Annotated in this window: 55 protein-coding genes (2 of these 55 running past the window's edge); 24 read left to right on the top strand and 31 right to left on the bottom strand. The window is 58.8% G+C overall.

Going from position 1 to position 57,671, the window contains the following annotated elements:
* A protein-coding gene (locus tag D781_RS04920) for a YbaY family lipoprotein (protein WP_015671209.1) crosses the window boundary here: on the bottom strand, positions 1–483 show its 5' portion. It extends 6 nt beyond the left edge of the window; the window shows 483 of its 489 coding nt (coding positions 1–483); it begins with the start codon at positions 481–483; the stop codon falls past the left edge of the window.
* A 209-nt stretch (positions 484–692) separates the two neighbouring features.
* On the opposite strand from D781_RS04920, the gene D781_RS04915 reads away from it, so the two are divergent.
* On the top strand, positions 693–1,622 hold the full coding sequence (locus tag D781_RS04915; protein WP_015671208.1) for a LysR family transcriptional regulator: 930 nt from the start codon (positions 693–695) through the stop codon (positions 1,620–1,622).
* 3 nt (positions 1,623–1,625) lie between these two features.
* Here the strand turns inward: D781_RS04915 and D781_RS04910 are convergent, their stop codons facing one another.
* Positions 1,626–2,222, bottom strand: coding sequence for an FMN-dependent NADH-azoreductase (locus D781_RS04910; RefSeq protein WP_015671207.1), 597 nt, complete (start codon positions 2,220–2,222; stop codon positions 1,626–1,628).
* Positions 2,223–2,493: 271 nt separating this feature from the next.
* Between D781_RS04910 and tesB the strand changes: the two genes are divergently transcribed.
* Entirely contained in the window at positions 2,494–3,357 is an 864-nt protein-coding gene (tesB, locus tag D781_RS04905) for an acyl-CoA thioesterase II (RefSeq protein ID WP_015671206.1), read from the top strand.
* 66 nt (positions 3,358–3,423) lie between these two features.
* On the opposite strand, the gene amtB is transcribed toward tesB, so the two are convergent.
* The 5 genes from amtB to D781_RS04880 all read right to left on the bottom strand — a co-directional run bounded on the left by amtB (position 3,424) and on the right by D781_RS04880 (position 9,479).
* A complete protein-coding gene (gene amtB / locus D781_RS04900) occupies positions 3,424–4,710 on the bottom strand; it encodes an ammonium transporter AmtB (protein WP_015671205.1) in 1,287 nt (428 codons plus the stop codon).
* Between the two features lie 37 nt (positions 4,711–4,747).
* The gene (glnK, locus tag D781_RS04895) at positions 4,748–5,086 is read right to left on the bottom strand and encodes a P-II family nitrogen regulator (protein ID WP_004949337.1); all 339 of its coding nucleotides are present in this window, start codon (positions 5,084–5,086) and stop codon (positions 4,748–4,750) included.
* Between the two features lie 267 nt (positions 5,087–5,353).
* On the bottom strand, positions 5,354–7,132 hold the full coding sequence (locus tag D781_RS04890; protein ID WP_015671204.1) for a SmdB family multidrug efflux ABC transporter permease/ATP-binding protein: 1,779 nt from the start codon (positions 7,130–7,132) through the stop codon (positions 5,354–5,356).
* Positions 7,125–8,900, bottom strand: a complete 1,776-nt coding sequence (locus tag D781_RS04885) for a SmdA family multidrug ABC transporter permease/ATP-binding protein (RefSeq protein WP_015671203.1) — start codon at positions 8,898–8,900, stop codon at positions 7,125–7,127. The genes D781_RS04890 and D781_RS04885 overlap by 8 nt, the downstream gene beginning before the upstream one ends.
* A 117-nt stretch (positions 8,901–9,017) precedes the next feature.
* Entirely contained in the window at positions 9,018–9,479 is a 462-nt protein-coding gene (locus tag D781_RS04880) for an Lrp/AsnC family transcriptional regulator (protein WP_015671202.1), read from the bottom strand.
* 122 nt (positions 9,480–9,601) lie between these two features.
* Between D781_RS04880 and D781_RS04875 the strand changes: the two genes are divergently transcribed.
* On the top strand, positions 9,602–10,540 hold the full coding sequence (locus D781_RS04875; RefSeq protein ID WP_015671201.1) for a DMT family transporter: 939 nt from the start codon (positions 9,602–9,604) through the stop codon (positions 10,538–10,540).
* A 48-nt stretch (positions 10,541–10,588) separates the two neighbouring features.
* Here the strand turns inward: D781_RS04875 and cof are convergent, their stop codons facing one another.
* Positions 10,589–11,407 (bottom strand): HMP-PP phosphatase, encoded by an 819-nt coding sequence (cof, locus tag D781_RS04870; protein ID WP_015671200.1) that lies wholly within the window; start codon positions 11,405–11,407, stop codon positions 10,589–10,591.
* Positions 11,408–11,511: 104 nt separating this feature from the next.
* Between cof and D781_RS04865 the strand changes: the two genes are divergently transcribed.
* Both D781_RS04865 and queC read left to right on the top strand, forming a co-directional pair.
* Positions 11,512–13,221, top strand: a complete 1,710-nt coding sequence (locus D781_RS04865; protein WP_015671199.1) for an SgrR family transcriptional regulator — start codon at positions 11,512–11,514, stop codon at positions 13,219–13,221.
* Positions 13,222–13,325: 104 nt separating this feature from the next.
* Positions 13,326–14,021, top strand: a complete 696-nt coding sequence (queC, locus tag D781_RS04860) for a 7-cyano-7-deazaguanine synthase QueC (protein WP_015671198.1) — start codon at positions 13,326–13,328, stop codon at positions 14,019–14,021.
* A 45-nt stretch (positions 14,022–14,066) separates the two neighbouring features.
* On the opposite strand, the gene D781_RS04855 is transcribed toward queC, so the two are convergent.
* The 9 genes from D781_RS04855 to bolA all read right to left on the bottom strand — a co-directional run bounded on the left by D781_RS04855 (position 14,067) and on the right by bolA (position 24,667).
* Positions 14,067–14,459, bottom strand: coding sequence for a YbgC/FadM family acyl-CoA thioesterase (locus D781_RS04855; RefSeq protein WP_015671197.1), 393 nt, complete (start codon positions 14,457–14,459; stop codon positions 14,067–14,069).
* Between the two features lie 152 nt (positions 14,460–14,611).
* Positions 14,612–14,986 carry a ComEA family DNA-binding protein gene (locus tag D781_RS23375; protein ID WP_015671196.1) on the bottom strand — a complete coding sequence of 125 codons (375 nt, stop codon included), beginning with the start codon at positions 14,984–14,986 and terminating at the stop codon, positions 14,612–14,614.
* 139 nt (positions 14,987–15,125) lie between these two features.
* The gene (gene ppiD, locus D781_RS04845; protein WP_015671195.1) at positions 15,126–17,009 is read right to left on the bottom strand and encodes a peptidylprolyl isomerase; all 1,884 of its coding nucleotides are present in this window, start codon (positions 17,007–17,009) and stop codon (positions 15,126–15,128) included.
* 178 nt (positions 17,010–17,187) lie between these two features.
* Positions 17,188–17,460, bottom strand: coding sequence for a nucleoid-associated protein HU-beta (gene hupB / locus D781_RS04840; protein ID WP_004954599.1), 273 nt, complete (start codon positions 17,458–17,460; stop codon positions 17,188–17,190).
* A 219-nt stretch (positions 17,461–17,679) separates the two neighbouring features.
* On the bottom strand, positions 17,680–20,034 hold the full coding sequence (gene lon / locus D781_RS04835) for an endopeptidase La (RefSeq protein WP_015671194.1): 2,355 nt from the start codon (positions 20,032–20,034) through the stop codon (positions 17,680–17,682).
* A gap of 194 nt (positions 20,035–20,228) precedes the next feature.
* Positions 20,229–21,500: an ATP-dependent protease ATP-binding subunit ClpX gene (clpX, locus tag D781_RS04830; RefSeq protein WP_015671193.1), complete on the bottom strand. Its 1,272-nt coding sequence runs from the start codon at positions 21,498–21,500 to the stop codon at positions 20,229–20,231.
* A 161-nt stretch (positions 21,501–21,661) separates the two neighbouring features.
* Entirely contained in the window at positions 21,662–22,285 is a 624-nt protein-coding gene (gene clpP / locus D781_RS04825) for an ATP-dependent Clp endopeptidase proteolytic subunit ClpP (RefSeq protein ID WP_015671192.1), read from the bottom strand.
* Positions 22,286–22,676: 391 nt separating this feature from the next.
* Positions 22,677–23,981 carry a trigger factor gene (tig, locus tag D781_RS04820; RefSeq protein WP_015671191.1) on the bottom strand — a complete coding sequence of 435 codons (1,305 nt, stop codon included), beginning with the start codon at positions 23,979–23,981 and terminating at the stop codon, positions 22,677–22,679.
* A 359-nt stretch (positions 23,982–24,340) separates the two neighbouring features.
* Positions 24,341–24,667 (bottom strand): transcriptional regulator BolA, encoded by a 327-nt coding sequence (bolA, locus tag D781_RS04815; protein ID WP_015671190.1) that lies wholly within the window; start codon positions 24,665–24,667, stop codon positions 24,341–24,343.
* Between the two features lie 303 nt (positions 24,668–24,970).
* Between bolA and D781_RS04810 the strand changes: the two genes are divergently transcribed.
* The 8 genes from D781_RS04810 to D781_RS04775 all read left to right on the top strand — a co-directional run bounded on the left by D781_RS04810 (position 24,971) and on the right by D781_RS04775 (position 33,890).
* Positions 24,971–25,549 (top strand): lipoprotein, encoded by a 579-nt coding sequence (locus D781_RS04810; RefSeq protein WP_015671189.1) that lies wholly within the window; start codon positions 24,971–24,973, stop codon positions 25,547–25,549.
* 50 nt (positions 25,550–25,599) lie between these two features.
* Positions 25,600–27,078: a muropeptide MFS transporter AmpG gene (gene ampG, locus D781_RS04805; RefSeq protein WP_015671188.1), complete on the top strand. Its 1,479-nt coding sequence runs from the start codon at positions 25,600–25,602 to the stop codon at positions 27,076–27,078.
* A gap of 442 nt (positions 27,079–27,520) precedes the next feature.
* On the top strand, positions 27,521–28,474 hold the full coding sequence (cyoA, locus tag D781_RS04800) for a cytochrome o ubiquinol oxidase subunit II (RefSeq protein WP_015671187.1): 954 nt from the start codon (positions 27,521–27,523) through the stop codon (positions 28,472–28,474).
* Positions 28,475–28,478: 4 nt separating this feature from the next.
* Positions 28,479–30,470, top strand: coding sequence for a cytochrome o ubiquinol oxidase subunit I (gene cyoB, locus D781_RS04795; protein WP_015671186.1), 1,992 nt, complete (start codon positions 28,479–28,481; stop codon positions 30,468–30,470).
* Positions 30,460–31,074: a cytochrome o ubiquinol oxidase subunit III gene (locus tag D781_RS04790; protein ID WP_015671185.1), complete on the top strand. Its 615-nt coding sequence runs from the start codon at positions 30,460–30,462 to the stop codon at positions 31,072–31,074. The genes cyoB and D781_RS04790 overlap by 11 nt, the downstream gene beginning before the upstream one ends.
* Complete coding sequence (locus tag D781_RS04785; RefSeq protein WP_015671184.1) at positions 31,074–31,412, top strand: cytochrome o ubiquinol oxidase subunit IV; 339 nt, start codon at positions 31,074–31,076, stop codon at positions 31,410–31,412. Before D781_RS04790 ends, D781_RS04785 begins: the two co-directional genes overlap by 1 nt.
* A 17-nt stretch (positions 31,413–31,429) precedes the next feature.
* On the top strand, positions 31,430–32,320 hold the full coding sequence (gene cyoE, locus D781_RS04780) for a heme o synthase (RefSeq protein WP_015671183.1): 891 nt from the start codon (positions 31,430–31,432) through the stop codon (positions 32,318–32,320).
* Between the two features lie 205 nt (positions 32,321–32,525).
* Positions 32,526–33,890, top strand: coding sequence for an MFS transporter (locus D781_RS04775; RefSeq protein WP_015671181.1), 1,365 nt, complete (start codon positions 32,526–32,528; stop codon positions 33,888–33,890).
* Positions 33,891–33,936: 46 nt separating this feature from the next.
* Here the strand turns inward: D781_RS04775 and D781_RS04770 are convergent, their stop codons facing one another.
* Complete coding sequence (locus D781_RS04770) at positions 33,937–34,428, bottom strand: YajQ family cyclic di-GMP-binding protein (protein ID WP_015671180.1); 492 nt, start codon at positions 34,426–34,428, stop codon at positions 33,937–33,939.
* A 247-nt stretch (positions 34,429–34,675) separates the two neighbouring features.
* Between D781_RS04770 and panE the strand changes: the two genes are divergently transcribed.
* Entirely contained in the window at positions 34,676–35,590 is a 915-nt protein-coding gene (gene panE / locus D781_RS04765; protein WP_015671179.1) for a 2-dehydropantoate 2-reductase, read from the top strand.
* Positions 35,550–36,140, top strand: coding sequence for a protein deglycase YajL (yajL, locus tag D781_RS04760; RefSeq protein ID WP_015671178.1), 591 nt, complete (start codon positions 35,550–35,552; stop codon positions 36,138–36,140). The genes panE and yajL overlap by 41 nt, the downstream gene beginning before the upstream one ends.
* A gap of 104 nt (positions 36,141–36,244) precedes the next feature.
* Here yajL and thiI read toward each other — a convergent pair whose 3' ends face one another.
* Positions 36,245–37,693: a tRNA uracil 4-sulfurtransferase ThiI gene (gene thiI, locus D781_RS04755; RefSeq protein WP_015671177.1), complete on the bottom strand. Its 1,449-nt coding sequence runs from the start codon at positions 37,691–37,693 to the stop codon at positions 36,245–36,247.
* A 160-nt stretch (positions 37,694–37,853) separates the two neighbouring features.
* On the opposite strand from thiI, the gene xseB reads away from it, so the two are divergent.
* The 3 genes from xseB (at position 37,854) to dxs (ending at position 40,989) form a co-directional block, all read left to right on the top strand.
* Entirely contained in the window at positions 37,854–38,129 is a 276-nt protein-coding gene (xseB, locus tag D781_RS04750; RefSeq protein WP_015671176.1) for an exodeoxyribonuclease VII small subunit, read from the top strand.
* Positions 38,130–38,135: 6 nt separating this feature from the next.
* Positions 38,136–39,038, top strand: a complete 903-nt coding sequence (gene ispA / locus D781_RS04745; RefSeq protein WP_015671175.1) for a (2E,6E)-farnesyl diphosphate synthase — start codon at positions 38,136–38,138, stop codon at positions 39,036–39,038.
* A gap of 85 nt (positions 39,039–39,123) precedes the next feature.
* Positions 39,124–40,989, top strand: a complete 1,866-nt coding sequence (gene dxs, locus D781_RS04740; protein ID WP_015671174.1) for a 1-deoxy-D-xylulose-5-phosphate synthase — start codon at positions 39,124–39,126, stop codon at positions 40,987–40,989.
* Positions 40,990–41,174: 185 nt separating this feature from the next.
* Here the strand turns inward: dxs and pgpA are convergent, their stop codons facing one another.
* The 6 genes from pgpA to nrdR all read right to left on the bottom strand — a co-directional run bounded on the left by pgpA (position 41,175) and on the right by nrdR (position 45,417).
* Complete coding sequence (gene pgpA, locus D781_RS04735) at positions 41,175–41,732, bottom strand: phosphatidylglycerophosphatase A (protein WP_161805778.1); 558 nt, start codon at positions 41,730–41,732, stop codon at positions 41,175–41,177.
* Positions 41,680–42,657: a thiamine-phosphate kinase gene (thiL, locus tag D781_RS04730; RefSeq protein WP_015671172.1), complete on the bottom strand. Its 978-nt coding sequence runs from the start codon at positions 42,655–42,657 to the stop codon at positions 41,680–41,682. Before thiL ends, pgpA begins: the two co-directional genes overlap by 53 nt.
* A gap of 182 nt (positions 42,658–42,839) precedes the next feature.
* Entirely contained in the window at positions 42,840–43,256 is a 417-nt protein-coding gene (nusB, locus tag D781_RS04725) for a transcription antitermination factor NusB (RefSeq protein WP_015671171.1), read from the bottom strand.
* Between the two features lie 20 nt (positions 43,257–43,276).
* Positions 43,277–43,747 carry a 6,7-dimethyl-8-ribityllumazine synthase gene (ribE, locus tag D781_RS04720; RefSeq protein WP_015671170.1) on the bottom strand — a complete coding sequence of 157 codons (471 nt, stop codon included), beginning with the start codon at positions 43,745–43,747 and terminating at the stop codon, positions 43,277–43,279.
* Positions 43,748–43,843: 96 nt separating this feature from the next.
* Positions 43,844–44,956 carry a bifunctional diaminohydroxyphosphoribosylaminopyrimidine deaminase/5-amino-6-(5-phosphoribosylamino)uracil reductase RibD gene (gene ribD / locus D781_RS04715; protein ID WP_015671169.1) on the bottom strand — a complete coding sequence of 371 codons (1,113 nt, stop codon included), beginning with the start codon at positions 44,954–44,956 and terminating at the stop codon, positions 43,844–43,846.
* 11 nt (positions 44,957–44,967) lie between these two features.
* Positions 44,968–45,417 (bottom strand): transcriptional regulator NrdR, encoded by a 450-nt coding sequence (gene nrdR / locus D781_RS04710; RefSeq protein ID WP_015671168.1) that lies wholly within the window; start codon positions 45,415–45,417, stop codon positions 44,968–44,970.
* A 197-nt stretch (positions 45,418–45,614) separates the two neighbouring features.
* Between nrdR and D781_RS04705 the strand changes: the two genes are divergently transcribed.
* The gene (locus tag D781_RS04705) at positions 45,615–46,160 is read left to right on the top strand and encodes a DUF3251 domain-containing protein (RefSeq protein ID WP_015671167.1); all 546 of its coding nucleotides are present in this window, start codon (positions 45,615–45,617) and stop codon (positions 46,158–46,160) included.
* Positions 46,161–46,240: 80 nt separating this feature from the next.
* Here D781_RS04705 and secF read toward each other — a convergent pair whose 3' ends face one another.
* Genes secF through tgt form a run of 4 tightly spaced genes read right to left on the bottom strand, consistent with a single transcriptional unit; the run spans position 46,241 to position 50,577 of the window.
* Positions 46,241–47,209: a protein translocase subunit SecF gene (secF, locus tag D781_RS04700; protein ID WP_015671166.1), complete on the bottom strand. Its 969-nt coding sequence runs from the start codon at positions 47,207–47,209 to the stop codon at positions 46,241–46,243.
* Positions 47,210–47,219: 10 nt separating this feature from the next.
* On the bottom strand, positions 47,220–49,067 hold the full coding sequence (secD, locus tag D781_RS04695; RefSeq protein WP_071823818.1) for a protein translocase subunit SecD: 1,848 nt from the start codon (positions 49,065–49,067) through the stop codon (positions 47,220–47,222).
* A gap of 24 nt (positions 49,068–49,091) precedes the next feature.
* Entirely contained in the window at positions 49,092–49,424 is a 333-nt protein-coding gene (gene yajC, locus D781_RS04690; protein ID WP_015671164.1) for a preprotein translocase subunit YajC, read from the bottom strand.
* Positions 49,425–49,452: 28 nt separating this feature from the next.
* Entirely contained in the window at positions 49,453–50,577 is a 1,125-nt protein-coding gene (gene tgt / locus D781_RS04685; protein WP_015671163.1) for a tRNA guanosine(34) transglycosylase Tgt, read from the bottom strand.
* 228 nt (positions 50,578–50,805) lie between these two features.
* Between tgt and D781_RS04680 the strand changes: the two genes are divergently transcribed.
* Together D781_RS04680 and D781_RS04675 are read left to right on the top strand one after the other, a co-directional pair.
* On the top strand, positions 50,806–51,264 hold the full coding sequence (locus D781_RS04680) for an STM2901 family protein (RefSeq protein ID WP_015671162.1): 459 nt from the start codon (positions 50,806–50,808) through the stop codon (positions 51,262–51,264).
* Positions 51,258–51,551 carry a DUF1493 family protein gene (locus tag D781_RS04675; protein ID WP_015671161.1) on the top strand — a complete coding sequence of 98 codons (294 nt, stop codon included), beginning with the start codon at positions 51,258–51,260 and terminating at the stop codon, positions 51,549–51,551. The genes D781_RS04680 and D781_RS04675 overlap by 7 nt, the downstream gene beginning before the upstream one ends.
* Before the next feature lie 89 nt (positions 51,552–51,640).
* Here the strand turns inward: D781_RS04675 and queA are convergent, their stop codons facing one another.
* A complete protein-coding gene (gene queA / locus D781_RS04670; protein ID WP_041412005.1) occupies positions 51,641–52,711 on the bottom strand; it encodes a tRNA preQ1(34) S-adenosylmethionine ribosyltransferase-isomerase QueA in 1,071 nt (356 codons plus the stop codon).
* Positions 52,712–52,857: 146 nt separating this feature from the next.
* Between queA and D781_RS04665 the strand changes: the two genes are divergently transcribed.
* The 3 genes from D781_RS04665 (at position 52,858) to ggt (ending at position 56,266) form a co-directional block, all read left to right on the top strand.
* Positions 52,858–53,439 (top strand): ACP phosphodiesterase, encoded by a 582-nt coding sequence (locus D781_RS04665; protein ID WP_041411721.1) that lies wholly within the window; start codon positions 52,858–52,860, stop codon positions 53,437–53,439.
* A gap of 253 nt (positions 53,440–53,692) precedes the next feature.
* Positions 53,693–54,295, top strand: coding sequence for a peroxiredoxin C (locus tag D781_RS04660; protein ID WP_015671158.1), 603 nt, complete (start codon positions 53,693–53,695; stop codon positions 54,293–54,295).
* A 207-nt stretch (positions 54,296–54,502) separates the two neighbouring features.
* Positions 54,503–56,266, top strand: a complete 1,764-nt coding sequence (gene ggt / locus D781_RS04655; RefSeq protein ID WP_015671157.1) for a gamma-glutamyltransferase — start codon at positions 54,503–54,505, stop codon at positions 56,264–56,266.
* A gap of 38 nt (positions 56,267–56,304) precedes the next feature.
* Here the strand turns inward: ggt and malZ are convergent, their stop codons facing one another.
* Positions 56,305–57,671 carry the 3' portion of a maltodextrin glucosidase gene (gene malZ, locus D781_RS04650; protein ID WP_015671156.1) on the bottom strand. 454 nt of this gene lie beyond the right edge of the window, so the window shows 1,367 of its 1,821 coding nt (coding positions 455–1,821); its start codon lies off the right edge, out of view — the gene reads right to left on this strand; its stop codon occupies positions 56,305–56,307.

Genomic DNA, 57,671 nt, shown 5'->3' with positions numbered 1-57,671 from the left:
CATGGCGGCCGATGCCGCCTGTACCGGTACGTTCTGCACCGGCACCAGCTGCAGGTCGGCGCGCGTGCCGTTGCGGTTGACGACTTCCTGAATCGTGTCGGTGATAAAGCTCAGCTGCCCGTTGACGGTGACCGCCGCGCTCAATATGACGCGGGCGTTCGGCTGAATGTCCGCCGGGTTATAGGGCACGGCGAAGGTGAACGGCGCCTGCTGGCCTTCGGTACGGATAGTGCGCTGGGCGATCACCTTGGACGGCGCATCCGCCAGCGAGGCATCGGACAGCGTGACCGTCAGCACCGCATGCGGCGGCAACGCGATACGCTGGGCGATATTCACCGTCCCCGTCACCGCAGGACCGGTCACCTGCATTTGCTGTGCGGTCGCCGGGCTTCCTGCTGCCGATGTCGGGGCATCTACGCCATTCTGGGCGCAGCCGGCCAGCGTCACGGCAGCGGCCCCAGCAAGGATTTGCCAGAATTTCATCGAGCTGTCTCCTTCTTTATTATCAACAAATTGGCGGCTTACGCCGTCTTACCTCTTAAACCTAGCACAAAACTCTGAGACATTCCCACCCGCCTGCCGATTAATCAGCCGGCGCGACGGTGGGCAGTACGCGCACGCACATTGACACTGACAGCAGGAAAACGGGGTTGTACTATTGCCCGCAACGATCACCAGCCGGTACAAACACGATGAAAAGTGATATGAACAGCATTCCGGTTTTTCTGGCCGCCGCTGAAGCCGGCAGCTTCTCGCGCGCCGCGGAAAATCTCTACCTGACGCGTTCCGCCGTCACCAAAACCATCGCCCGGCTGGAGACCCGCCTGGGCGTCACCCTGTTTAACCGCACCACCCGCAGTCAGAGCCTGACCGAGCAGGGCATGCTGTATTACGAGCACTGTCGGCGCGCCGTGAACGAAATCCAGCAGGCGGAAAATCTGCTGGCCGGCGATGGCCTGCAGCTCAGCGGACGTCTGCGGGTGTCGATGCCGGTACTGTTTGGCCACCTCTGCATCGCGCCGCTGCTGACCACGCTGGCGCAGCAGCATCCCGGGCTGCGGCTGGATATGGCGTTCAGCGATCGGGTGGTCGATCTGGCGGAAGAAGGGTTCGATCTGGCGATCCGCATCGGCGAGCTGGCCGACAGCAGCAGCCTGATCGCCCGCCGGTTGGCGGCACACAGCATGGTGTTCTGCGCCGCGCCCGCCTATCTGGCGCGGGCCGGCGAACCAACATCGGCGCAGGATCTTGAGCAACACGCCGCCATTGCCTATACCCGCGCCGGCCGGCTGCAGAAATGGCGCATCGGCAGCGCGCAGGGAAAGGCGCTGGAAATCACGCCGCAGGCGAAACTGATGATGGATGATATGCAGGCGATCAAAGATGCCGCGCTCGCCGGCTGCGGCATTGCCTGGCTGCCCTACTGGCTGGTGCGCGATGCGTTAAGTACCGGCGCGCTGCAGGCCATTCTGACCGCAAACGACGGCGGCAGTTGGCCGGTTTATGCCGTCTGGCCGCGCAACGCACGGCTGCCGCTCAAGGTCAGAGTGGCGGTTGATCGCCTGATCAGCGAGCTGCCCGCCAGAATGGCGGCGGCGGAAGCCCCGTCGCCGGATGCGTAACGCTTACGCCAGCTGCGCAATGGTGGTCCGCGCCTGCGCGATCCCCTGCGCCCGGCCATGCGGTCTGGCATCCAGCCCCTCCGCATAGATAAACTCGACATCGTTCACGCCAATCAGCCCCAGCACGCCGCGCAGATACGGCGTCACCGCATCCGTCAGCTGGCCGACATGCACCCCGCCGCGCGAACTGACGACGATCGCCTTCACTCCTGCAACCAACCCCACCGGATAATGAGCGGTATAGTTGAAGGTCATACCGGCGCGGGTCACCAGATCGAACCAGTTTTTCAGCTGCGTCGGCACATTCAGGTTATACATCGGCGCGCCAATCAGCAGCAGATCGCTCGCTTTCAGCTCGGCAATCAGCCGGTCGGATAGCGCCACCACCCGCTGCGCCCGCTCGTCAAGCGGCTGGGCACCGCGCAGGGCGGCGAACAGTTCACCGTCCAACACCGGCAATTCCAGGGCCGTCAGGTCATGTTCGATAATCTCGTCATCCAGCCCCTTTGCCCGCCGCGCCGCCAGAAAGTCATCAATCAGCGCGTTGCTCTGGGAGGCGTCCCCCATAATGCTGGATTTAAGCACCAGTAATTTGCTCATCATATTTCCCGAATTTATCATCTCACGGCTGTGCGTCGTATGGCGCAAGCCTCCATACCGACAGGCTAACACCGAAACACCGGAAACATTGTTGATATAACAGCGCGATAATGGTGCCCAAAAGGCAACAATCTGCGGTTACCGGGAATCACTTTGCGACTCGCCGCGCGAAGTTCATACTAAGAACGATGGCGGTTAGATTTAGCCTGTTGACGACTTACCGTGATCTTCCGCACACTACACAAAACAATTATTAGAAGGATCATCTTTTATGAGCCAGGCATTGCACAACCTTCTTGAGCTGCTCAAGTTGGAAAAAATCGAAGAGGGCCTGTTCCGCGGGCAAAGCGAGGATCTGGGCCTGCGTCAGGTATTCGGCGGTCAGGTCGTCGGCCAGGCGCTCTACGCCGCCAAAGATACGGTGCCGGCCGAGCGCAGCGTGCACTCGTTCCACAGCTACTTTCTGCGTCCGGGCGACAGCAGCAAGCCGATCGTTTACGACGTCGAAACGCTGCGCGACGGCAACAGTTTCAGCGCCCGCCGGGTCAGCGCTATCCAGAACGGCAAGCCTATCTTCTATATGACCGCCTCGTTCCAAAGCCCGGAAGCGGGCTTTGAACACCAGAACACCATGCCCGACGTGCCGCCGCCGGAAGGCCTGATGTCCGAATCAGAAATCGCCCAGCAGCTGGCACATATGCTGCCGGAGAAAGTGCGCGATAAATTTATCTGTCAGAAACCGCTGGAAGTACGCCCGGTTAAATTCCATAACCCGCTGCAGGGCAAGGTGGACGAGCCGTATCGCTACGTCTGGCTGCGCGCTAACGGCGCCATGCCGGACGACGCGCGCATTCACCAGTATCTGCTGGGCTATGCCTCCGATCTGAACTTCCTGCCGACGGCGCTGCAGCCGCACGGCGTCGGTTTCCTGGAGCCGGGCATGCAGGTGGCGACTATCGACCACTCCATGTGGTTCCACCGCCCGTTCCGCCTGGACGACTGGCTGCTCTACGCGGTGGAAAGCACCTCGGCATCCGGTGCGCGCGGCTTCGTGCGCGGGCAGTTCTATACCCGCGACGGCGTGCTGGTCGCCAGCACGGTGCAGGAAGGGGTCATGCGCCGCCATACGGCATAACGCCGATCACAAAAAAAGGCGATGTCCCCATCGCCTTTTTTGCTTCATCACTATTTTATTATCGATTTACTGGTTGTAGGCGCTCTCGCCATGACTGTTGATATCCAGCCCTTCACGCTCCTGCTCTTCCGGTACGCGCAGCCCCACCAGCACGCCGGCAATCTTGAAGGCGATAAACGCGGCGACGCTGGACCAGATCAGCGTAATGATCACGCTGAGCAGCTGGATCCACACCTGATGTCCCATGGTGACGCCTTCCGCATAGCCGGAACCGCCCAGTGACGAGGCGGTGAACACCCCGGTCAGCAGACAGCCGACGATGCCGCACACGCCGTGTACGCCGAATACGTCGCAGGTATCATCCACATTCAGCCATTTCTTCAGCGTCACCACGCCCCACAGACCGGCGATCCCGCCGACCAGGCCGATAATCAGCGCACCGCCGACGCCGACGGTACCCGCGGCCGGCGTAACGGCAACCAGCCCGGCAATACAGCCGGAGCAGGCGCCCAGCAGCGACGGTTTACCGCGCACCAGCCATTCGGCAAACACCCAGGAGAGGATGGCACCGGCGGTGGCGACCACCGTGTTCAGGAAGGCTAATGCCGCAACGCCGTTGGCCTCGCCGGCGGAACCGGCGTTAAAGCCGAACCAGCCGATATACAGAATCGAGGTGCCGGTAAACACCATCGGCAGGTTGTGCGGTTTGAACGCCTCCTTGCCGAAGCCCGCGCGCTTGCCCAGCAGATAGGCGCCGATCAGGCCGGCGCTGGCGGCGTTGATATGCACCACCGTACCGCCGGCAAAATCCAGCGCGCCGTCGGCCGCCAGGAAGCCGCCGCCCCACACCATATGGGCAATCGGCAGATAAGACAGGGTGAACCAGATCGCCGCAAAAATAATCACCGCAGAAAAGCGGATGCGCTCGGCAAACCCGCCGACCACCAGCGCCACGGTAATACAGGCGAAGGAGCACTGGAACGCCACGTGCACCAGCTGGCTATAGGAGCCGGTAATGCTGTCAATGCCGATGCCTTTCAACATCGCGGTGCCGAAGCCGCCGTAAAACGCATTGCCCTCGCTGAACGCCAGGCTGTAGCCATACAGCACCCACAGTACACACACCAGCGCAAAGGTCACCATCACCTGAGTGAGCATCGACAGCACATTCTTACCGCGCAGCAAGCCGCCATAGAATAATGCGATACCTGGTAAAGTCATAAACAGCACCAAGGCGGTGCAAATCATCATAAAGGCGTTATCGGCCTTATCGAGGGCCGCCGGAGCCGCCTGAGCCAGAGAGGGCGACAAGGCTGCCGCGCTCAGGCCCAACATGGATAAACGTTTTTTCATTATTGTCTCATCCCCATTTCAGTCGCTGAGTCGGTATTTACAGCGCGGCTTCATCGGTTTCGCCGGTACGTATGCGAATCACGCGTTGCAGTTCAGCCACAAAAATTTTGCCGTCGCCAATTTTGCCGGTGTAGGCGGCTTTGCTAATCACATCAACCACTTCATCCAATTGATCGTCGGCAATGGCAATATCGATTTTGACTTTGGGTAAAAAATTGACGCTGTATTCGGCGCCGCGATACAGCTCGGCATGCCCTTTCTGGCGGCCAAACCCTTTGACTTCGGTGACGGTCAGCCCCTGAATGCCGACTGAGGATAGGGCTTCACGCACGTCCTCCAACTTGAATGGTTTGATTACCACGGTAACCAGCTTCATATTGCCCCTCCACAATTAAACCCAAACTCACCCCTGGTATCACTGGGTAAAGCAAAGGCTGTGCCATAAATTGTTTTAGGAAAAAACGCAGCGGAGAAAACGGCTGCCGAGGACGATGACAGGGAGAGAGGAGATAATTGATCGTTTTTTGCGCACCATGATGGTGCGCATTGGCGCATAAAGGTGCAAAGCACGGCATACAACCGCCAGCGCTGCCTGATCGTGGTGCGTTCCCCTGCGGCTACGCCGGGAAACGCACCGGGAGATTCAGGCCGGCTGACCGTCTTCGCGGGTTGCCGCCGCCAGCTCTTCGCCCGCCAGCTGCAGCTGATACATCTGATAATAGCGGCCCTGCTGCGCCAGCAGCTGCCGATGGTTGCCCTGCTCCACCGCATGGCCGCGGTGCAGCACCAGAATGGTATCGGCATCGACGATGGTCGATAAACGGTGGGCGATCACCACCAGCGTGGTGTGCTCGCGAATCGCCCGCAGCGCATGCTGAATCGCCTGTTCGGTACCGGAATCAATATTGGCGGTCGCCTCATCCAGAATCAGGATCTGCGGCGCCTGCACCAATACGCGCGCCATCGCCAGCAGCTGTTTCTGGCCGACCGACAGGTTATTGCCCTGCTCACCCAGCCGGGTATGGATCCCCTGCGGGAAGCCGCGCACCAGCTCCGCCAACTGCACCGTCTCCAGCGCCTGCCACACCGCCTCTTCGCTGATAGTGCGCCCCAGCGTCACGTTAGCCAGCACCGACTCGGCAATCACCACCGGATCCTGCTGCACCATGGCGATCCCCTGACGCAGCGTACGGTGCGACAGGTTGGGCAGCGGCCGGCCATCCAGGCGAATCTCGCCTTCGCTCACCGGGTAGTAGCCCATCAGCAGGTTAGCCAGAGTGCTCTTGCCGCTGCCGGTATGGCCGACCAGCGCCACAAAGCCGCGCGACGGCACGCTGAGCTGAATATTCTGCAGCACCTTTTTATCCGCGCGGTAGGCAAAGCTCAGGCTATCGATATCGATGCGGCCGCTCTGCAGCGGGCGCTCATCGGCGCCATAGCGCTGCTGGCTGCGATCCATCAGCTCAAAGATACGCTCGCCGGCCACCACCGCCTGCTGCAGAATCGACTGCTGCGAGGTCAGCTCAATCAGCGGCTCATTCAGCCGGCCCAGATAGTTGATAAAGGCGTACAGCACCCCGACGCCGATGCTGCCCTCGGCGCTAAAGCCGAACAGCATCAGCAGCCCGCACAGCACCAGGGCGGAGAACAGGCTCAGCAGCGGCCGCAGCAAGAAGCCGTCCAGCCGCAGCGTCTGCATACGGGCGGTATAGTGCGACCAGCTGGCGTTGCTCATCCGCTCGCCAAAACGCACCTGCTGGCGGAACTGCTGGATCACCCCCATGCCGTTAATCACTTCGTTAAAACCGTCGTTGATATCCGCCAGATAGCTGCGCACCCGCCGCACAATCGGCGTGCTGTAATACTGATAAATCGCCATCACCAGCAATACCGCCGGGAAGATGCAGATCGCCACCAGCGCCATGCGCCAGTCGAGGCTGAACATCGCCACCAGCATCGCGCCGATCAGCGCCGCGCTTTTCAGCACGGTGGACACCACCATCACGTACAGATCCTTGATCACCTCGGTGTCATTGGTGACGCGGGAGATCAGCTGGCCGACCGGCTGGGTGTCGAACGCGCTGAGCGGCTGGCGCAGCGCGGCATCCATCACGTCGGTGCGCAGACGCTGCACCACGCCGACCGCCGCCCGGTTAAACAGCAGCGCCTGAAAGTAATGCAGCGCCGCCGCCAGCATCTCCAGCAGGACGTAAGCGCCCGCTAACCCGCAGACGATCATCAGCGGCAGCTGCCCTTTGGCTACGTAGTTGTCGATAAAGTAGCTGATAAGGACCGGGCCGGCCACTTCCGCCGCCGCCGCCACCCACAGCATCAGCACCGCCAGCCCCAGCGGTTTGCGATACGGCGAGCCGTAAGCCAGCAGCCGTTTCAGCGTCGGCCACAGCTTCTGAACTTTACTCATTGGTTAACATCTCCACGCCGATTTCCGGCGCCTCATCCAGCGCGGCCTCTAACTGCTGATAGCGATACATATCGCGATACCAGCCCGGCTGGGCCGCCAGTACGGCGTGCTGGCCGCGCTGCGCCACGCTGCCGTGCTGCAGGACCAGGATTTCACTGGCCTCGGTCAGCGCCGACAGCCGGTGCGCGCTAATAATTACCGTGCGGTTCTGCCCCCAGCTGCGCAGGTTGTGCAGGATCTGGTGTTCGGTGCGGCCATCCACCGCCGACAAAGCATCGTCGAGGATCAAAATTTCAGCGTCCAGCAGCAGCGCGCGCGCAATGGAGATCCGCTGTTTCTGTCCGCCGGACAACATCACGCCGCGCTCACCCACTTCGGTTTCATAACCCTGCGGCAGACGCAGAATATCGTCGTGCACGCTGGCCAGCCGCGCCGCCTGTTCAATCTCCGCCTGCGTCGCATCAGGTTTGCCGAGCGCGATGTTATTCGCCACGCTGTCGGAAAACAGGAACGGCGTCTGGCTGACCACCGACAGGCGGGCGCGCCAGGCGTCCAGCTTCAGCGTCGTCAGCGGCAGCGCGTGGTAGCAGATCTGGCCGTCATCAATATCGAACTGGCGCTGGATCAGGGAAAGCAGCGTGGTCTTCCCGGCGCCGGTCGGACCGCACAGGCCGAGCATCTGCCCCGGCTTAAGCCGCAGGGCGACATCATGCAGCGCCGCGTGCTGATTTTCCGGGTAATGAAAACGGCGGATATCCACCGTCAGCTCACCGCGTCCGGCGGGCAAATCACGCCCGCCGTCCACCACCGCCGGCGCCTCATCCAGCAGGCTGCGCAGGCGGCTGTAGGCGGCGCTGCCGCGTTCGACAATATTAAACATCCACGCCAGCGCCAGCATCGGCCAAATCATCAGCCCCAGATACATAACAAAGCTGGTCAGTTGCCCCAGGGTCAGCGTCCCGTTCACCACCATCCAGCTGCCGCCGCCGATCGCCAGCAGGTTGGCCGCGCCGATCGCCAGATAGATGGTCGGATCAAAACGCGCGTCGACGCGCGCCACGTGCATATTCTTCGCGCCGGTGCGCGCCGCCACCTCGGCAAACTGGTTGGATTGGTGATCCTCCAGCCCAAAGGCCTTGATCATGCGGATGCTGGTCATGCTCTCCTGCGCCTGGTCGTTCAGGCTGGAAAACGCCGCCTGCGCCGACTTAAAGCGCTGGTGCAGCTGGTCGCCGTAATACTTGATGACGATCGCCATAATCGGCATCGGGATCAGCGACAGCAGCGTCAGCTGCCAGCTGATTTGGGTGCTCATCACGATCAGCACCACCAGCCCCATCACCAGCGAATCCACCAGCGTCAGCACGCCTTCGCCGGCGGCAAACACCACCCGGTCGACGTCATTGGTGGCGCGCGCCATCAGGTCGCCGGTGCGGTGGCGCAGATAAAACGCCGGGTTTTGCCGGCTCAGCTGGCGGTAGAAGTTTTCCCGCAGCTCAACCGCCAGCTGATAGGAAGCGCCAAACAGCAGGACGCGCCAGACATAGCGCAGCAGATACACCAGGATTGCGGTGGCGATCATCAGCCCCAGCCATGCCAGCAGCACGCCGGTAGACATATGCTCTTTGGTTACGCCGTCCACAATCACGCCAACCAGCTTCGGCGGCAGCAGTTGCAGAATGGCAATAATGATCAGCAGCGCCACCGCACCCAGATAGCGGCGCCATTCGCGGCGGAAATACCAGCCGATTTGAGCAAATAATCTCACGCAGTGTTATTCCAGATATTTTGGTGTTGTCGACTCTGTCGTGTTCGGATCGTCACGCGTTACATGACGGTTAGCCGAGTAGGATACCACCGTTTCCCGGCCGATTTGGTGAACTTTTCACTCCGGTAACGGCAATGCGGTAGTATATTTGATTTTCTCCATGGCAAAACTCGAAGTAACATCAATCAATCCCGGTATGCCATTCACCAGACGTTTATAAAAACGGTCAAAGCTTTTCATATCCGCCACCTGCACCTGCATCAGATAATCAAACTCCCCGGCCATGCGATAAAACGCCAGCACCTCCGGCATCTGGGCGGCCAGGTCAACAAACTGTTGATACCACTCGCGGCTGTGCTGCTGGGTTTTGAGCATCACAAACGCCGTCAGCCCCAGCCCCAGTTTTTCATTATCCAGCAGCGCCACCCGCCCGCGGATATAGCCCTCATCCTCCAGCCGCTTGATCCGCTTCCAGCACGGCGTCGAGGTCAGGTTTACCGCGTCCGCCAGCGCCTGCAGCGACAGGGTGCTGTCCTGCTGCAGCATCGACAACAGTTTAAGATCGGTTCTATCTAACATTTAGCCACCATGGAGAAATATTTTCTCCTATTTGGCCGATATAAAGGCTAAATGGCAATCTTTTTCTCTTGGTATCCACGTAATGTATCTGATGCCACGATACTTGCCGACAGGACGCCGAGATGGACAACACGCTGAGAAATACCGGAATCATTATTATCCTGTTTGCCCTGGTCGCACTGACCTGGGGCACCACCTGGATGGCGATGAAAATCGCCGTCGCCAGCGTGCCGCCCATTTATGCCACCGGGCTGCGCTTTCTTGCCGCGTCGCCGCTGTTGCTGCTGCTGGCTTATTTTACCCGCACGCCGCTGTTATTTCCCAAGGGCAGCCGCGGGTTCCAGCTACTGGTCTGCCTGGCTTACTTCGCCATTCCCTTTACGCTGATGATTTACGGCGAGCGCTACGTCAGCTCGGCGCTGGCGTCCATCATCTTTGCCAATATGCCCGTCGTCGTGCTGATGGCCTCGGTGCTGCTGCTGGGGGAGCGCGTCAGCATCGCGCAGCTGATCGGCCTGGTCGTCGGCGTCGCCAGCCTGTCAGGTATTCTGTGGCAGGAAGCCAGCGTCGGTGGCGAGACCCGCTGGCCCGGCGTGGTCGCCCTGCTGGCGGCCGTGTTTATACACGCGCTGATGTATGTACAGTGTAAAAAACGCGGTGAAAAAATTTCAGTACTCACCTTCAACGCGCTGCCCTGCCTGGGTGCCGGCATCCTGCTGTCTGTCGTCGGTTACTTCACCGAAAAACCGGATATCGCCGCGTTTACCAGCGCCTCACTGCTGTCCGTACTTTACCTCGGCGTGGTGGCCGGCGTATTCGGCATCATGGCCTACTTTGCCCTGCAGCAGAAAGCCACGGCGTTTCAGGCTTCGTTGGTGTTCCTGGTGTTTCCGCTGATTGCCATCGCCGTCGAGAAAGCGGTGGATCACACCACCATCAGCACCGTTTCGCTGTGGCTGCTGGCGCCGCTGCTGGCCGGCATCCTGCTGACGCTCTACAGCGCCAAGGGCGCAAAACCGGCCCGCAGCCTGCAGCGGCTGGAAACCTCATCTCAACAATAAAAAAAGCCGGGTAGCGAACTGCCCGGCCTGCTGCAAGGGGAACGCCCGCTATACGGGGGTATAAGGGGCGTAAGGTGAATGCAGCCAATGTGCCAAATAGTGGGCCACCGCCTGATTTTCGCAGTGGCCGATAACCGGCAGGTGGGGCAGCTGCGCCTTAAGCTGCGGCAGCGCATTGCCCATCACCACGCCATGCCCGACCGACGCCAGCATTTCTTTGTCGTTCATCGCGTCGCCGAACGCCATACATGCCTCCAGCGTCACGTCCAGATGCTCACTCAGCAGGGCCAGCGCGCTGCCCTTGTTGCATCCCTGCGGCAGCACCTCCAGACAGTCATGGGCGGACAAACACAAATCCACCCGTTCGCCAAAGTAGGCCCGCAGCCGTCCCTGCAGCGCCAGCAGTTCCTCATGCTCACCGACAAAACAGATTTTGCTGTTGCCAAACGCCGGCAAGCGCCGCGGGTCAGTCAGCTGATAGCCAAAACCGCTCAGGTGGTGCGCCTGCAGCATCGCCGGCGTCGCGGCCTCGGTCAGCCAGCCTTCATCGCGAAAAACATGCATGCCGGCGGTGGTCTGCCAGTGGCGATGGATCACCGCTTCGGCCACCTCCGGCGGCAAATCGGTGGCCTGCAAGCACTGCCCGTGCCGATCGTAGATGCGGGTGCCGTTGCCGGTGATCAAAAAGCCCTGCAGGCCCAGCTGCGCCATAATGGGCTGCGCATCAAGATAATGGCGGCCGGTGGCAAAGGTTACGGTTATCTGCCGCGCCACCAGCTGGTTCAGCACCGCCAGCGTTTCCGGGCCGACCCGGTGATCCGGCATCAGCAGCGTCCCATCCATATCAAAAGCAGCCAGGCGATACATAACAACCTCGATCGTATGCAGAAGATGACAATGTCTGCAGTATGTGATGGTATTTACGGAACTAATAGTGAACAATTTATCAAAACCGTTCCGGATTTATCGCCATGCGCCTGATTCATCGCCTTAGTCAGTATCAACGCCTGTACCAACAGCTGGGAAGCGAGCCGGCGGCCGTCACCATGGCGCAGCTGGCGGCGCTGTTTTACTGCAGCGAGCGCCACGCCCGCACTCTGGTGCAACAGTTTCAGGAGCAGGGCTGGCTCAGCTGGCGTTCACAGGCCGGCCGCGGCAAACGGGCGCGGCTGCACTGTCTGAAAACGCCGGACGAACTGCGCGCCGCCCTGTTGCAACAGCTGCTGCAGCAGGGCGATCATCAAAACGCACTGGAGCTGGCCCGTTTAGACCCGCAGCGTCTGCAGCAGCTGCTGGCGCCGCATTTGGGCGGCCAGTGGCAGGCGGGCAGCCCTACGCTGCGTATCCCCTACTATCGTCAGCTGGAATCCCTCGATCCGCTGGCGCTCAGCGGCCGTGCCGAACAGCATCTGGCCTCGACGCTGCATGCCGGCCTGACCCGCTTTATCACCGGCAATCCACAGCCCCAGCCGGATCTGGCTCACCACTGGCAGGTTGAGGACGATGGCCTGCGCTGGCGCTTCTTCCTGCGCAGCCAGTTGCGCTGGCATAACGGCGAGCCGATCACCGGCCAGCAACTGCTGCAGACGCTGGAAAAACAGCGCCGGCATCCGCGCGGGCAGGCCAGCCTGGCGAATGTCGCCGCCGTCAGCCTGCCGCACGCGCTGTGCCTGCAGTTCGATCTGCATAGTGCCGATTACTGGCTGCCCTACCGCCTGGCGGAACTGCCCTGCCTGATGACCCACCCGGACGATGCCGCCATCGGCGCCGGCCCGTTCAAACTGGCGTTGAATGAAACGCATCTGGTGCGGCTGGAGCAGCACCCGTTTTACCACCTGCAGCATCCCTATCTGGACAGCATTGAATATTGGATCACCCCCGAGCTGCAGACGGACGGTAATGGCAACACCACCAGCTGTCAGCATCCGGTGCGCATCACCATCGGCCAGCAGGACGATCTGGCGCTGGCGCGCCCGGTACAGCGCAGCATGAGCCTGGGCTGGTGCTATCTGGCGCTGAACCTGCGCCGCGGCGTGCTGAGCGAGGCGCAGGGGCAAAAACTGCTGATGTTGATCCAACGTTCGGGGCTGCTGGCCGATCTGCCGCTGCCGAACGGCGTGATCATACCCAGCCAGGAGATGCTGCCCGGCTGGGGGATCCCCAGCCATCAGGCCAGCGACGAGACGCCACTGCCGGCTAAACTGACGCTGCTGTACCACCCGCCGGTTGAGCTGATCACGGTCACCGAGGCGCTGCAAGCGCTGCTGGCGGAACAGGGCTGCGAACTGGAGGTGCGCTATTTCTCCGGCAAACGCTGGCAGAGCAGCGAACAAATCGCCCAGGCCGACCTGCTGCTGGCGGATAACCTGATCGGCGAAGCGCCGGAGTCGACGCTGGAAAGCTGGCTGCGGCAGGACGTGCTGTGGCAGGGAATTCTGCCGCCCCGCCGCTGGCGGCAACAGCAACAAACGCTGCTGCGTATCCAGCAGTTCCCGGATGAGCAGCGGCGGATCCGCGAACTCAAAAGCTACTACCAGCAGTTGATGAGCGCCGCCATCATTACCCCGCTGTTTCACTATCAATATCAGATCAGCGCGCCGCCGCGCATGCAGGGCGTGAGGTTAACCGCGCATGGCTGGTTCGATTTTGGCCAGGCGTGGCTGCCGCCGCCGCTGAACTAATCCCGCAGCTACGCGGTTTTCCCCGCGTCTGCTACCATAGTGGTTCATATTTTTGGCCTCCCGAATGTGCATCGGGCCTGGCCGCAGCAAATAAGGTTTATTCTATGAAACGCGCAGTCGTTGTTTTTAGTGGTGGGCAAGACTCCACGACCTGCTTAATTCAAGCCTTACAGCAGTATGATGAAGTTCACTGCGTCACGTTCGATTACGGCCAGCGTCACCGCGCGGAAATTGATATCGCCCGCGAGCTGTCGCAGTCACTGGGCGCCAAGGCGCATAAAGTGCTGGATGTCGGCCTGCTGAATGAACTGGCCATCAGCAGCCTGACGCGCGACGATATCCCGGTGCCGGCGTTTAGCGCCGAGCAGGACGGGCTGCCGAGCACCTTTGTACCGGGACGCAATATCCTGTTCCTGACGCTGGCGGCGATTTACGCCTATCAGGTCGAGGCGGAAGCGGTGATCACCGGCGTGTGTGAAACCGACTTTTCCGGCTACCCGGACTGCCGCGACGAGTTTGTCAAAGCGCTCAATCAGGCGGTGGTGCTTGGCATCGCCCGCGATATTCGTTTTGAAACGCCGCTGATGTGGCTGAACAAGGCCGAAACCTGGGCGCTGGCCGACTATTACCAGCAGTTGGATCGGGTGCGGCAGCAGACGCTGACCTGCTACAACGGCATCAAGGGCGACGGCTGCGGTGAATGTGCCGCCTGCCACCTGCGCGCGAACGGCCTGCAGCAGTATCAGGGCAACCGTCCGGCGGTGATGGCCGAGCTGAAGCGCAAGACCGGCCTGGCCTAAGCGCTGGCAGCAACGGGCGGCGCAACGGCCGCCCCTCCTGCCGCTTTACAGCGCCTGCAGCTTTTCACGCAGTTCGCCGTCAATCGGCACCGCGCGCTGGGTGGTCAAATCCACGCAGACAAACGTCACCAGCGCATCCGCCACCTGAGCGCCATCGCTTTCCCGGGTTATTCTCTGGCTTAACACCCCGCTTTTACCGTTCAGCTGTTCCAGCTGGCTCTCCACGCACAGCTTATCGCCCAGCAGCGCCGGCACGCGGTAGTTAATATTGATGTTCACCACCACAAACGCGATATTGTTGGCCATCATCCAGCGGAACTCTTCGCGGTTATCCAGCCAGTCCCAGCGCGCTTCCTCCAAAAACTCCAGATAACGGGCGTTATTCACGTGCTGATAAACATCAAGGTGAAAGCCGCGAACTTTGATATAGGTTTGCATAGTGGTGCTCCAGCCTGGTAATCGCCAAACGGGTGGGCGCCTTACCGGCCCCTGCCGCTGTTATTATAAGGTCGCACCAACTGGTACGACCTGTAAAAGGTAGCAGAGGAACGCGGCCGCCGAGTATTTTTGCCCTGCGGCCGCGATCGGGATCACATTCTCAACCGCTCCCGGTTTCTCTCCAGCAGCGCCAGCCCGATGCCCGGCACCTCCTGCAGCTGTTCAATATCGCTAAACGGCCCGTTTTGCTCGCGATAGCGGACGATCGCCTCGGCCTTTTTCAGGCCGACGCCGTTCAGCGCCTCGGCAAGCTGCTCTGCGCTGGCCTGATTGATGCTGACCGTCTCCTGTCCGCCCGCCATACCGGCCGTCGCCGCCGGCTGTGCCCGTACCGCCGATGAGGTCTGCACCACGCCCGGCTTTTCCGCCGCCGCAGTCAGTGAAGGGAACAAGCACAGCGCGATGCTCAGCAGCGCGCCGACGAGGGTTTGATGGCGTGCAAGCGCCAGGTTTTGGGTTAATGACATAGCTGTATCCTCCTTGTGTTGTACAGCCCGTCCACCTTGCGGCAAACCCCAAACGACGGCAAACGGCAAACCGCAGATATGGAAAAGGCCGCGAAAGCGGCCTTTGTCAGTTACATCAGGTTGCAAAGAAATGCGTGGCTTATTGCGGCTGTTGCTCCGCGCTGCCCATTTTGATCTTGGCGTCCTTACGCAGATTCGCCAGCAGGGAATCGAAGGTGACGCCGACCGAACCTTCCTGCATTTTATCGCTGAAGGTTTTCATCTCTTCCGCCGACAGCGCACCCGGTTTGACCGTATCCAGCGCGATCAGCACCACGTTATCCTGGCGATCCTGCGACATGCCGTAAACCGGCTTGCCCTGCTGCGGATGCGGCAGCGCAAAGACGCTCTCTTCCAACTGCACGCCCTGCCCGCTGCGGGTCATCTTCTGCTCCGCGCCAAAGCTCAGGCCGGCCGCCTGCAGCGCCTGGTCGCCTTTACCCTGTTTCAGCTCGGTCAGCAGTTTCTCGCCCTGCAGCTTGGCCGCCTGCTCTGCCTTGTTGCGCTTCACCAGCTCGGCAACACGCTCTTTCACCTTGTCGAACGGCTCTACGCCTTCCGCTTTGTGGCCGGTAACGCGCACCACGAAGGCGCGGTCGCCCTCAACGGTGATCACATCCGAGTTGCTGCCCGGCGTGCCGTTCTCGCCAATCAGCGAACCGTCGAAGACCGCCTGCACGACAGGTTTGAAGTTCAGCTCGGCCGGAACGTTATCGCGGGTAAACCAGGCGGTCTGCACCGCTTTGACGCCCGCAGCTTCTTCCGCCGAGGCCAGCGATTCGTTATCGTTGGTCGCCGCTTCACTCACTTTCTGCTGCAGCGCAAAGTAGGCGTCCAGCCCTTTCTCCTGCTTCACCTTGGCGGCAATCGCGTCATGCACCTCGCTCAGCGGCTTCAGCTTCTCCGCTTCGATGTCGTTCAGACGCACAATCAGGTAGCCCACGGACGATTTCACCACGCCGGAAGTCTGGCCTTTTTCGGTCAGGTCGGCCTGCTTCAGTTCGTCGGCGGTGGTGTCCGGCTCCAGCCAGCCCAGCTCGCCGCCGTTGCGTTTGGAGATGATATCGGTGGATTTTTCTGCCGCCAGCTTGGCAAAATCGGCGCCTTTGTTCAGCTCATCCAGCACCGCTTTGGCTTCCGCCTCGGTTTTCAGCTGAATCACGCTGTAGTTCTTGCGCTCCGGCTGGCCGAAGCTGCTCTTGTGCTGCTCGTAATAGCCGCTGATATCCGCCTCGCTGACCGTGACTTTGCCCTGCATCGCCGCAGCGTCCATCGGGATATAGCTCACCTGCACCTGTTCAGGAGCGATGAAGCTGTTCTTGTTCTGCTCGTAATACGCGCTGAGTTCGTCATCGCTCACGCTCTGCTTGGCCTGCAGCGCCTTAAGATCGATGGTCGCCAGGCGAACGTCGCGCTCTTGCAGCATCAGCGCCGCCATCGCGTCAGACTCGGCCGGCAGCACAAAGCCGGAGTGGCCGAATGCCTGAATAACCTGCTGGTTCACCAGCTGCTGACGCATCGACTGCGCATAGTTATCGGCGCTGTAGCCCATGCGGGTAATCAAATCGAGATACTTGGCGTTATCAAACTGACCGTTGGTCTGGAAGTAAGGCGCTTTGCGGATAGCGTCCTTGACCTGGTCGTCGCTGATGCTCAGGCCCAGTTTCTCTGCATACTGGTCGAGCAGCATATTATCGATCAGCTGAGACAGCGTCTGACGACGCAGCTGCTGCATATAGCCTTCATTACCGGCCAGCGCCGAGAACTGATCGCCCAGCTGCTGCTGCATGCGGCTACGTTCGCTCTGGAAAGCCTGCTCCAGCTTGGCGCGTTCGATCACCTGGCCGTTGACTTTCGCTGCATAATCGCCGGAACCGCCGATCAGGTAGTTACCTACCCCGGTCAAAACAAATGACAGGATGATCAGGGCCAGGATAATTTTGAGCACGACGTGGTTAGCAGCCGCGCGTAAACTGTCCATCATAGTGTGACAACACTCCGCTGTGATGTGGATTGACAACCCTTGTGGCAGGCTTCCCTGCGACAAAAATAAAAAAAGCGCATCAGTCCGATGCGCCTTGTATCTTACCTTACCCGCTCCGTTGCGTCAGGTGATTGTTTTAACGCAATCCCTCATGACGGCAACCGGTCAGACGCTGTAATCAGTTTACCGCGTCTTTCAGCGCTTTACCTGCGCGGAAGGCCGGCACTTTAGCAGCAGCAATCTTGATTTCTTTACCGGTCTGCGGGTTACGGCCGGTGCGGGCTGAACGCTCACGCACGGTAAAAGAACCGAAACCAACCAGAGCAACGTCGTCCCCTTCCTTCAAGGAGTCGGTAACGGATGCGATAATCGCATCTAAAGCACGTCCAGCTGCCGCTTTGGAAATATCAGCACCTGCGGCAATTTTGTCGATCAGTTGTGACTTATTCACTCTATCATCCCCTCTAGAATTCTCTCGTCGCACCGAAAAATCCCTACGGTATGCGACAGCGCAGCTGTTATATCAATCCCGTCGAAGCTTGGCAAGCCGCCAGCGGTAGCGCGGCTAACGCCAATCGACAGTGATCTAACTTAGCGGGACAAAAAAACGCTGGCAAGTACGAATTGACCTGCCAGCATAAGTTTTATCAATGTATTTTGCGATACGTCACTATTTCACCGCGACCGGCTGGGCGCCGAAGGCCGGATTCTGCAGCGCAATCTCCAACACTTCATCGATTTTCTGCACCGGATGAATCTCCAGATCGGCGATAACGTTATCCGGGATCTCTTCCAAATCACGTTTGTTTTCGTAAGGAATCAATACCGTTTTGATGCCGCCGCGATGCGCCGCCAGCAGTTTCTCTTTCAGCCCGCCAATCGGCAGCACCTGGCCGCGCAGCGTGATCTCGCCGGTCATCGCCACATCGGCGCGAACCGGGTTGCCGGTCAGGCAGGAGACCAGCGCGGTGCACATGGCGGTACCGGCGCTCGGGCCATCCTTCGGCGTCGCGCCTTCCGGCACGTGCACGTGGATATCGCGCTTCTCATAGAAATCAGCGTTGATGCCCAGTTTCTCGGCCCGGGCGCGCACCACGGTCAGCGCAGCCTGAATCGACTCCTGCATCACTTCACCCAGAGAACCGGTGTAGGTCAGCTTGCCTTTGCCCGGCACACAGGCGGTTTCAATGGTCAGCAGGTCGCCGCCCACTTCCGTCCACGCCAGACCGGTCACCTGGCCCACGCGGTTTTCGGTATCCGCCCGGCCATAGTCCACGCGCTGCACACCGAGGTAGTCTTTCAGGTTGTCGCCGTTGATTTCGATATGCTTGAGCTTCTTGTCCATCAACAGGGCTTTGACCGCCTTACGGCACAGCTTGGAGATTTCACGCTCCAGGCTACGTACCCCGGCTTCACGGGTGTAGTAACGGATGATGCCGATAATCGCGCTGTCATCCACCGTCAGCTCGTTCTTTTTCAGCGCGTTGCGTTCGATCTGCTTCGGCAGCAGGTGCTGCTTGGCGATGTTGAGCTTTTCGTCTTCGGTGTAACCGGACAGACGGATCACTTCCATACGGTCCAGCAATGGCGCCGGGATATTCATCGAGTTGGAGGTGGCGACGAACATCACGTCGGACAGATCGTAATCCACTTCCAGATAGTGATCGTTAAACGCCACGTTCTGTTCCGGATCCAGCACTTCCAACAGCGCCGAAGCCGGATCGCCGCGCATGTCGGACGACATTTTGTCGATCTCGTCGAGCAGGAACAGCGGGTTCTTCACCCCGACCTTGGCCATTTTCTGGATCAGCTTGCCCGGCATGGAGCCGATATAGGTGCGGCGGTGACCGCGGATTTCCGCTTCATCACGCACGCCGCCCAGCGCCATACGCACATACTGACGGCCGGTGGCCCTGGCGATCGACTGACCCAGCGAGGTTTTACCCACCCCCGGCGGCCCCACCAGGCACAGAATCGGCCCTTTAATTTTGCTGACGCGACTTTGCACCGCAAGATACTCGAGGATGCGGTCTTTCACCCGCTCCAAGCCGTAGTGATCGGTATCGAGCACTTCCTGCGCCTTGACCAGGTCTTTCTTCACCTTGCTGCGCGCGGTCCACGGTACCTGCAGCATCCAGTCGATATAGCCGCGCACCACGGTGGCTTCGGCCGACATCGGCGACATCATCTTCAGCTTTTGCAGTTCCGCTTCGGTTTTCTCGCGCGCCTCTTTCGGCATCTTCGACGCGTCGATCTTGCGCTTCAGCGCTTCATATTCGTCCGGCGCGTCGTCCATTTCGCCCAGCTCTTTCTGAATGGCCTTCATCTGCTCATTCAGATAGTACTCGCGCTGGCTCTTTTCCATCTGCTTCTTGACGCGGTTACGGATGCGTTTCTCAACCTGCAGCAGGTCGATTTCCGACTCCATCATCGCCATCAGGTATTCGAGGCGCTCGGAGACGTCAGACATCTCCAGCACCGATTGCTTATCGGCAAGTTTCAACGGCATATGCGCGGCGATGGTGTCCGCCAGGCGCGCCGCGTCGTCGATGCTGTTCAGCGATGTCAGCACCTCCGGCGGGATTTTTTTGTTCAGTTTGATATAGCCTTCAAACTGATTGATTGCGGTGCGCACCAGCACTTCCTGCTCGCGCTCGTCGATGGCCGGCGAGTCAAGATATTCCGCCTGCGCGGCAAAGTGTTCGCCGCTGTCGGACAGCGTGGTGATGCGTGCGCGCTGCAGGCCCTCCACCAACACTTTTACCGTGCCGTCCGGCAGTTTCAACATCTGCAGAATGGACGCTACGGTACCGACGGAAAACAGGTCGTTAATGCCAGGTTCATCCGTTGAGGCCTCTTTCTGTGCCACCAGCATGATCTTTTTATCGTGATCCATTGCGGCTTCGAGGCACCGAATCGATTTTTCCCGGCCAACAAATAACGGGATCACCATGTGCGGATAAACCACCACGTCGCGCAACGGCAGGACAGGGATTTCAATGCGTTCGGAACGCTCAGGGTTCATAGAGCTCTCTCTTAGTTTAATTTCCGCCAGGATTGAGGGGGAATCTCATGAGACGCAGGCAATCAACGTTTCATAAAACCATTTATTGAGTATATGGGGATGAATCGCCGACATTCAACGTCCAGAATGCAGGAAAAAAAAATGGGGGATAAAATCCCCCATTTTGCGATTAACCTGATGGTTTAACTGGCGAATTATTCGCCGGATGCCTGCGCTTCCGGCTTGCCGTAAATCAGCAGCGGTTTGGACTGGCCGTCAATCACCGACTCGTCAATCACCACTTTATCGACGCTTTCCAGCGACGGCAGATCGTACATGGTGTCCAGCAGCGCGCCTTCGACGATAGAACGCAGGCCGCGGGCGCCGGTTTTACGCGCCATGGCCTTCTTGGCGATGGCGTTCAGCGCTTCGTCGCGGAATTCCAGCTCGACGCCTTCCAGGTTGAACAACGCCTGATACTGCTTGGTCAGGGCATTCTTCGGCTCTTTCAGGATCTGAATCAGCGCCTCTTCGCTCAGCTCGCTCAGCGTCGCCACCACCGGCAGACGGCCGATGAACTCAGGGATCAGACCGAACTTGATCAGGTCTTCCGGCTCGGCCTGCAGCAGCAGTTCGCCTTCGGTGGCCTTTTCAGACTCGCCCTTCACCTTCGCGCCGAAGCCGATGCCGGAGCCGGTGTTGACGCGCTGGCCAATCACCTTGTCCAGGCCGGCGAACGCGCCGCCGCAGATAAACAGGATCTTGGAGGTGTCGACCTGCAGGAACTCCTGCTGCGGATGCTTGCGGCCGCCCTGCGGCGGTACCGCGGCAACGGTGCCTTCAATCAGCTTCAGCAGCGCCTGCTGTACGCCCTCGCCCGATACGTCGCGGGTAATCGACGGGTTATCGGACTTGCGGGAAATTTTATCGATTTCATCGATATAGACGATGCCGCGCTGCGCTTTTTGCACGTCATAGTCACATTTCTGCAACAGCTTCTGGATAATATTTTCCACGTCCTCGCCCACGTAACCGGCTTCGGTCAGCGTGGTGGCGTCGGCCATGGTGAACGGCACATCCAGGAAGCGCGCCAGCGTTTCCGCCAACAACGTTTTGCCGCTGCCGGTCGGGCCGATCAGCAGAATGTTGCTCTTGCCCAGCTCGATACCGTTGCTGGTATCGCCGTTGCGCAGACGCTTGTAGTGGTTATACACCGCAACCGCCAGCACTTTCTTCGCCTGCTCCTGGCCGATAACATAATCATCCAGGTGGTTGCGGATTTCGTGCGGCGTCGGCAGCGCACTGCGCTCACGATGCGGGGCAACTTCTTTAATCTCTTCGCGAATGATGTCGTTACACAGATCGACACACTCATCGCAGATATACACTGACGGACCGGCAATCAGCTTGCGCACTTCATGCTGGCTTTTGCCGCAGAAAGAGCAGTACAGCAGCTTTCCTGAACCGTCTTTGCGCTTATCTGTCATCAGTAAACCTCTTCTTTTGTCTTTGTCCCGCAGGAAAATCATGGCGGCAGTGCGCCCAAATAAATACCGGGGAACGCCGATAATGCTGTTCAGAGCGGAATCATCCGCTCTGATTACTATAGTCTATCGGCTCGCACTTAACGCTCGCCTACCGCGTAGCCTTAGCTGCGGTGCGTCAGAATGCCGTCGACCAGACCGTATTCTACCGATTCTTCCGCGGTCATAAAGCGATCGCGCTCGGTATCACGCTCGATCTGCTCCAGCGGCTGGCCGGTATGCTTGGCCATCAGCTCATTCATCCGCGCCTTCACGTTCAGAATTTCACGCGCGTGGATCTCAATATCCGTCGCCTGGCCCTGGAAACCACCCAGCGGCTGGTGAATCATCACCCGGGAGTTCGGCAGGCAGAAACGCTTGCCTTTGGCGCCCGCAGTCAGCAGGAACGAGCCCATTGAACAGGCCTGCCCCATACAGATCGTGCTGACGTCCGGCTTGATAAACTGCATGGTGTCATAGATTGACATGCCGGCAGTGATCACGCCGCCCGGTGAGTTGATGTACAGGAAAATGTCTTTGTCCGGGCTTTCCGCTTCCAGGAACAGCATCTGCGCCACGATCAGGTTGGCCATATGGTCTTCAACCTGGCCGGTCAGGAAAATAATGCGCTCTTTCAGCAGGCGGGAATAGATGTCGTAAGAACGCTCCCCGCGTGAAGTCTGCTCCACCACCATCGGCACCAGTGCCATGTTCGGTGCAAATTGATCTCGTTCGCCACTGTATGACATTACCGTCTCCTAATAGAAATTGCCTTGGCGCCATTGTCTGCTGATTCTACTTGAGAACAGCCACGCTGACCATGCTCAACCATTCAACCTGCGCCACATGACCTGACGGTCGTTATCATCCCACGTGTCGGCAAACAACCCTCTGAATACTCCAGTTGGGGGCAGCGGCGGGAATTTCAAGCCCGGTGCGCCATTTTCCCTGCCGAACCTTGCGGCAACGCCACATCACTATCATGCCTGCAAATGTTGCAGGCAACAGCATAAATATAGTGCATATTACGGCGCTTAACCTGAGATTAATCAGCAACGTGGCAAAAAGAAAAGCCCGTAACCGAAGTTACGGGCTTTTTCAGATTACAGCCGGGAATGTCACCATCACCCGGCTCAGACATTACGCCTGTTGAGTCTGGTTCATCAGCTCGCTGAAGGTGGTCGCTTTTTCGCTCACTTTCGCGTTAGACAGCAGGGTTTCCACCGCTTGCTCTTCCAGAGCCACGTTGCGCATGTTGTTCATCAGCTCTTTGTTTTTGCTGTAGAACTCGATAACTTCGCTTGGATCTTCGTAAGCGGACGCCATCTCTTCGATCAGCGCTTTTACGCGGTCTTCGTCAGCTTTCAGCTCGTTGGTGCTGATCACTTCGCCCAGCAGCAGGCCGACAACAACGCGACGCTTGGCCTGTTCTTCGAACAGTTCGCGCGGCAGTTCCAGCGCTTGCTTCTCGTTGCCACCGAAACGCTGTGCAGCCTGGCGGCGCAGCACGTCGATTTCACCGTCGATCAGCGCAGCAGGCACGTCGATGTCGTTAGCGCTGACCAGGCCGTCGATAACCTGAGTCTTGACACGGTTACGCACGGCGCCTTTCAGCTCGCGCTCCATGTTTTTACGCACTTCAGCGCGCAGGCCGTCAACGGAACCATCCGCCACGCCGAAACGCTGGATGAATTCTTCGGTCAGCTCAGGCAGCTCGCGCTCTTCCACTTTCTTCAGCACGATGGCGAACTTGGCGGCTTTACCCTTCAGGTTCTCAGCGTGGTAATCTTCCGGGAAGTTAACGTCGATGGTGAACTCTTCACCGGCCTTGTGACCAACCAGACCTTCTTCAAAGCCCGGGATCATGCGGCCCTGGCCCATCGCCAGTACGAAGTCCGCCGCTTTGCCGCCTTCGAACTCTTCACCGTCGATAGAACCGGTGAAGTCAACGGTCACGCGGTCTTCAGCTTCAACGGCGCGATCGGTGTCTTTCCAGGTCGCCTGCTGCTTGCGCAGGGTATCGAGCATGGTGTCGACATCGGCGTCGTTGACTTCAACCACAGGTTTTTCAACTTCGATGTTTTCCAGGCCTTTCAGCTCAACGTCCGGATACACTTCGAATTCAACGGTGTAGCTGAAATCTTCGCCTTCCTTGTACTCGCCCGGCACGTAGTTTGGCGCGCCGGCCGGGTTAATTTTTTCTTTGATGATCGCGTCAACGAAGTTGCGCTGCATCAGATCGCCCAGCACGTCTTGACGAACAGAGGCGCCATAACGCTGCTCAACGATGTTCATCGGCACTTTGCCCTTGCGGAAACCGTCGATACGCACGCTTTTTGCTGCGTTGATCAGCTCTTTTTTCACTGCCTGCGCGATAACATCAGCAGGTACGGTGATAGAAAGACGGCGCCCAAGGCCTTGAGTGGTTTCTACTGAAACTTGCATCTTGTTACCTCAAAAAAATCACAGTGCTCGGTCAACTCCGTTCCAAGAACCAGGACGGCTGCATTACAGAACCGAGTTCCCTGATGCCGAGAGCGTCCCGAAACCATTCCGGAAAAATAAGACGCGACATTATAGCGGCGCATGCGGGGCGAGTCGAGGACAGCCGGGCGGCAGTAACGCGTTAAAATTCACACTTTTGCTGATTTTCGGCAAAAAAACGCGCCTGCCGACCGCTTTGACCGCGCAACCGTCGGCAAACCGCGTCGTCGTCAAAAACAGAAACGGCCCGCAGGCCGTTTCAAAATTCGTCTGTAGTAATACCCCAAATCGCGGCTAAAGTTCCACTGCCGCGTCAGCTTTTATACGTCCGGCCAGGGTTCCGGCGTCGCACCGCGGCATGGCGGCGAAGCGAGTACGGTATCCTGCAGCCCTTCCCACTCTTTCAGGGTGTAAGTATGCAGCGCCAGCGCGTGCACGCCGTTGGCCAGTTCATCCGCCAGCTCGCCGTAGATCGCGCGGTGACGCGTCAGGAAGCGTTCGCCGACGAAGCGATCGCTGACCAATACCACCTTAAAGTGGCTCTCTGAACCCGCCGGAACGTTGTGACGATAGCTTTCATCAACCACTTCCAGATACGCGGGCTCAAACGCCGCCCTTAACTTTGCTTCTATTTGCTCGCGAATCATAGGATCTCCTTACAGCTCCGGCAGAAGACATGTCATCTACTTCAATATTAGCCGGTTTTTCCCCGTGAGAATACGCCACATGTAAATTTCTCGGCCTTGCGGCGAAAAAACCGTCACAATCTCCCGGTGCTTGGGTTTTATCTTATTGAGAGCAACAAAAAAGCATGTTTTTATCACCCACAGCTAAAAAATTGCCATTCAGTAACCTTGGGACACTTCCCCCGGCCGGCGGCGATGCTATCATGTCGGCCAGATGATTGTTGGCAATACCATTCCGACTCAGACGAAAACGAGAGCGCTAACATGTTAAAAAAACTTTGTCTTCCATTATTAGGCGCGCTGCTGCTGGCCGGCTGCGCCAGCAGCAGCAATACCCTTAACGTCACGCCGAAGATCGTGCTGCCGACTCAGGATCCGACGCTGCAGGGCGTCACCATCAGCATCAACGGCGCCGACCAGCGCAAGGATCAGGCGCTGGCCAAGGTTAACCGCGACAGCCGTCTGGTCACCCTGACGCCATCGCGCGACCTGCGTTTCCTGCTGCAGGAAGTGCTGGAGAAACAAATGGGCGCACGCGGCTATATGATCGGCCCGAACGCGCCGGTTGATCTGCAGATCGTGATGAACCATCTGTACGCCGACGTCACCGAAGGCAACCTGCGCTACAGCATCACCACCAAGGCCGATATCTCGATTATCGCCGTGGCGAAAAACGGCAACAAGCAGGTGAAAAACTACCGCTCGACCTATAACGTGCAGGGCGCCTTTAACGCGACCAACGATAAAATCACCAACGCGGTCAATACCGTGCTCGGCGACGTGATCGCCGATATGGCGCAGGACACCAGCGTCAACGACTTTATCAAGCAGAACGCGCGTTAATCTGACGCCTTGCGCCGCCCGGCGTGTCGGGCGGCGCAGACAGGGATCTCATGTCTAAACAGTACTTTGCGATTTTCACCCAGCGTAACTCGCTGATCCTGCTGCTGCTGGGGTTCGCCTCCGGCCTGCCGTTGGCGCTGACCTCCGGCACGCTGCAGGCCTGGATGACCGTCGAGAATATCGATCTGAAAACTATCGGCATCTTTTCGCTGGTCGGTCAGGCCTACGTCTTTAAATTCCTCTGGTCGCCGTTTATGGACCGCTATACGCCGCCGTTCCTCGGCCGGCGCCGCGGCTGGCTGCTGATCAGTCAGCTGCTGCTGGTGGTAGCGATCGTGGCGATGGGCTTTATGAACCCGGCGCAGCACCTGTGGTGGCTGGCCGCGCTGGCGGTGCTGGTGGCGTTCTGCTCCGCCTCGCAGGATATCGTGTTCGACGCCTACAAAACCGACCTGCTGGCGGCGGAAGAGCGCGGCGCCGGGGCGGCGATCTCCGTGCTGGGCTACCGTCTGGCGATGCTGGTGTCCGGCGGACTGGCGCTGTGGCTGGCGGACCGCTACTTCGGCTGGCAGGCCACCTACTGGCTGATGGCCGGGCTGATGCTGCTCGGCATTGCCGCCACGCTGCTGGCGCCGGAGCCTGACGACAGCATCCCCGCGCCGCGCACCATGGAACAGGCGGTCATCGCCCCGCTGCGCGACTTCTTCGCCCGCAACAACGCCTGGCTGATACTGCTGCTGATCGTGATGTACAAAATGGGCGACGCCTTTGCCGGCAGCCTGAGCACCACCTTCCTGATCCGCGGCGTCGGCTTTGACGCCGGCGAGGTCGGGCTGGTCAACAAAACGCTCGGTCTGTTCGCCACCATCGTCGGCGCGCTGTTTGGCGGCGTGCTGATGCAGCGCCTCTCCCTGTTCCGCGCGCTGATGCTGTTCGGCATGCTGCAGGCGGTGTCGAACCTCGGCTACTGGATCCTGGCGGTGACCGACAAAAACATCCTCAGCATGGGCAGCGCCATCTTCCTGGAAAACCTGTGCGGCGGCATGGGCACCGCCGCCTTTGTCGCGCTGCTGATGACGCTGTGCAACAAATCCTTCTCGGCCACCCAGTTCGCCCTGCTGTCGGCGCTGTCGGCAGTGGGCCGGGTTTACGTCGGCCCCATCGCCGGCTGGTTCGTCGAGGCGCACGGCTGGCCGCTGTTTTACCTGTTCTCCATCGCTGCGGCGATTCCCGGCCTGATCCTGCTGGCCATCTGCCGCCGGACGCTGGAGTACACGCAGAACACCGACGACTTTATGCCGCGCACCGAATTCCAGCGGGCCTACCGCTGGGCGCTGCGTCTGCTGGGCGTCGGCTGCAGCCTGCTGGCGCTGTGGCTGCTGCTGCTGATCGGCAACGCGCTGGGCTGGAGTACGTTGCCGCAGCTGGCCGACACCGCGCTGCAGGCCGGCGCGGCCCTGAGCCTGGCGGGTATCGTCACCGGCAGCCTGCTCGACTATCTGGCGCTGCGCCGCACGCGCCTGGCGTAAAACCCCCGCAGACCGGCGCTGACGCCGGTCTGCGGAATGCATTGGTTAAATAATTTTATTTCTATGTAAAAATATAATTTCCGCCTGAATTATTTTTTTCACCCTCAGAAAAAGATTATAAATAAAATTAAATTCACCTGCATTAAACAAATATTTTACATTAAATATACTTTTATGCCCCATTCCAAAAAATCCCCTCTGGGCACTAAATCATCATACCTTTGTTTTTCCATAAGATAGCGTCCCCCCGGCACGATTCAGCATGCCAACGCATTGTTGCCATTGGGAAATTGTCACGTAGCGTTACATCTGTGACAACGTTAACAGAAAGTGTCAACGAGGCGCTGACACAAGCCTAAGCATGTTTACAGTACTGCAACCTTCCCGTAAAATGCCCGCACACATGAAACGACAATAGAGCCTTTGTAATTGAGGTCGTTAGATGAGACTTAAGAAATACAATAAAAGTATCGGGATGTTGTCATTATTCGCATCCACTGTAATGCTCAGTGGGTGCGATATGGTTTTGATGAATCCCAAAGGAGCAATAGGTGTTGAACAACGGACACTGATAATCACCGCTATCGCATTAATGCTGATCGTGGTGATTCCAGTCATCATCATGGCGTTCGGCTTTGCCTGGAAGTATCGCGCTTCCAACAAGGATGCCAAGTACAGTCCTAACTGGTCACACTCCAACAAGATTGAAGCGGTCGTCTGGACCATTCCAATCATCATCATCGCCATCCTTGGCACCATTACTTGGAAAACGACGCACGAACTGGATCCCTTCAAGCCGATTGTCACCGACAAGAAGCCGATGACCATTGAAGTGGTGTCGCTGGACTGGAAATGGCTGTTTATCTACCCAGAGCAGGGTATTGCGACGGTGAATGAATTGGCCTTCCCGAAAGATGTTCCCGTCGAATTCAAGATCACCTCTAACTCGGTAATGAACTCGTTCTTTATTCCTCAGTTAGGTGGACAGATTTATGCGATGGCCGGCATGCAGACCAAACTGCATCTGATCGGCAACGAAGCGGGGCAATACGCAGGTATTTCCAGCAGCTTCAGCGGTCGCGGGTTCTCCGGAATGAAATTTAACGCCATTGTCACCCCAACCGAAGGCGACTTCGATCAGTGGGTTAACAAGGTGAAAGCGTCTTCCAAGAACCTCAATACCACCGACGACTTTAACAAACTGGCAGAGCCGAGTGAAAACAACCCGGTTGAGTACTTCTCCAGTGTCAAACCTAATTTGTTCAAAGAAACAATTGGCAAATTCATGGGCGACATGCACATGCACAAGGGCGCTGAAGCAAACGCGCACGAAGGCATGGACATGAGCCAGGGTATGAACATGGGTGAACATGCTCACGCCGGAGCCGAGGAATAATCTGATGTTGGGAAAATTAACGCTTGATGCGGTTCCGTACCACGAACCGATCATCATGGTCACCGTTGCGGCAATTATTGTTGGAGGCCTGGCACTGCTGGCGCTGATAACATATTTGGGCAAGTGGAAATGGTTGTGGAGCGAATGGCTGACCTCCGTCGACCATAAAAAAATTGGTATTATGTACATCATCGTGGCGATGGTCATGCTGCTGCGCGGCTTTGCCGACGCCATCATGATGCGTAGCCAGCAGGCGCTTGCGTCTGCCGGCGAGGCCGGCTTCCTGCCGCCGCACCACTATGACCAAATCTTTACCGCGCACGGCGTAATCATGATCTTCTTCATGGCGATGCCTTTCGTGGTTGGTCTGATGAACGTGGTTGTACCGCTGCAAATCGGTGCGCGCGACGTTGCCTTCCCGTTCCTGAACTCCCTGAGCTTCTGGTTCTTCGTGGTGGGCGTCGTACTGATCAACATCTCTCTGGGGGTTGGTGAGTTCGCACAGACCGGTTGGCTGGCGTATCCACCGCTGTCCGGCAAGGAGTACAGTCCTGGCGTCGGGGTCGATTACTGGATCTGGAGTCTGCAGATTTCCGGTCTGGGCACCCTGCTGACCGGCGTTAACTTCTTCGCCACCATTCTGAAGATGCGCGCCCCTGGCATGCCTCTGATGAAGATGCCGGTATTCACCTGGGCGGCGCTGTGTACTAACGTCCTGATTATCGTTTCTTTCCCAATTCTGACCGTCACCATCGCGCTGCTGACCCTGGATCGCTATCTGGGCACCCATTTCTTCACCAATGATATGGGCGGCAACATGATGATGTACATCAACCTGATTTGGGCCTGGGGTCACCCAGAAGTGTACATCCTGGTTCTGCCGGTATTCGGTGTGTTCTCCGAAGTTACCGCAACCTTCTCGAAGAAACGCCTGTTCGGCTATACCTCTCTGGTATGGGCAACCATCGCGATTACCGTTCTGTCGTTCATCGTATGGCTGCACCACTTCTTTACCATGGGTTCCGGCGCGAACGTTAACGCCTTCTTCGGTATCGCCACCATGATTATTTCCATCCCGACCGGGGTGAAAATCTTCAACTGGCTGTTCACCATGTATCAGGGCCGTATCCAGTTCAACTCTGCCATGCTGTGGACCATCGGCTTCATCATCACCTTCTCCATCGGTGGTATGACCGGCGTTCTGCTGGCGGTGCCGGGTGCGAACTTCGTGCTGCACAACAGCCTGTTCCTGATTGCGCACTTCCACAACGTCATTATCGGCGGCGTGGTGTTCGGCTGCTTCGCCGGCCTGACCTACTGGTTCCCGAAATCCTTCGGCTTCACGCTGAACGAAACCTGGGGCAAACGCGCCTTCTGGTTCTGGATCATCGGTTTCTTCGTCGCCTTTATGCCGCTGTATGCGCTGGGCTTTATGGGCATGACCCGTCGTATCAGCCAGAACATCAACCCTGAGTTCCATCCGCTGCTGATGGTTGCTGCGGGCGGTGCTGCGCTGATTGCCTGCGGTATCCTGTGCCAGCTGATTCAGATCTTCGTCAGTATCCGTGACCGCGAGCAGAACCGCGACCTGACCGGTGACCCGTGGGGCGGCCGTACTCTGGAGTGGGCAACGTCTTCTCCACCGCCGTTCTATAACTTTGCCACCATGCCTGAAATTCACGACCGTGATGCATTCTGGGACATGAAAGAAAAAGGCGAAGCGTATAAGAAACCGGCCAAGTACGAACCGATTCATATGCCTAAGAACACCGGCGCCGGCGTTATCATCGGCTTCTTCAGCCTGATCTTCGGTTTCGCCATGATCTGGGAAATCTGGTGGATGGCTCTGGCCGGCTTCATCGGCATGATCGTAGTCTGGATCGCCAAGAGCTTCGACCAAGATGTTGACTACTATGTGCAGGTTGATGAAATCGAGCGCATTGAGAACCAACACTATGAACAAATCAGCAAAGCAGGCGTGAAACATGTCAACTGATACTCTGACTAACCACAACGCAGCCCATGCAGAGCATGGGCACCACGACGCAGGAGAGACCAAAGTCTTCGGATTTTGGATCTACCTGATGAGCGACTGTATTTTGTTTGCGAGCTTGTTCGCGACTTATGCAGTCCTGGTGAACGGGACCGCTGGCGGTCCCTCTGGCAAAGACATCTTCGATCTGAAGTTTGTTCTGGTTGAGACGTTCCTGCTGCTGTTCAGCTCCATCACCTACGGGATGGCGATGATCGGCATGAACAAAGGCAAAGTCGGCAGCGTTAACACCTGGCTGTTCCTGACCTTCCTGTTTGGTCTCGGCTTCGTGGCGATGGAAATCTATGAATTCCATCACCTGATCGCTGAAGGCTTCGGCCCGGATCACAGTGCATTCCTGTCCAGCTTCTTCGCGCTGGTCGGTACCCACGGTCTGCACGTGTCCGCCGGTCTGGTCTGGATCATCATCATGATGATTCAGGTGAGCAAGCGCGGCCTGACTTCAACCAACAAAACCCGTCTGATGTGCCTGAGCCTGTTCTGGCACTTCCTGGATGTGGTATGGATTTGCGTATTTACCGTTGTTTATCTGCTGGGGGTTATGTAATGAGCCATTCATCCCATGAAACCTCTCACGGCGGCGCAAGCCACGGCAGCGTTAAGTCATACCTGATCGGCTTTATCCTGTCGGTCATCCTGACGGTAATTCCATTTATGATGGTGATGAACGGCACTGCCTCTCATTCCACCATCCTGGCGGTTGTGGTCGGCATGGCGGTTATCCAGGTGATTGTTCACCTGGTTTACTTCCTGCACATGAACACTTCATCGGAAGAGCGCTGGAACCTGGTGGCATTACTGTTCACCGCTATGATCATCGGTATCGTTGTTGTGGGTTCACTGTGGATTATGTACAACCTCAACCTCAATATGATGGTCGATTAAGAGCCGAGCCGTAAGTAATGATGAAGCAATACCTGCAAGTAACTAAACCAGGAATTATTTTCGGTAATTTAATTTCTGTCGTTGGGGGATTCCTGTTGGCTTCCAAAGGAAGCATCGACTATCCCCTGTTTCTCGCCACCCTGGTGGGTGTCTCGTTGGTTGTCGCCTCGGGCTGTGTGTTTAACAACTACATTGACCGTGACATCGACAAGAAAATGGAGAGAACGAAGAACCGGGTGCTGGTTAAAGGCCTGATCGCGCCGAATGTCACCCTGGTTTATGCTACCGCGCTGGGTATTGCTGGCTTTGCCTTGCTGTATACCGCCGCCAACCCGCTGGCCATGTGGCTGGCGGTGATGGGCTTCGTGGTTTATGTCGGCGTTTATAGCCTGTATATGAAGCGCCATTCTGTTTATGGCACGCTGATCGGCAGCCTGTCAGGCGCCGCGCCGCCGGTTATCGGCTACTGCGCGGTGACCAACGAGTTCGATATGGGCGCGTTGATCCTGCTGGCTATCTTCAGCCTGTGGCAGATGCCGCACTCCTATGCGATTGCCATCTTCCGCTTCAAAGACTATCAGGCCGCCAATATTCCGGTGCTGCCGGTAGTCAAAGGCATCTCCGTCGCCAAGAACCACATTACGGTCTACATCCTGGCGTTTATGATCGCCACGCTGATGCTGACCCTGAGCGGCTACGCCGGGTACAAATACCTGGTGGTGGCGGCCGCAGTCAGCGTATGGTGGCTCGGCATGGCGTTACGCGGTTATAAAACCGAGAATGACAGCATCTGGGCGCGCAAACTGTTTGTGTTCTCGATTGTTGCCATCACCTCACTCAGCGTAATGATGTCGATCGATTTTAGCGCCTCGGCGTCGCCGGAAACGTTGTTAACTTACGTCTGGTAACTCGCTATCCGTCAATGGGCCGCTGATGCGGCCCATTTTATTTTCACGCTTCTGCAGCCGGGAAATGCTGTAATATCTGCTAAATAACATTACGTTTACCCTCCCCTGCCCTTCACACTAAAATAGCCGCACCCCAAAAGTTATCCCAGCAGGCTCTGACGGCCAGAACCTGACGGGATAGTTTTTACTGAGGTTCGAAGTTTGCATGAACGATAATACGATGACCCCGCTGGAACGCCGGGCGACCTGGGGTCTGGGCACGGTATTCTCACTGCGCATGCTCGGCATGTTTATGGTGCTGCCGGTGCTGACCACCTACGGCATGGCGCTGAACGGCGCCAGCGAAACGCTGATCGGCATTGCCATCGGCATTTACGGCCTGGCGCAGGCGGTATTCCAGATTCCGTTTGGCCTGATCTCCGACCGCATCGGCCGTAAGCCGCTGATCGTCGGCGGACTGCTGGTGTTTGCCCTCGGCAGCGCGATCGCCGCGCTCAGCGACTCCATCTGGGGCATTATCCTCGGCCGCGCGCTGCAGGGCTCCGGCGCTATCGCCGCGGCGGTGATGGCGCTGCTGTCCGATCTGACCCGCGAGCAGAACCGCACCAAGGCGATGGCGTTTATCGGCATCAGCTTTGGCATCACCTTCGCCATCGCCATGGTGCTGGGGCCGGTGATTACCCACGCGCTGGGGCTGCATGCGCTGTTCTGGATGATCGCCGCCCTGGCGCTGTGCGGCATCGCGATTACCTTACTGGTGGTGCCTTCGGCCGACCGCCACGTGCTCAACCGCGAGTCCAGCATGGTACGCGGCAGCTTCAGCAAAGTGCTGAGCAACCCGCGCCTGCTGAAGCTCAATCTCGGCATTATGTGCCTGCATATTCTGCTGATGTCGAGCTTCGTCGCCCTGCCGCTGGCGATGGAGAAAGCCGGCCTGGCGGCCAGCAGCCACTGGATCGTCTATCTGGTGACCATGCTGGTGTCGTTCGTGTCGGTGGTGCCATTTATCATTTACGCCGAGAAGAAACGGCGCATGAAGCAGGTGTTTATGGGCTGCGTGGCGGTGCTGTTCGCCGCCGAGCTGGTTCTGCTGATTTCCGGCCAGCATCTGTGGGGCATTATCGCCGGCGTACAGCTGTTCTTTATGGCGTTTAACGTGATGGAGGCGATTCTGCCTTCGCTGATCAGTAAAGAGTCGCCGGCCGGCTATAAAGGCACCGCGATGGGCGTGTACTCCACCAGCCAGTTTATCGGCGTCGCCATCGGCGGCAGCCTCGGCGGCTGGCTCTACGGCCTGCACGGCGCCGGGCTGGTGTTTATCGCCGGCGCGGTGATTGCCGCCGGCTGGTTTATCATCAGCAGCACCATGCAGGAGCCGCCGTACGTCAGCAGCCTGCGCATCACACTGTCGGAGCTGGCGGCCAAAGACACCTCGCTGGCAAGCCGACTGCAGGCCCAGCCCGGCGTGACGGAAGCCATCGTCGTGCCGGAAGAGCGCAGCGCCTATGTGAAGGTCGATACCAAACAGACCAATCGCGGGCAGCTGGAAACGCTGGTCAATACGCTATAAACCATAACGCCGGGCAAGCCCGGCGTTATTATTCACATCACAACAATCAGTCGCGGAAGTTTTTAAACTGGAACGGCTGCCCCAGGTTACCACCGCGCACCAGCGCCATCACGCTTTGCAGATCGTCACGGGATTTCCCGGTTACGCGCACTTCGTCACCCTGAATCTGCGCCTGCACCTTCAGCTTGCTGTCTTTAATCAGCTTGACGATCTTCTTCGCCAGCTGGGTTTCAATCCCCTGCTTCAGCCTGGCGTCAACGCTGTAGGTTTTACCGCTGTGCTCGAACTCTTCCGGGATCTCCAGCGCCGCGCCGTCAATGCCGCGCTTGGCCAGTTTTTCACGCAGGATATCAAGCAGCTGCTGAACCTGAAAATCGGATTCGCTGGCAACCTTGATGGTTTCATTTTTTTCGTTCAGCTCAAAGCTGGCCGGCACGTTGCGAAAATCCCAGCGGGTGCCCAGATCGCGCGAGGCGTTCTCAACGGCGTTGCGCACTTCCTGCATATCTATTTCGGAAACAATGTCGAAAGATGGCATACTTCTTCCTCCTGAATGAGAGCCCAAACTATCAGGCGATTTCGATGGCGTGCATGATACCCGCTTTGCCGGTTAAGGCAAAATCCCGATGTCACGGCAACGCAAACGTCCACACACAGGAAAGTCTACAATTTATAGTGTCAGGTCAGCGGTTCGCCGATGGCGCTCAACGCTCGGCGTATTGACCTGCTCCCCGGCAACACGATAACGGATAACGGCAAAGCCCCGTTCCCCCCAAGGAGGATGGATGAAAATAACTGTTCTTGGTTGCGGCGCTCTCGGGCAGCTGTGGCTCTCCCGGCTGTATCAGCAGGGCCATGATGTACAAGGATGGTTACGCGTACCTCAGCCGTTTTGCGCCGTCGACGTGATTGAAACCGACGGCTCCCGCTTCAGCCAGAGCCTGCCCAGCAACGACGCCGAGCATCTGCGCAGCAGCGAACTGCTGCTGGTGACGCTCAAGGCCTGGCAAGTCTCCGATGCAGTGGCGGCCCTGCTGCCAAAGCTCAACCCATCGTGCGCCATTTTGCTGCTGCACAACGGCATGGGCACCCAGGATGAACTGCCAGCCAACGAGCAGCCGATGCTGCAGGGCACCACCACCCACGCCGCGCGCCACGACGGCCATAGCATTATCCACGTCGCCGACGGCACCACCCATATCGGCCCGACCTCACCGGCGGCGGCGTCGCTCAGCCATCTGGCGGAAGTTCTGCACCAGGCATTACCGGACGTCGCCTGGCACAACACGATTACCGCCGCGCTGTGGCGCAAGCTGGCGGTCAACTGTGTGGTCAACCCGCTGACCGCGCTGTATGACTGCCGCAACGGCGATCTGCGCCGTTATCCAGAACAGATCGCGCTGATCTGCAGCGAAGTAGCCGCCGTGATGGCCGTAGAGGGCCACCACACCACCTGCGACGGGCTGCAGCAATATGTGATGCAGGTGATAGAAACCACCGCAGATAACATCTCCTCCATGCTGCAGGATATTCACGCCCAGCGGCACACCGAGATCGACTATATTACCGGTTATCTGCTGCGGCGCGCCCGCAGCCACGGCATGACGCTGCCGGAAAATGCCCGGCTGTTTGATTTGGTAAAGCGAAAGGAAAATGAGTATGAACGTATCGGTGTTGGTCTGCCTGGCGCCTGGAAGTGAAGAGACCGAGGCGGTCACCGCCATCGATCTGCTGGTGCGCGCCGGGATTAAGGTCACGACCGCCAGCGTGGCCGGCGACGGCAGCCTGACCATCGTCTGCTCCCGCGGCGTTAAGCTGCTGGCGGACGCGGCGCTGGTTGAAATCGTCGATGAACCGTTTGACGCCATCGTGCTGCCCGGCGGCCTGCAGGGCGCCGAATGCTTCCGCGACAGCCCGCTGCTGGTAGAGAAAGTGCGGCAGATGCATCTGCAGGGGAAAATCGTCGCCGCTATCTGCGCCGCGCCGGCGCTGGTGCTGCAGCACCACGATCTGTTCCCGGTCGGCAATATGACCGGCTTCCCCGGCCTGAAACAGCATATTCCGCAGGAGAAATGGATGGAGCGCCGGGTGGTGTATGACGCCCGCGTCAATCTGCTGACCAGCCAGGGGCCGGGAACCGCCATGGAGTTCAGCCTGAAGCTGATCGATCTGCTGCTCGGGAAAGCCAAGGCGGCGGAGGTTGCAGCGCAGCTGGTGCTGATTCCGGGCATGTACGATTTCAGCGACTAAGCGTTTATTCATGCGGCCACTAACTGAGACTTAGCTGTCATCAGGTCAGTGGCCGTGATGCGCGCCGGCAGCCAACAACGCTGAGGCGCGAAAGATGAAGGGGATTAGGGGCGATAAACCTTCACGTTGCTGAAGCCCTGCTCCAGCAGATACAGCGCCTGCAGACGGCTCATCACGCCGCGCTCGCAGTACAGCAGGTAGGTTTTGCTCTGATCCAGATCGCCGAACTGGGTGCCCAGCTTGTAGAACGGCAGCGCTTTCACCTCTACCTGCTCCAGCTGCAGCGGCTTTTCGTCCTGCTCGTCTACGGAGCGGATATCCAGAATCACCTGGTCGGCATTAAACGCCGCCACGGTTTCTACTTCCGTGACCTGCTCCTGGGTTTCGCTGGCGATGGTGCGAATATCGACGTTGCGCGCTTCGCGCACCACCCGCTCGAGGATCTCGAAATCGAAGTTGCCCTCTTCTTCCTCGATCTTCGCCTTCACCGCTTTTACCGTCGGGCTTTTGGAGATCACGCCGCAATATTCCGGCATGGTTTTGGCGAAATCTTCGGTGCCGATCTGGCGCGCCACGTTGATGATATGCTCTTTATCGTGAGAGATCAGCGGACGCAGGATCAGGGTGTCTGAGGCGTTGTCGATCAGGCGCAGGTTGGTCAGGGTCTGGCTGGATACCTGTCCCAGCGCTTCGCCGGTCACCAGCGCCTGTACGCCGTAGCGCTCTGCCACTTTGGAGGCGGCGCGCACCATCATGCGCTTGAGCACCACGCCCATTTGGCCGTCGTCGACTTTTTCCAGAATTTCGCCCACCACCGGCTCAAAGTCGATCGCCACGAAGCGCACCTTGTGTGAGCTGCCGAAGCGGTTCCACAGGTAATGCGCCACCTGTTTAACGCCGATCTCATGCGCGGCGCCGCCCAGGTTGAAGAAGCAGTAATGCACCCGGCAACCGCGACGCATCAGCATATAGCTGGAAACGCCGGAGTCAAAACCGCCGGAAATCAGCGACATGACGTCTTCCTGAGTGCCGATCGGGTAGCCGCCGATGCCTTCACGACGCGCTTTCACCATCATCAGCTTGTCGTCTTCAATCTCAAGATTGACGGTCACCTGCGGATGGTTCAGTTTAACCCGCGCGCTCTCGATATGCTGGTTCAGGCCGCCGCCGACGTAGCGTTCCACGTCCTGCGAGCTGAATTCCTGCTTGCCGCGGCGCTTCACACGCACGCAGAAGGTCTTGCCTTCCAGCCGCTCGCGATAGGCTTCCAGCGTCTGCTCGAAGATATGGTGGATATCGGTGTAGGCGCGGTCTTCCACTTCCAGAATATGGTGGATGCCGGGAATGCGCGTCAGCGCGTCGGCAATCGCCGGCCGCTGGTTCTCATCTTTGGCGCGGACTTCAATAAAGTCCCAGTGCCGGACCACCGCCAGGTTTTCATCATACTGCTTCAGGACATTACGAATGTTGGTGGTAAGAATCTTTATGAAGCGCAAGCGCACAGATTGACTCTTGATGGTGATTTCCGGGAACAATTTAATGATAAACTTCATGGCGGTCTTTATGGTCAGATAAAATTAACGGGGCGCAGTATATCACTTTCTGATGAAGCTCTGCGCACAAAACCACACGAGCACGCCATGATTTGCTAATCAAGATCCGCTAGGATAGGCTCTGGCCCCTCGGTTCACCTGATGACGTAACAAGAAAATTATGCCGAAAAAACCCGCACAATCAGACAGTACAGAGCAAAACGTTAGTTTTGAACACTCCCTGACCGAACTGGAAAGTATTGTGACACGCCTGGAAGCGGGCGAACTGCCGCTGGAAGAGGCGCTCAGCGAATTTGAGCGCGGCGTACAGCTGGCACGTCAGGGGCAGCAAAAACTGCAGCAGGCGGAACAGCGCGTACAAATTCTGCTGAACGACGGCAACGACGGCAACGACGACGATGCCGCCCTCACGCCTTTTACCCCGAACGCCGAGTAATGATTGATGTCTGACTTCAACAGCCAGCTACAGAGCTATCGTCAGCGTGCCGATCGCGCACTGCTGGACTTTATCGCCCCGCTGCCGTTTAACGACGGCCAGCTGGTGGAAGCCATGCGCTACGGCGCCCTGCTGGGCGGCAAACGCCTGCGTCCGTTCCTGGTGTACGCCACCGGCGAAATGTTCGGCGTACCGCCGGGCAACCTGGATGCGCCGGCGGCGGCGGTGGAATGCATCCACGCCTATTCCCTGATTCATGACGATCTGCCGGCGATGGACGACGACGATCTGCGTCGCGGCCAGCCAACCTGCCACATCAAATTCGGCGAAGCCAACGCCATTCTGGCCGGCGATGCGCTGCAGACGCTGGCCTTCTCTATTCTGGCCGACGCCGAGATGCCGGACGTCGCGGTGCGCGACCGCCTGGCGATGGTATCGGAACTGGCGACCGCCAGCGGCGTGGCCGGCATGTGCGGCGGTCAGGCTTTGGATTTGGCTGCAGAGGAGCGTCAGATTAATCTGGAAGAACTGGAGCAAATTCATCGCCACAAAACCGGCGCGCTGATCCGCTCAGCCGTGCGTCTGGGCGCGCTGGCGGCGGGCGAAACGGGGCACGCGGCGCTGCACGAGCTGGATCGCTATGCCGAGGCCATCGGCCTGGCGTTTCAGGTTCAGGATGACATTCTCGACGTCATCGGCGAAACTGCCAAAATAGGAAAACGCCAAGGTGCCGATCAGCAACACGGAAAAAGCACCTATCCCGCGCTGCTGGGCCTGGACAATGCCAAAGCCAAAGCCTGGGATCTGTATCAGGAAGCCTTGAGCGCTCTGGATACGCTGACGGCGCAATCATACAACACCGCGTCATTGCGCGCGTTGGCCAGCTTTATTATTGAACGCGACAATTAACGTGTGACGTTATCGCCATGTGACGCCGCCGCGGCCCCGACGCCGTGGTCATTGCGCACTGGCATACCTCTGATATGAGTATCAAATGAGTCTTGATATAGCCAAATACCCGACGTTGGCGCTGGCGGAAACCCCCGAGGAACTCCGCTCGCTGCCAAAAGAAAGCCTGCCGAAGCTGTGTGATGAGCTGCGGCAATATCTGCTGGACAGCGTCAGCCGTTCAAGCGGCCACTTTGCTTCCGGGCTGGGTACCGTCGAACTGACGGTGGCATTGCACTATGTATACCACACGCCGTTCGACCACCTGGTGTGGGACGTCGGCCACCAGGCCTACCCGCATAAGATTCTGACCGGACGCCGCGATCGCATTTCGACCATTCGGCAAAAAAATGGCCTGCACCCTTTCCCGTGGCGCGATGAGAGTGAATACGACGTCTTGTCCGTCGGCCACTCCTCCACGTCCATCAGCGCCGGCCTCGGCATGGCGGTGGCGGCAGAGCGCGAAGGCAAAGGACGCCGCACCGTCTGCGTGATTGGCGACGGCGCCATCACCGCCGGCATGGCGTTTGAAGCCATGAACCACGCCGGCGATATCGATCCGGACATGCTGGTGATCCTGAACGACAACGAAATGTCGATTTCCGAGAACGTCGGCGCGCTGAATAACCATCTGGCACAGCTGCTGTCCGGCAAGCTCTACTCCACGCTGCGCGAAGGCGGCAAGAAGGTGCTGTCCGGCCTGCCGCCCATCAAAGAGCTGGTCAAACGCACCGAAGAACATCTCAAAGGGATGGTGGTACCAGGTACGCTGTTCGAAGAGCTGGGCTTCAACTATATCGGCCCGGTCGACGGGCACGACGTGCAGGCGCTGGCCACAACGCTGAAGAACATGCGCGACCTGAAAGGGCCGCAGCTGCTGCATATCATGACCAAAAAGGGGCGCGGCTATGCCCCGGCGGAAAAAGACCCGATCAGCTTCCACGCGGTGCCGAAATTCGATCCGGCCAGCGGCACGCTGCCGAAAAGCGCCGGCGGCCTGCCGACCTATTCCAAAATCTTCGGCGAATGGCTGTGCGAAACCGCCGCCCAAGACGACAAGCTGATGGCGGTAACCCCGGCGATGCGCGAAGGCTCCGGCATGGTGCAGTTCTCTCGTGACTATCCACAGCAATATTTTGACGTCGCCATCGCCGAACAGCACGCGGTGACCTTTGCCGCCGGCCTGGCGATCGGCGGTTACAAGCCGGTGGTGGCCATCTACTCCACCTTCCTGCAGCGCGCCTACGACCAGGTGATCCACGACGTGGCGATCCAGAAACTGCCGGTGCTGTTCGCCATCGACCGCGGTGGCATCGTCGGCGCCGACGGCCAGACGCACCAGGGCGCGTTCGATCTCTCCTTCCTGCGCTGTATCCCCAATATGGTGATCATGACGCCAAGCGATGAGAACGAGTGCCGCCAGATGCTGTACACCGGCTACCACTATCAGGACGGCCCGAGCGCGGTGCGCTATCCGCGCGGCAGCGGTACCGGCGCCGCCCAGGAACCGCTGGCCTCGCTGCCGATCGGTAAAGGCATCGTGCGTCGTGAAGGGGAAAAGGTCGCCATTCTCAACTTCGGCACCCTGATGCCGGAAGCGCAGCAGGCCGCCGAGGCGTTAAACGCCACGCTGGTCGATATGCGCTTCGTGAAGCCGCTGGATGAAGAGCTGGTACTGGAGATGGCCGCCAGCCATGAGCTGCTGGTCACGCTGGAAGAAAACGCCATTATGGGCGGCGCCGGCAGCGGAGTGAACGAACTGCTGATGGCGAAACGCCGTCTGGTGCCGGTATTGAACCTCGGCCTGCCGGACAGCTTTGTGCCGCAGGGCAGCCAGGAGGAGATCCGCAGCGATCTCGGCCTCGACGCCGCCGGTATTCAGCGCCAGATAGAAAGCTGGCTGGCTGAATAACGAACCAGGGCGCCGCAAGGCGCCCTTAGACTGCTGACAAGCCTGTTATTAGGGAGAGCGTGGCGATGGGGTCGTAGCGGCGTTAGCCGCCGGAGCGCCCCTCGTTACGCTAGGCCCGAGTATCTCGGGCTCCCAGACTACTTTGTCATCAACCTCAGGGCGCCGCAAGGCGCCCTTTTTTTATCTCAGAACAGGCCGACCGGCCAGTGGTGGCCGAGCAGGTAGACCATCCCCGCGGCGATCACACCGGCGACGATATCATCAATCATGATACCCATGCCGCCGTGCACATTGCGATCAAACCAACGGATCGGCCAGGGCTTCCACATATCCAGAATGCGGAACAGCACGAAGCCGATAGCGACCCAGCGCCAGTCATTGACCGGCAACGCCATCAGCGTGATCCACATACCGACAAACTCATCCCAGACGATGCTGCCATGGTCGTGTACGCGCATGTCCTTCGCCGTCTGGTGGCACAGATAGACGCCGATACAGATACTGAACATCACAATCAGCGAATATAGCTGCCACGGCAGCTGTATCAGCAGCAGCCAGAACGGAATCGCCGCCAGCGATCCCATGGTGCCCGGCACCACCGGCGACAGCCCGCTGCCGAAGCCGGTCGCCAACAGGTGCCAGGGGTTGCTCATGCGCAACCGGCGTTTTGCTTCATCCACGCGGATTTCCCTATTTGCTGCTGAAATGGTCGAAGCCCCGCCAAGGCAGCTCCACCGCTTCATGGTCACGGAAGAATTTGACGCCTTCCGCTTCCGGGCCAATCTGACCGATGCAGGTGTAGTCGGCGCCCAAATGGCTCAGCGCCACGTCCAGCGCGCCGCGGTTAATCTCCGGCACCGTAAAGCACAGCTCGTAATCTTCACCGCCGGTGAGCGCCCAGCGCAGCGCCTGCTCGCCGTCGGTAGACGCGGTTAACGCCTGCGACAGCGGCAGCTCGTCCAGATCGATACGCGCGCCGCACTGGCTGGCGGTTAACAAATGCTGTAAATCAGAGATTAAACCATCGGAAATATCGATCGCTGCGCTGGCCAGATCGCGCAGCGCCTGCCCCTGCAGCACCCGCGGCTGCGGACGCAGATGACGGGCCAGCAGATAATCGCGCGCCGCCGCATCGTCCACCGTCAGGCGCTGTTGCAGCAACGCCAGCCCGGCCGCGCTGTCGCCCAGCGTGCCGGTGACGTAAATCCAGTCGCCGATGCGCGCGCCGCCGCGGCGTAAAGCCCGCCCTGCCGGCACCAGGCCGTTGATAGTCAGGGTCATGCTGAGCGGCCCGCGCGTGGTATCGCCGCCGATCAGCTGCATGCCGTAGTAATTCAGCTGCTCAAACAGCGCATCGCTGAAGGCCTTCAGCCAGGTTTCATCCACCTCCGGCAGCGTCAGGGCCAGCGACAGCCAGGCCGGATCCGCGCCCATGGCGGCCAGATCGCTCAAATTTACCGCCAGGGCTTTGTAGCCGAGATCGCCCGGATCGATATCCGGCAGGAAGTGAACCCCGGCAACCAGGGTATCGGTGCTGATGGCTAAAAGCTGTTTTTCTGCCACTGTCAGGAGTGCGCAGTCATCTCCAATGCCCAACTGTACGTCCCGGCGTAAACTCTTGAACCGGTCAAAATAGCGGGCAATAAGGTCAAATTCGCCGCATGCCATGGTAAATATTCCAATAAAGAATCGCTGTGCTGACAAGCCGGTCCGCGGCAATATGCCCAGCGGCCATGGCCTGCAGCCCGTGGTTAGCAAATGATTTTTACGGGCGTGAAGTGAGCCCTAACGTGCAACGACAGTGTTGAACAAACGCCGAAATAAAATGGGCCGCAGAGCGGCCACATCATTTATTTTTTCTTGCGGATATGAGGCGCCGCTTTATCCAGCACGCCGTTCACAAATTTGTGACTATCTTCGGCGCCGAACACTTTCGCCAGTTCGATCGCTTCGTTAATCGCCACTTTGTAAGGGACATCTTCACGCATTTTCAGCTCAAACAGCGCCACGCGCAGAATGGCTTTTTCCACCTGGCCCAGATCTTCCAGCTGGCGGGACAGGTAAGGCGTCATCAGGGCGTCCAGCGTACCCGCATTCATCGCCACGCCGGACAGCAGCTCGCGAAAATAGGCGACGTCAACGTCTTTGACGTCCTGCTCCGTCAGGAACTGTAATTCAACATCGGCAACGTCATTTTTAGACAACTGCCAAGAGTAAAGCGCTTGAACAGCGCACTCACGAGCGCGGCGACGAGCAGCAGGTTTCACGGAATTCCCCTTAACTAAATTCAGGCTTTAACAGCTTTAATAACATTAATCATTTCAAGTGCGGTCAGGGCAGCTTCTGCGCCTTTGTTGCCCGCTTTGGTGCCGGCACGCTCGATCGCCTGTTCGATGCTTTCGGTAGTCAATACGCCGAAAGTCACTGGGATCTCGCTGCTCAGCGCCACGCTGCCCACGCCGGAGCTGGCTTCGCCCGCCACATATTCAAAGTGTGCGGTGCCCCCGCGGATCACGGTGCCCAGTGCGATAATGGCATCGTATTTGCCGGTGTTGGCCAGCACTTTTGCGGTCAGCGGCAGCTCGTAAGCGCCCGGCACCCAGACAACGGTGATATTGTCGTCTGCAACCTGGCCAATACGTTTCAGCGCGTCGATGGCGCCTTCCAGCAGGCTGTCGTTGATGAAATTGTTAAAACGTGCAATTGCGATCGCCACACGAGCATTAGGAGTAGCAACAACACCTTCGATAACTTTCATGGACTTTCCTTAAAAATGGGTTCAATACCCCGCAGGGGGGCGGATTCTATCATATTCTTTGACCGCCTGCGCGGCGCTTTTTGCAAAGCCGTCAGGCTACCACTGTTTCGCCGTCAGGCGCAGCCGCAAATCGGGCCCCACCTGCCGCACCTCGCTGAAGACGAACTCCGGCGCCTCCGCCAGCCGTTCCAGACCCGGCAGTTGGCACAGCCCGCGGGCGCTATCGCCGAGCAGCTTCGGCGCCACGTAGAAAATCAGCTCATCCACCAGCCCGGCCTGCAGCAACGCGCCGGACAGCTGTGCGCCAGCCTCGACCCAGATTGAATTCACCTGGCGCTTGGCCAGCTGCATCATCATCACCACCAGATCGATACCGCCGCCGTGCGCCGGCAGCGCCAGCTGCTCCACGCCCGCCGGCCACGCCTGCTGGTCCGGCTGCAGCCGCGCCAGCCAGGTTTCGCCCGGCTGCTGCACCACCCGGTGCTGCGGCGTGACGCGGTTTTGACTATCGAGAATAATGCGCAACGGCTGGCGCAAGTGTTCACGCGGGTAGAAACGCTGCGTGTCGGCGTCCAACTCATCCCAGCGCACGGTCAGCGACGGGTCGTCCGCCAGTACGGTGGCGCTGCTGCTGAGGATCGCCGCGCTTTCCGCCCGCAGACGCTGCACGTCGCGGCGCGCCTGCGGCGAAGTAATCCACTGGCTTTCGCCCGATGCCATCGCGGTGCGTCCGTCGAGCGACGCCCCCAGCTTCAGCTGCACATAGGGAAAACCGGTGCGCATCCGCTTGAGAAAACCGCGGTTAACCGCTTCGGCCTCCGCCAGCATCAGGCCATGGCTGACCTCGATGCCCGCCTGCTGCAGACGGTACAGGCCGCGCCCCGCCACCTGCGGATTCGGATCCTGCATCGCCGCAACCACGCGGCTGACGCCGGCGTTGATCAACGCATCGGCGCACGGCGGCGTACGACCGTGGTGGCTGCAGGGCTCCAGCGTGACGTAGGCGGTCGCACCGCGCGCCAGCTCGCCCGCCATGCGCAGCGCATGCACTTCCGCATGCGGTTCACCCGCACGTAAATGGTAGCCTTCACCGACGATCTTGCCATCGCGTACGATCACACAACCGACGTTGGGGTTCGGCGCCGTGGTAAAACGGCCCAGGCGCGCCAGCTCAAACGCGCGCGCCATATACAGTTGATCGTTAGGCATCAGCAATCCTGTCAGTCTTGCAGTTTGGCGATCTCTTCGCCGAACTCGCGGATATCTTCAAAGCTGCGGTATACCGAGGCAAAGCGGATATACGCGACCTTGTCGAGCTTTTTCAGCGCGTCCATCACCAGATTGCCCACCATTTTGGTCGGCACTTCACGCTCGCCGGTGGCGCGCAGCTGGGATTTGATATGGTTGATGGAATTTTCGACGTCATCGGAGCTGACCGGGCGTTTTTCCAACGCCTTCAGCATGCCGCGACGCAGCTTGTCTTCATTGAAGGGCTCGCGGACTTCATCGCTTTTAATCACCCGTGGCATGACCAGCTCGGCCACTTCAAAGGTGGTAAAACGTTCGTTGCAAACCAGGCACTGGCGACGACGGCGCACCTGCGATCCATCGCCGACCAGACGGGAATCTATCACTTTGGTATCAACAGCAGCGCAAAAAGGGCAATGCATAACACGTCCTGATAAGCGTTCTCATAATGGGCCACAGTTTACCCCGAACTTTCGCCATAACAAAGGGCGCCGGGCATTTGTTGCCACGTACGGGCAAAACGTGCTTCATCCGCCGCCTCTGCCCGGTGGTAAACATGACTTTCCGCCGTATTCCGACTACGCTGATAACAGGAGCCATTGAAGAGGGAATAGCCGCCATGACAATCAGTTATCCTAAAGTCTGCCTGCTTACCGCCCTGATTCTGCTCGCCGGCTGCGCGCAAAACCGCGAGGTGCCGAACCTGCGCACCCAGGTCGGTGAGCTGAGCCAAAAAGTCACCACGCTGACCGAACAGGCCACCGCGCTGGAACGCCAGAAACAGCTGAATCAGGGATCGACCAGCGGTGTCTATCTGCTGCCCGCCGCCAACACGCCGGCCCGCCTGCAGAGCACCGTTGGCGAACTCAGCGTCACGCTGGATCGGGTAAAAAGTGAAGCCAACGGCTCGCAGGCGGTGCTGCATATCCGCGCGCTGTCCGGCGAAACGCTGCCCGCGTTTAAGGCGATGGTGGAGTGGGGACGGTTGGATGACAACGGCCAGCTGCAAAACGCCGACGCTCTGTCCCAACCCATTCAAAACAACGACTCGCTGCTGCCGAGAACGGCGCAAAGTTTCGAGCTGCGCTTTAGCGACGTGACTCCGGAACAGCTGGGCTATGTCCGCCTGCATAGCGTTGAGCCGCTCGCCGCCGCAAGCCGCTGACCCGGCGCGGCCCCGCCCACGGACACGCATAAAAAAGAGCGCCAATCGGCGCTCTTTTATTCCGCTGAACGTACAGCAGATTACGGCAGGATAGAAGGCTGGTCGGCGCCCTCTTTCTCCACTTTCTGCTGCAGCATGTGCTCGCGTTTCATCCCCAGTTTCAACGCCAGCGCAGAGGCGACGTAGATAGAGGAAATGGTACCGATGGAGACACCGATCAGCATCGCCAGCGAGAAGCCGTGCAGCATCGCGCCGCCGAAGATGTACAGCATCAGCACCACCACCAGCGTGGTGCCCGAGGTCATCAGCGTACGGCTCAGCGTCTGGGTCAGCGACACGTTGACGATTTCGTAAGGCGTACCGCGGCGGATCTTGCGGAAATTCTCACGAATACGGTCGGAAACCACGATGCTGTCGTTCAGCGAGTAACCGATAACCGACATCAGGGAAGCGATGATGGTCAGGTCAATCTCGATATGGAACAACGACAGTATGCCGAGGGTGATCACCACGTCGTGCGCCAGCGCGATCACCGCGCCGGCCGCCAGGCGCCACTCAAAGCGGAAGCCGACGTAGATCAGAATCGAGATCAGCGCCACCAGCAGCGCCATGCCGCCGGTCTGCGCCAGTTCGCTGCCCACACTCGGGCCGACGAACTCGATGCGCTTCACGGTCGCATTCTTATCCACCGATTCGTTGATCACGCCGATCACTTTGTTGCCCAGCTCCTGGCCCGCATTGCCGGTAACCGGCGGCATGCGCACCATCACATCGCGGCTGCTGCCGAAGTTCTGGATAACCGGGTCCTGGAACCCGGCCTTTTCCAGCGTATCGCGCATCAGGTCAAGGTTCGCCGGCTGCTCCAGGTTGATTTCAATCACCGTACCGCCGGTGAAATCCAGTCCCCAGTTAAAGCCGCGCACCGACATAATGGCGATCGAGGCGATCAGCACCACAATCGAGATGCCGAAAGCCAGATAGTCCCAGCGCATAAAGTCATAGACTTTACGGCCGTAGTTGAGTTGCTCAACGGTATAATCCTGTGCCACAACGCACTCCTCAGATAGACAGCTTGTTAATGCGTTTGCCGCCGTAAAGCAGGTTGACGATGGCACGGGTACCGACAATCGCGGTAAACATGGACGTCGCCACGCCGATCGCGGTGGTAATCGCAAAGCCTTTAATCGAACCGGTGCCCACTGCGTACAGAATAATCGCGGTGATCAGCGTGGTGATGTTGGCGTCGATAATACTGGAGAACGCGCCCTTATAGCCTTCATGGATCGCCTGCTGAACGGAACGTCCGTTCTTCAGCTCTTCCTTGATACGTTCGTTAATCAGTACGTTGGCGTCAACCGCCACCGCCAGCGTCAGCACGATACCGGCGATGCCCGGCATGGTCAGCGTAGCGCCCGGCAGCAGCGACATCACGCCGACAATCAGCACCAGGTTGACCACCAGCGCGCTGGTGGCGATCACGCCGAATTTACGGTACCACACCACCATAAACACGATGGACGCGACCAGGCCCCACAGGCAGGCTTCCAGACCCTGTTCGATGTTCTGCATCCCCAGGGTTGGGCCGATGGTGCGCTCTTCCACGATCTGGATCGGCGCAATCAACGCGCCGGCACGCAGCAGCAGCGACAGCTGACGCGCTTCGTTCGGGTTGCCGATACCGGTAATGCGGAAGCTGTTGCCCAGACGCGACTGAATGTTCGCCACGTTGATCACTTCTTCCTGCTTCACCAGCACCGCGCGGCCGTTGGCGTCTTTCTTGCCGCTGTCCTTATACTCCACAAACAGGGTGGCCATCGGCTTGCCGATGTTGTCCTTGGTGAAGTTGGACATCGAGTTGCCGCCAGCGCTGTCCAGCGAGATGTTAACCTGCGGCTGGTTGTACTCGTCCATGGTCGACGTGGAGTCGGTGATATGGTCGCCGGTCAGAATCACGCGCTTGTACAGCACGATCGGCTGGCCTTCACGGGTGTTCTTCACTTCCGAGTCGCCCGGCACGCGGCCGTTGGCCGCCGCGGTGGCGTCAACGTTGGTGTTGACCAGACGGAATTCCAGCGTCGCGGTAGCGCCCAGAATCTCTTTGGCGCGCGCGGTATCCTGGATGCCCGGCAGCTCAACCACGATGCGGTCAGCGCCCTGACGCTGCACCAGCGGCTCGGCGACGCCCAGTTGGTTGACGCGGTTACGCAGGATGGTGATGTTCTGCTGCACGGCGTATTCGCGCGCTTCGCTCAGACGCGCATCGGTCAGGGTGACCTTCATGGCGTTGCTGCCGTTCGAGGAGAACACGTAGTCGCGCTGACGCGGCGTCATGTAGCTGATCGCCCGATCGCGCGCGTCCTTGTCGCGGAAGCGCACTTCAACGCCGTTGTTGTCCAGCTTGCGGATAGACGCGTAAGGAATGCCCTTCTCGCGCAGGTCGCTGCGCAGGGTGTCGATGGTCTGCTCCTGCAGCTTGCTGAGCGCGGTGTCCATGTCAACTTCCATCAGGAAGTGCACGCCACCGCGCAAATCAAGGCCCAGTTTCATCGGCTCGGCGCCCAGCATGGACAGCCAGCGCGGCGTCGCCGGCGCGAGGTTCAGCGCCACGACGTACTTGTCGCCCAGCGCCGACATCAACGCTTCACGCGCCCGCAGCTGAACGTCAGGATCTTTAAAGCGAGCCAGGATGGCGCCTTCTTCCAGCGCGATCGACTTGCTCGCGATATGGTCTTTTTCTAATACGGTACGGACCTGGTCCAGCGTAGTTTCACTGGCGGCGACACCGCGCGCGCCAGTGATTTGTACGGCCGGATCCTCACCATAGATGTTGGGAAGCGCATAAAGCAGACCGACGGCGATCACCACGATCAGCATCAGATACTTCCACAAAGGATAACGGTTTAGCACGGCAATTCCCTTCGGGAAAAAAAATTACAGGGCCTTCATGGTACCTTTCGGCAGAACGGCCGCCACGAAGTCACGCTTGATCATCACTTCCGTGGTGTCGTTCAGCGCAATAGCGATAATGCCGGTATCGGCCACTTTGGTAACGCGACCGATCAGGCCGCCGGTGGTCAGAACTTCATCACCCTTGCTGATGGAATCCATCAGTTTCTTATGCTCTTTGGCGCGCTTCTGCTGCGGGCGCAGGATCATGAAGTAGAAGATCAGGCCGAATACCACCAGCATAATGATCAGAGAGTACGGGCTTCCCTGAGCCGGAGCTCCTGCGGATGCGACGGCGTCAGAAATGAAAAAGCTCATTGAAATTCCCTCATTAAGTTATCAATTATTAAACATTTAAAGGCGGAACCGGTTTACCGATCCGACCGTAGAAGTCCGCAACAAACGCCTCTAATTTACCCTCTTCGATGGCCTGGCGTAAACCCGCCATCAGACGCTGGTAAAAGCGAAGGTTATGAATGGTATTCAAACGGGCACCGAGTATTTCGTTGCAACGGTCGAGATGATGCAAGTATGCGCGGCTGTAATTGCGACAGGTGTAACAATCACACTCGCTGTCCAGCGGAGAAGTATCATCCTTGTGCTTGGCATTACGGATTTTTACCACACCGTCAGTCACGAACAGATGCCCGTTACGCGCATTACGCGTCGGCATCACGCAGTCAAACATATCGATACCGCGACGCACGCCTTCCACCAGGTCTTCCGGCTTGCCGACGCCCATCAGGTAACGCGGCTTATCCGCCGGAATTTGCGGGCAAACGTGTTCGAGAATACGGTGCATGTCCTCTTTTGGCTCACCTACCGCCAAACCGCCCACAGCGTAACCATCAAAGCCGATCTCCACCAGCCCTTTTACTGAAACATCACGTAAATCTTCGTAAACACCGCCCTGAATGATGCCGAACAGCGCATTTTTATTGTTCAGTTTGTCGAAGCGCTGGCGGCTGCGCTGCGCCCAGCGCAGCGACATTTCCATCGAGCGCTTGGCATAGTCCCAGTCGGCCGGGTACGGCGTGCACTCGTCAAAAATCATCACGATGTCGGAACCCAGGTCATACTGGATTTCCATCGATTTTTCCGGGCTGAGGAACACTTTGTCGCCGTTGATCGGGTTACGGAAGTAAACGCCCTCTTCCTTGATTTTGCGCATCGCCCCCAGGCTGAACACCTGGAAACCGCCGGAGTCGGTGAGGATCGGGCCCGGCCACTGCATAAAATCATGCAGGTCGCCGTGCAGCTTCATGATCTCCTGCCCCGGGCGCAGCCACAGGTGGAAGGTGTTGCCCAGCAAAATCTGCGCGCCGGTCTCTTTCACTTCTTCCGGCGTCATGCCCTTCACGGTGCCGTAGGTGCCGACCGGCATAAAGGCCGGCGTTTCCACCACGCCGCGCTCAAAAATCAGCCGGCCGCGACGCGCGCGGCCGTCCGTCGTATCTAATTCGTACTTCACTTATCCTCCAGCATCAGAGAAACAGTCTGATGAGCTATAAAGGGGGCATATTCTAAACTAACAGCCAAAGCCGCACCACCAACCCGTCAATCAAATTGACCGCGGTCAGTTTTTGCAGCTGATTGTCAGCCCTTGGGCACGGCTGCGTCACGGCGAAGGTGTTCAAATATTGCCCCATTACTGATGATGGGATAGGGTACATCCCACGCCAATCAACAAGGAAAAGTGATGGATACGGTTGAAGAGTTACATGGGAGATATTTCTATGGCGGCTTGCATAATCTTTCCGCCAGCGAGCTTTATTTTTGGATCTTCATTGATGTGACTGCAGAACATTTTAGCGGCTCCAGCGCCGCTGCCCATGACCTGCTTGCCGCCTTTGCCATTTATTCAGGCAGAAACACCATACCGGTATCGGGCAAATTAGCAGACGCCAGGCCTGGCACGTCTAGAGCTTCTGTCTATTTTCGAAAGTTATTACGGGGGAAGAAACTCCCGGTGCCGCTTCCGACGCTCGTTGGCCCTCCAGGGCTGGAAGTGATCATGACCAAAAAGCTGGGCACCTTTGTCGGGCGCAGCGTCCCGGTTGTCGGATGGACAGTGGTTGCCGCCGACATCACCTATATCACATTGAAAACAACCGCCAGATACAACACGATAGCCCGCGGGAGCGATAGATTATGGTAACTGACGTTGAAAAAGCCGTGTTTGCTCTGGTTGAAGAATATAACGGCTTTTGGTTCTGGTTGCTCAAACGGTATCCGCTCACGAAAAGCACCGATCTCTGCAAAGATTTTCGCATGGCGCCCGAAGATGCCTATGAATTATTGGAGCGCTACGCTGAACAATTCAATATCGATCCAAAAGAGATTGCCTTTTCCAAATATTATCCGCAGAGCAGCCAGTCACAGCGGGAAGCGCTTACCATCGAGATGCTTATTGAATCCGCCAAGGCTGGACGCTGGTTGTACTAACGCCCATCCGTGCCACAGCAGCCCAAAAAAGCCGTCTGATGTCATCAATAATTGCAGTAGCGGGCCACGCACCCGCGCGGCCCGAACGCCTACTCGCCGACGGATTCTTGTTCCGCCTGCGGGTTACGGCTGATAAACATCGCATCGCCGTAGCTGAAGAAACGGTACTGCTCGGCCACCGCCTGCTGATAGGCGTGCATGGTGTGCTGATAGCCGGCAAACGCGGAAACCAGCATGATCAGCGTCGATTCCGGCAGGTGGAAATTGGTCACCAGCGCATCGATAACCTGATAGTGATAGCCCGGATAGATAAAGATGCTGGTGTCGTCGAAGAACGGCGCAATCAGCGCGTTCTTGCTGGCGGCGGCGGCGCTCTCCAGCGAGCGCACCGAGGTGGTACCCACGGCGACCACCCGCTTGCCGCGCGCCTTACAGGCCAGCACCGCATCCACCACCTCCTGCGGCACTTCGGCGTATTCGGCATGCATGATGTGGTCTTCAATGCTGTCCACCCGCACCGGCTGGAAGGTGCCGGCGCCGACGTGCAGGGTGACGAACGCCATCTCCACGCCCTTGTCGCGCAGCGCCGTCAGCAGCGGCTCATCGAAGTGCAGACCGGCGGTCGGCGCCGCTACCGCGCCCGGTTTCTCGCTGTAGACGGTCTGGTACAGTTCGCGGTCGGCGTCTTCGTCCGGCCGGTCGATATACGGCGGCAGCGGCATATGGCCGACATCATTCAAAATGGCGAACACGTCGCGCTCATCGTTGAAGCGCAGTTCGAACAGGGCGTCATGACGCGCCACCATGGTCGCGGCGATGCTTTCGTCATCACCCAGCAGCAGTTCGGCGCCCGGCTTCGGCGCTTTCGAGGCGCGCACGTGCGCCAGCACCCGGCTGTCGTCCAGTACGCGCTCCACCAGCACCTCAATCTTGCCGCCGCTGGCCTTGCGGCCGAAGATGCGCGCCGGAATCACCCGGGTGTTGTTAAACACCAGCAGGTCGCCGGCTTCCAATTTATCCAGCAGATCGGTGAATACGCCGTGCGTCAGTTCGCCGCTCGGCCCGTCCAACTGCAGCAGGCGGCAGCCGCTGCGCTGTGCTTGCGGGTAACGGGCAATCAAAGACTCGGGAAGTTCAAAGGAAAAATCGGCGACGCGCATGGTATTCACTTCAGCTAAAAAATAGGCGCTATAGTCTAAAGCCATGGGGGAAAGGCGGCAAGGAATAAGGCGAATTTCCCGCGTCCCGCCGCCGTCAGGGCACAGAACGGCGGATAACGATGGCGATTTTAAGGTATAGTGACCGGATGAATTTTCTTGCTCATCTCCATTTGGCCCAGTTGGCTGACAGCTCGCTGTTGGGCAACCTGCTGGCCGACTTTGTGCGCGGTAACCCGGCGGCGGACTATGCGCCCGAGGTGGCGGCAGGCATTATGCTGCACCGCCGCATCGACGCGCTGACGGACTCGCTGGCGCAGGTCAAACAGTGCCGCGACTACTTTGGCGCCGACTATCGCCGCGTGGCGCCCATCACGCTCGACGTGGTGTGGGACCACTTTCTGGCGCGCCACTGGCAGCAGATTGAACCGACGCGTTCGCTCAGCGATTTCACCCGCCAGGCGCGCGATCGGATTGTCCCCCATCTGGCGCAAACCCCCGAGCGCTTTCAGACCCTGAACCACTATCTCTGGTCGGAACGCTGGCTGGAGCGCTACGCCGAACTGCCGTTTATCGCCCAGGTGCTGCGCGGTATGGCCAACCGACGGCCGCGACTGGCGGCGCTGAGCGGCTCCTTTGCCGACGTGGAACGCCATTATCATCAGCTTGAAACACAGTTCTGGCAGTTTTATCCGCAGCTGATGGCGCAGGCGCGGGCCAAAAGCCTGTAACGGGGCCGGCAAGCGTGCGTGACAGCGCCGCCTGAGCATAATTTTATCGTTAACGCTTGCCCTTTTACGGGAAAAGGTTATTTTTAAGCTCTGCTGGATTAATTACTGATATCGATAGATAAAAACTATCTCATCGATTGGCGCTTTTGGCCTTTATTCGCCAACGCAAGACCCCTATACTGACCCAAGTTTTTGCCCGCGGTTTACCACCGCAGGCAGACATTAACCCTTAACTACTATTACAGGAGTAATCATGGTCCTGGTAACTCGTCAAGCCCCTGACTTCACCGCAGCTGCCGTACTTGGTAACGGCGAAATCGTTGAAAACTTCAACCTGAAAAAACACCTGAACGGCAAACCAGCCGTACTGTTCTTCTGGCCAATGGACTTCACCTTCGTGTGCCCTTCCGAGCTGATCGCATTCGATCACCGTTATGAAGAGTTCCAGAAGCGTGGCGTAGAAGTGGTTGGCGTTTCCTTCGACTCCGAGTTCGTTCACAACGCATGGCGTAAAACCCCTGTTGAAAACGGCGGCATCGGCGAAGTGAAATACGCAATGGTTGCTGACGTTAAGCGTGAAATCCAGAAAGCTTACGGCATCGAGCACCCAGAAGCGGGCGTTGCGCTGCGTGGTTCTTTCCTGATCGACAAAGACGGCGTTGTGCGTTCCCAGATCGTTAACGATCTGCCAATCGGCCGTAACATCGACGAAATGATCCGCACCGTTGATGCGCTGCAGTTCCATGAAGAGCACGGCGAAGTGTGCCCGGCTCAGTGGGAAAAAGGTAAAGAAGGTATGGGCGCGTCTCCAGACGGCGTGGCTAAATACCTGTCTGAAAACGCTGCCAAGCTGTAATTTCAGCCCCGGCGTTACTCACCGGCCAGCTTTGCTGGCCGGTTTTTTTATGCCCTATTGTTGTGCAAGCCCGCCGCGTTTTCCTTGTTTTGGTTCACATTCTCCCGTCAATATTCAGCGCGCACCGCGCCATGGCGCTACGCTGTAAGCGCTGGCCTGTTCTTTGCAGAGCCTGATAATAAAAAAACTGACAGGGTAGGAATAACAATGCTTTTAAATAAATGGAGTAAACCCCTGACCATGGCGGCGCTGTTGGTCAGCGGCAGCCTGCACGCCGCCTCCAGTCCGGCGGTGGAAGCACAACAGGGCATGGTGGTCACCTCGCAGCGCCTGGCCTCGCAGGTGGGCGTCGACATCCTGAAAATGGGCGGCAATGCGGTGGATGCCGCGGTGGCCGTGGGCTACGCGCAGGCGGTGGTCAACCCCTGCTGCGGCAATATCGGCGGCGGCGGCTTTATGACCGTCCATCTGGCCGACGGCACCGATACCTTTATCAACTTCCGTGAAACCGCGCCGGCGGCGGCCAGCGCCAATATGTATCTGGAGGCCGACGGCAAGGTGAAAAAAGACGCCAGCCTGTACGGCTATCTGGCCGCCGGCGTGCCGGGCACCGTGCTGGGGATGGAAACCGCACGCAAAAAATATGGCAAGCTGAGCCGTGAGCAGGTGATGGCGCCGGCCATCAAGCTGGCGCGGGAAGGTTTTGTGCTGACGCGCGCCGATACCGATATCCTCGACACCACCGTGGCGCGTTTTAAACAGGATCCGGAAGCGGCCAGAATCTTCCTGCGCAAAGACGGCAGCGCGCTGCAGCCGGGCGACCGGCTGGTTCAGAGCGACCTGGCCAATACGCTGGAAGCTATCGCCAAGCAGGGGCCGAACGCCTTCTACCACGGCAAAATTCCGCAGGCGGTGGAAGCGGCGGCCCGCAAGGGCGGCGGCATTCTGACCGCCGATGACTTCGCCAACTATAAAGTCACCGAAACGGCGCCGATTACCTGCAGCTACCGCGGCTATAAGTTCGTCTCATCGCCGCCGCCCAGCTCCGGCGGCGTCACGCTGTGTGAAACGCTGAATATCCTGGAAGGTTACGATCTGAAGAGCATGGGCTTTAACTCGGCGGCGGCCATCCACACCATGACCGAAGCCATGCGCCACGCCTATATGGATCGCAACACCTACCTCGGCGACCCGGCCTTTATCAGCAACCCGATCGACCGGCTGGTCAGCAAAAGCTACGCCGAGCAGATCCGCAAGCAGATTGTTCCCGGCAAGGCGACGCCGTCGACCAACGTGCAGCCGGGCATGGAGCCGCATGAAAAACCGGAAACCACCCACTACTCCATCGTCGATCATGACGGCAATGCGGTCTCCACCACCTACACCGTCAACGGCCGCTTCGGCGCGGTGGTGATTGCCCCCGGCACCGGCTTCTTCCTCAATGACGAAATGGATGACTTCACCGTGAAGGTCGGCGAGAAAAACCTCTACGGCCTGGTGCAGGGCACCGCCAACGCCATCGCCCCCGGTAAGCGCCCACTATCGTCGATGAGCCCGACGCTGGTGACCAAAGACAATAAAATCTTTATGGTGCTCGGCTCGCCGGGCGGCTCACGCATTATCACCATCACGCTGCAGACCGCGCTTAACGTCATCGACCACGGCATGGCGCCGCAGGAGGCGGTGGATGCGCCGCGTATTCACCACCAGTGGCTGCCTGACGAGGTTTATTACGAACAGCGCGGCGTCTCTGCCGATACGCTGAGCCTGCTGCAGAAGATGGGCTACAAGATGGTGGAGCAGACGCCGTGGGGCGCGGCCGAGCTGATTCTGGTCGGTCTTCCGGGCGCGGCGGGCGTTGCGCCGGCCAACTCCGGCAATGATTCGGCGGTCTCCGGCAAGGTGCGCGAAGGTTATCTGTACGGCGCCAACGACGTACGCCGCCCTGCCGGCGCGGCAATCGGCTACTGATCCTGTTCCGGGGGCCGTTCGGCCCCCGTTTTACGCCGTCACAGCCGCCAGACGCTCGCCGACTCCGCCGTCAGACGCAGCGTCACCCCCTCGCCCTGCGCCGACAGTTCGCCCTCGCCTTCCAGCTTCTGCCAGTCGCCCGACGTTAACAGCGGGCTGCACGCCAGCCGCAGCGCCGGATTAGCGCCACCGCGCTGCAGCGCCACCAGCACGCGCTCCTGCTGGTAAGTACGTACAAACACCAGCGTTTCCCCCTGCGCGAACAGCACCTGACAGCCGCCGCGCCGCAGCGCCAGGCTCTGTCGGCGCAGCGCCGCCATACGCTGAAACAGCGTCAACAACGGCCGATCCCAGCGCGCCTCATCCCAGGGGAACGGCTTACGGCACAGCGGATCGTTATCGCCGTCCAGTCCCACTTCATCGCCGTAATACAGGCAGGGCACGCCAATCCAGCTCATCAGCCACACCGCCGCCATGCGCATCCGCGCCATATTGCCGCCCAGCAGGGTCAGAAAACGCGGCGTATCATGACTGTCGAGCTGATTAAACATCATCAGCTGGCGGTTATGCGGCAAACCGGCGCGGTAATCATCCATCCATGCCGCAACGGCGGCGGCGTCCAGCTCAATCGGGTGACGCGCCACATCAACGCCCGCCAAAAACGCCCGCAGCGGCAGGGCAAAGCCCATATAGTTCATCGCCGCGTCTTCCACGCCGGCATGCAGCCAGCGGCGCGCATCGCCAAAATGTTCGCCCACCAGATAGGCGGCGGGATTTACCTCTCTGGCTGCCTGATAGATGCCCGCCAGATGGCGCAGGTTGCCGCCGGCGCCGCCGTTCTCCCCGAGCATATGCACCACGTCCAGCCGCCAGCCGTCGATGCTGTACGGCGGCTTCAGCCAGTAGCGCACCACGCTGTCGGCATCGCCATAGATCGCCGCCGCCACCTGCGGCTCGGCGTAGTTCAGCTTCGGCAGGCTGGCGTTGCCTTTCCAGGTTAATGCGGTGCCGTCAGGGTAAAAGTTAAACCAGTGGCGGTAGCGGGAATCCGCATGATGGCAGGCGCCCCCTTCGCCCTGCCGGTGGCGGTCAAACCACGGGTGCGAGTCGCCGGTATGGTTAAACACGCCGTCCAGCAGCAGTTTCATGCCAATCTTGTGAGTGCTTACTCGCAAACGCAGCAGCGCCGCGTCGCCGCCCAGGTACGGATCCACCTGATAGTAATCCTCGGTATCGTATTTATGCACGCTGGGCGCGGTGAAAATCGGGTTGAGGTACAACGCGGTAACCCCCAGTTGCTGCAGATAGGGCAGCCGCTGGACGATGCCGTCCAGATCGCCGCCGTAAAAGGTCGAGGCCGCCAGCCGTTCGTCCAACGGCTGTTGCCAGCTGCGCCGCTCCACCG

Origin of the sequence: Serratia sp. FGI94 (genome assembly GCF_000330865.1) — a bacterium.
In the GTDB taxonomy this organism is placed as follows: Bacteria; Pseudomonadota; Gammaproteobacteria; order Enterobacterales; family Enterobacteriaceae; genus Serratia_B; species Serratia_B rubidaea.
The sequence above is the reverse complement of the archived record's forward strand: the minus strand, read 5'-3'. Positions and strand labels throughout refer to the sequence as shown.

Coding starts and splice junctions, on each gene's coding strand:
- D781_RS04915 (WP_015671208.1), top strand. CDS start 693: ATGAAAAGTGATATGAACAGCATTCCGGTTTTTCTGGCCGCCGCTGAA.
- D781_RS04910 (WP_015671207.1), bottom strand. CDS start 2,222: ATGAGCAAATTACTGGTGCTTAAATCCAGCATTATGGGGGACGCCTCC.
- tesB (WP_015671206.1), top strand. CDS start 2,494: ATGAGCCAGGCATTGCACAACCTTCTTGAGCTGCTCAAGTTGGAAAAA.
- amtB (WP_015671205.1), bottom strand. CDS start 4,710: ATGAAAAAACGTTTATCCATGTTGGGCCTGAGCGCGGCAGCCTTGTCG.
- glnK (WP_004949337.1), bottom strand. CDS start 5,086: ATGAAGCTGGTTACCGTGGTAATCAAACCATTCAAGTTGGAGGACGTG.
- D781_RS04890 (WP_015671204.1), bottom strand. CDS start 7,132: ATGAGTAAAGTTCAGAAGCTGTGGCCGACGCTGAAACGGCTGCTGGCT.
- D781_RS04880 (WP_015671202.1), bottom strand. CDS start 9,479: ATGTTAGATAGAACCGATCTTAAACTGTTGTCGATGCTGCAGCAGGAC.
- D781_RS04875 (WP_015671201.1), top strand. CDS start 9,602: ATGGACAACACGCTGAGAAATACCGGAATCATTATTATCCTGTTTGCC.
- cof (WP_015671200.1), bottom strand. CDS start 11,407: ATGTATCGCCTGGCTGCTTTTGATATGGATGGGACGCTGCTGATGCCG.
- D781_RS04865 (WP_015671199.1), top strand. CDS start 11,512: ATGCGCCTGATTCATCGCCTTAGTCAGTATCAACGCCTGTACCAACAG.
- queC (WP_015671198.1), top strand. CDS start 13,326: ATGAAACGCGCAGTCGTTGTTTTTAGTGGTGGGCAAGACTCCACGACC.
- D781_RS04855 (WP_015671197.1), bottom strand. CDS start 14,459: ATGCAAACCTATATCAAAGTTCGCGGCTTTCACCTTGATGTTTATCAG.
- D781_RS23375 (WP_015671196.1), bottom strand. CDS start 14,986: ATGTCATTAACCCAAAACCTGGCGCTTGCACGCCATCAAACCCTCGTC.
- ppiD (WP_015671195.1), bottom strand. CDS start 17,009: ATGATGGACAGTTTACGCGCGGCTGCTAACCACGTCGTGCTCAAAATT.
- lon (WP_015671194.1), bottom strand. CDS start 20,034: ATGAACCCTGAGCGTTCCGAACGCATTGAAATCCCTGTCCTGCCGTTG.
- clpX (WP_015671193.1), bottom strand. CDS start 21,500: ATGACAGATAAGCGCAAAGACGGTTCAGGAAAGCTGCTGTACTGCTCT.
- clpP (WP_015671192.1), bottom strand. CDS start 22,285: ATGTCATACAGTGGCGAACGAGATCAATTTGCACCGAACATGGCACTG.
- tig (WP_015671191.1), bottom strand. CDS start 23,981: ATGCAAGTTTCAGTAGAAACCACTCAAGGCCTTGGGCGCCGTCTTTCT.
- bolA (WP_015671190.1), bottom strand. CDS start 24,667: ATGATTCGCGAGCAAATAGAAGCAAAGTTAAGGGCGGCGTTTGAGCCC.
- D781_RS04810 (WP_015671189.1), top strand. CDS start 24,971: ATGTTAAAAAAACTTTGTCTTCCATTATTAGGCGCGCTGCTGCTGGCC.
- ampG (WP_015671188.1), top strand. CDS start 25,600: ATGTCTAAACAGTACTTTGCGATTTTCACCCAGCGTAACTCGCTGATC.
- cyoA (WP_015671187.1), top strand. CDS start 27,521: ATGAGACTTAAGAAATACAATAAAAGTATCGGGATGTTGTCATTATTC.
- cyoB (WP_015671186.1), top strand. CDS start 28,479: ATGTTGGGAAAATTAACGCTTGATGCGGTTCCGTACCACGAACCGATC.
- D781_RS04790 (WP_015671185.1), top strand. CDS start 30,460: ATGTCAACTGATACTCTGACTAACCACAACGCAGCCCATGCAGAGCAT.
- D781_RS04785 (WP_015671184.1), top strand. CDS start 31,074: ATGAGCCATTCATCCCATGAAACCTCTCACGGCGGCGCAAGCCACGGC.
- cyoE (WP_015671183.1), top strand. CDS start 31,430: ATGATGAAGCAATACCTGCAAGTAACTAAACCAGGAATTATTTTCGGT.
- D781_RS04775 (WP_015671181.1), top strand. CDS start 32,526: ATGAACGATAATACGATGACCCCGCTGGAACGCCGGGCGACCTGGGGT.
- D781_RS04770 (WP_015671180.1), bottom strand. CDS start 34,428: ATGCCATCTTTCGACATTGTTTCCGAAATAGATATGCAGGAAGTGCGC.
- panE (WP_015671179.1), top strand. CDS start 34,676: ATGAAAATAACTGTTCTTGGTTGCGGCGCTCTCGGGCAGCTGTGGCTC.
- yajL (WP_015671178.1), top strand. CDS start 35,550: ATGAACGTATCGGTGTTGGTCTGCCTGGCGCCTGGAAGTGAAGAGACC.
- thiI (WP_015671177.1), bottom strand. CDS start 37,693: ATGAAGTTTATCATTAAATTGTTCCCGGAAATCACCATCAAGAGTCAA.
- xseB (WP_015671176.1), top strand. CDS start 37,854: ATGCCGAAAAAACCCGCACAATCAGACAGTACAGAGCAAAACGTTAGT.
- ispA (WP_015671175.1), top strand. CDS start 38,136: ATGTCTGACTTCAACAGCCAGCTACAGAGCTATCGTCAGCGTGCCGAT.
- dxs (WP_015671174.1), top strand. CDS start 39,124: ATGAGTCTTGATATAGCCAAATACCCGACGTTGGCGCTGGCGGAAACC.
- pgpA (WP_161805778.1), bottom strand. CDS start 41,732: ATGAAGCGGTGGAGCTGCCTTGGCGGGGCTTCGACCATTTCAGCAGCA.
- thiL (WP_015671172.1), bottom strand. CDS start 42,657: ATGGCATGCGGCGAATTTGACCTTATTGCCCGCTATTTTGACCGGTTC.
- ribE (WP_015671170.1), bottom strand. CDS start 43,747: ATGAAAGTTATCGAAGGTGTTGTTGCTACTCCTAATGCTCGTGTGGCG.
- ribD (WP_015671169.1), bottom strand. CDS start 44,956: ATGCCTAACGATCAACTGTATATGGCGCGCGCGTTTGAGCTGGCGCGC.
- nrdR (WP_015671168.1), bottom strand. CDS start 45,417: ATGCATTGCCCTTTTTGCGCTGCTGTTGATACCAAAGTGATAGATTCC.
- D781_RS04705 (WP_015671167.1), top strand. CDS start 45,615: ATGACAATCAGTTATCCTAAAGTCTGCCTGCTTACCGCCCTGATTCTG.
- yajC (WP_015671164.1), bottom strand. CDS start 49,424: ATGAGCTTTTTCATTTCTGACGCCGTCGCATCCGCAGGAGCTCCGGCT.
- D781_RS04680 (WP_015671162.1), top strand. CDS start 50,806: ATGGATACGGTTGAAGAGTTACATGGGAGATATTTCTATGGCGGCTTG.
- D781_RS04675 (WP_015671161.1), top strand. CDS start 51,258: ATGGTAACTGACGTTGAAAAAGCCGTGTTTGCTCTGGTTGAAGAATAT.
- queA (WP_041412005.1), bottom strand. CDS start 52,711: ATGCGCGTCGCCGATTTTTCCTTTGAACTTCCCGAGTCTTTGATTGCC.
- D781_RS04665 (WP_041411721.1), top strand. CDS start 52,858: ATGAATTTTCTTGCTCATCTCCATTTGGCCCAGTTGGCTGACAGCTCG.
- D781_RS04660 (WP_015671158.1), top strand. CDS start 53,693: ATGGTCCTGGTAACTCGTCAAGCCCCTGACTTCACCGCAGCTGCCGTA.
- ggt (WP_015671157.1), top strand. CDS start 54,503: ATGCTTTTAAATAAATGGAGTAAACCCCTGACCATGGCGGCGCTGTTG.